The 44,678-nt window shown below is 62.7% G+C and carries 44 protein-coding genes, 2 pseudogenes and 1 riboswitch (1 of these 47 only partly in view); of the genes and pseudogenes, 19 read left to right on the plus strand and 27 right to left on the minus strand.

The genetic code is table 11. The annotated features are described in order from the left end of the window. Both cysZ and ACF8GB_RS17505 read left to right on the plus strand, forming a co-directional pair. Positions 1 to 208, plus strand: partial view of a sulfate transporter CysZ gene (gene cysZ / locus ACF8GB_RS17500; RefSeq protein WP_058605855.1) — the final stretch only. The gene continues 557 nt to the left of window position 1, outside the view; 208 of the gene's 765 nt are visible here — the last part of the coding sequence; its start codon lies beyond the left edge, outside the window; the stop codon is at positions 206 to 208. Positions 209 to 251: 43 nt separating this feature from the next. After that, positions 252 to 467: a TIGR02450 family Trp-rich protein gene (locus ACF8GB_RS17505; RefSeq protein WP_023534670.1), complete on the plus strand. Its 216-nt coding sequence runs from the start codon at positions 252 to 254 to the stop codon at positions 465 to 467. 123 nt (positions 468 to 590) lie between these two features. Here the strand turns inward: ACF8GB_RS17505 and ACF8GB_RS17510 are convergent, their stop codons facing one another. Both ACF8GB_RS17510 and ACF8GB_RS17515 read right to left on the minus strand, forming a co-directional pair. Continuing rightward, positions 591 to 1,136 (minus strand): methyl-accepting chemotaxis protein, encoded by a 546-nt coding sequence (locus ACF8GB_RS17510; RefSeq protein ID WP_392527387.1) that lies wholly within the window; start codon positions 1,134 to 1,136, stop codon positions 591 to 593. Beyond that, positions 1,131 to 1,946: pseudogene (locus ACF8GB_RS17515) on the minus strand (PAS domain-containing protein); the annotation flags it as partial. The gene ACF8GB_RS17510 and the pseudogene ACF8GB_RS17515, both read right to left, overlap by 6 nt. 134 nt (positions 1,947 to 2,080) lie before the next feature. Between ACF8GB_RS17515 and ACF8GB_RS17520 the strand changes: the two are divergent. Next, entirely contained in the window at positions 2,081 to 3,271 is a 1,191-nt protein-coding gene (locus tag ACF8GB_RS17520; RefSeq protein ID WP_326383386.1) for a glycosyltransferase family 1 protein, read from the plus strand. A gap of 38 nt (positions 3,272 to 3,309) precedes the next feature. Here ACF8GB_RS17520 and ACF8GB_RS17525 read toward each other — a convergent pair whose 3' ends face one another. Both ACF8GB_RS17525 and ACF8GB_RS17530 read right to left on the minus strand, forming a co-directional pair. Continuing rightward, positions 3,310 to 3,792, minus strand: coding sequence for a glutathione peroxidase (locus tag ACF8GB_RS17525; RefSeq protein ID WP_058605857.1), 483 nt, complete (start codon positions 3,790 to 3,792; stop codon positions 3,310 to 3,312). A gap of 145 nt (positions 3,793 to 3,937) precedes the next feature. Further along, on the minus strand, positions 3,938 to 4,423 hold the full coding sequence (locus tag ACF8GB_RS17530) for a peptidylprolyl isomerase (protein ID WP_058605858.1): 486 nt from the start codon (positions 4,421 to 4,423) through the stop codon (positions 3,938 to 3,940). Between ACF8GB_RS17530 and ACF8GB_RS17535 the strand changes: the two genes are divergently transcribed. Beyond that, positions 4,422 to 4,724: a DUF3565 domain-containing protein gene (locus ACF8GB_RS17535; RefSeq protein WP_058639476.1), complete on the plus strand. Its 303-nt coding sequence runs from the start codon at positions 4,422 to 4,424 to the stop codon at positions 4,722 to 4,724. The genes ACF8GB_RS17530 and ACF8GB_RS17535 overlap by 2 nt on opposite strands. A 31-nt stretch (positions 4,725 to 4,755) precedes the next feature. Then, the gene (gene pta / locus ACF8GB_RS17540) at positions 4,756 to 6,843 is read left to right on the plus strand and encodes a phosphate acetyltransferase (protein WP_058639447.1); all 2,088 of its coding nucleotides are present in this window, start codon (positions 4,756 to 4,758) and stop codon (positions 6,841 to 6,843) included. 34 nt (positions 6,844 to 6,877) lie between these two features. Here pta and ACF8GB_RS17545 read toward each other — a convergent pair whose 3' ends face one another. From ACF8GB_RS17545 to ACF8GB_RS17575, 7 genes are all read right to left on the minus strand, one after another. Further along, positions 6,878 to 7,594, minus strand: coding sequence for an OmpA family protein (locus ACF8GB_RS17545; protein ID WP_023534691.1), 717 nt, complete (start codon positions 7,592 to 7,594; stop codon positions 6,878 to 6,880). 126 nt (positions 7,595 to 7,720) lie between these two features. Continuing rightward, positions 7,721 to 8,413 (minus strand): sensor histidine kinase KdpD, encoded by a 693-nt coding sequence (locus ACF8GB_RS17550; protein ID WP_058639448.1) that lies wholly within the window; start codon positions 8,411 to 8,413, stop codon positions 7,721 to 7,723. Continuing rightward, the gene (locus ACF8GB_RS17555) at positions 8,410 to 10,017 is read right to left on the minus strand and encodes a tetratricopeptide repeat-containing response regulator (RefSeq protein WP_058605873.1); all 1,608 of its coding nucleotides are present in this window, start codon (positions 10,015 to 10,017) and stop codon (positions 8,410 to 8,412) included. The genes ACF8GB_RS17550 and ACF8GB_RS17555 overlap by 4 nt, the downstream gene beginning before the upstream one ends. A gap of 158 nt (positions 10,018 to 10,175) precedes the next feature. Further along, the gene (locus tag ACF8GB_RS17560) at positions 10,176 to 12,890 is read right to left on the minus strand and encodes a LuxR C-terminal-related transcriptional regulator (protein ID WP_392527376.1); all 2,715 of its coding nucleotides are present in this window, start codon (positions 12,888 to 12,890) and stop codon (positions 10,176 to 10,178) included. Positions 12,891 to 13,161: 271 nt separating this feature from the next. After that, positions 13,162 to 14,526, minus strand: a complete 1,365-nt coding sequence (locus ACF8GB_RS17565; protein ID WP_392527378.1) for a DUF1329 domain-containing protein — start codon at positions 14,524 to 14,526, stop codon at positions 13,162 to 13,164. A gap of 25 nt (positions 14,527 to 14,551) precedes the next feature. After that, complete coding sequence (locus tag ACF8GB_RS17570; protein ID WP_058605863.1) at positions 14,552 to 16,438, minus strand: DUF1302 domain-containing protein; 1,887 nt, start codon at positions 16,436 to 16,438, stop codon at positions 14,552 to 14,554. 307 nt (positions 16,439 to 16,745) lie between these two features. Next, positions 16,746 to 18,428: a fatty acid--CoA ligase gene (locus tag ACF8GB_RS17575; protein ID WP_058639451.1), complete on the minus strand. Its 1,683-nt coding sequence runs from the start codon at positions 18,426 to 18,428 to the stop codon at positions 16,746 to 16,748. Between the two features lie 202 nt (positions 18,429 to 18,630). Here ACF8GB_RS17575 and ACF8GB_RS17580 point away from each other — a divergent pair, with 202 nt between their 5' ends. The 3 genes from ACF8GB_RS17580 to ACF8GB_RS17590 all read left to right on the plus strand — a co-directional run bounded on the left by ACF8GB_RS17580 (position 18,631) and on the right by ACF8GB_RS17590 (position 21,497). Next, positions 18,631 to 19,596 carry a 2-hydroxyacid dehydrogenase gene (locus tag ACF8GB_RS17580; RefSeq protein ID WP_078479099.1) on the plus strand — a complete coding sequence of 322 codons (966 nt, stop codon included), beginning with the start codon at positions 18,631 to 18,633 and terminating at the stop codon, positions 19,594 to 19,596. A gap of 50 nt (positions 19,597 to 19,646) precedes the next feature. Further along, entirely contained in the window at positions 19,647 to 20,642 is a 996-nt protein-coding gene (locus ACF8GB_RS17585) for a class I SAM-dependent methyltransferase (RefSeq protein ID WP_058639453.1), read from the plus strand. A gap of 42 nt (positions 20,643 to 20,684) precedes the next feature. Then, positions 20,685 to 20,824, plus strand: a riboswitch (yybP-ykoY riboswitch). An 88-nt stretch (positions 20,825 to 20,912) separates the two neighbouring features. Beyond that, positions 20,913 to 21,497, plus strand: coding sequence for a TMEM165/GDT1 family protein (locus ACF8GB_RS17590; RefSeq protein ID WP_023534668.1), 585 nt, complete (start codon positions 20,913 to 20,915; stop codon positions 21,495 to 21,497). 58 nt (positions 21,498 to 21,555) lie between these two features. Here the strand turns inward: ACF8GB_RS17590 and ACF8GB_RS17595 are convergent, their stop codons facing one another. From ACF8GB_RS17595 to ACF8GB_RS17610, 4 genes are all read right to left on the minus strand, one after another. Next, complete coding sequence (locus tag ACF8GB_RS17595) at positions 21,556 to 22,374, minus strand: M48 family metallopeptidase (protein WP_058605868.1); 819 nt, start codon at positions 22,372 to 22,374, stop codon at positions 21,556 to 21,558. A gap of 124 nt (positions 22,375 to 22,498) precedes the next feature. After that, complete coding sequence (locus ACF8GB_RS17600) at positions 22,499 to 23,119, minus strand: SOS response-associated peptidase (protein WP_392527380.1); 621 nt, start codon at positions 23,117 to 23,119, stop codon at positions 22,499 to 22,501. Positions 23,120 to 23,134: 15 nt separating this feature from the next. Next, entirely contained in the window at positions 23,135 to 23,395 is a 261-nt protein-coding gene (locus ACF8GB_RS17605) for a putative signal transducing protein (protein WP_058605736.1), read from the minus strand. Further along, positions 23,395 to 23,580 (minus strand): CPXCG motif-containing cysteine-rich protein, encoded by a 186-nt coding sequence (locus ACF8GB_RS17610; protein WP_058605735.1) that lies wholly within the window; start codon positions 23,578 to 23,580, stop codon positions 23,395 to 23,397. The genes ACF8GB_RS17605 and ACF8GB_RS17610 overlap by 1 nt, the downstream gene beginning before the upstream one ends. A gap of 127 nt (positions 23,581 to 23,707) precedes the next feature. Here ACF8GB_RS17610 and ACF8GB_RS17615 point away from each other — a divergent pair, with 127 nt between their 5' ends. Beyond that, positions 23,708 to 24,874: a 1-acyl-sn-glycerol-3-phosphate acyltransferase gene (locus ACF8GB_RS17615; RefSeq protein ID WP_058605734.1), complete on the plus strand. Its 1,167-nt coding sequence runs from the start codon at positions 23,708 to 23,710 to the stop codon at positions 24,872 to 24,874. Positions 24,875 to 24,932: 58 nt separating this feature from the next. On the opposite strand, the gene ACF8GB_RS17620 is transcribed toward ACF8GB_RS17615, so the two are convergent. Then, positions 24,933 to 25,193 (minus strand): hypothetical protein, encoded by a 261-nt coding sequence (locus ACF8GB_RS17620; protein WP_196126039.1) that lies wholly within the window; start codon positions 25,191 to 25,193, stop codon positions 24,933 to 24,935. A 159-nt stretch (positions 25,194 to 25,352) separates the two neighbouring features. On the opposite strand from ACF8GB_RS17620, the gene ACF8GB_RS17625 reads away from it, so the two are divergent. After that, on the plus strand, positions 25,353 to 25,559 hold the full coding sequence (locus tag ACF8GB_RS17625) for a hypothetical protein (protein WP_058605732.1): 207 nt from the start codon (positions 25,353 to 25,355) through the stop codon (positions 25,557 to 25,559). Positions 25,560 to 25,626: 67 nt separating this feature from the next. Here ACF8GB_RS17625 and ACF8GB_RS17630 read toward each other — a convergent pair whose 3' ends face one another. After that, a complete protein-coding gene (locus ACF8GB_RS17630; RefSeq protein ID WP_023534676.1) occupies positions 25,627 to 26,208 on the minus strand; it encodes a YajG family lipoprotein in 582 nt (193 codons plus the stop codon). Between the two features lie 166 nt (positions 26,209 to 26,374). Between ACF8GB_RS17630 and ACF8GB_RS17635 the strand changes: the two genes are divergently transcribed. Together ACF8GB_RS17635 and mqo are read left to right on the plus strand one after the other, a co-directional pair. After that, positions 26,375 to 26,608, plus strand: a complete 234-nt coding sequence (locus ACF8GB_RS17635; RefSeq protein WP_058639458.1) for a hypothetical protein — start codon at positions 26,375 to 26,377, stop codon at positions 26,606 to 26,608. Between the two features lie 604 nt (positions 26,609 to 27,212). Further along, positions 27,213 to 28,721, plus strand: coding sequence for a malate dehydrogenase (quinone) (mqo, locus tag ACF8GB_RS17640; protein ID WP_326383390.1), 1,509 nt, complete (start codon positions 27,213 to 27,215; stop codon positions 28,719 to 28,721). Positions 28,722 to 28,760: 39 nt separating this feature from the next. On the opposite strand, the gene ACF8GB_RS17645 is transcribed toward mqo, so the two are convergent. From ACF8GB_RS17645 to ACF8GB_RS17655, 3 genes are all read right to left on the minus strand, one after another. Next, positions 28,761 to 29,057 (minus strand): PA4642 family protein, encoded by a 297-nt coding sequence (locus tag ACF8GB_RS17645; RefSeq protein ID WP_058639460.1) that lies wholly within the window; start codon positions 29,055 to 29,057, stop codon positions 28,761 to 28,763. A gap of 67 nt (positions 29,058 to 29,124) precedes the next feature. Continuing rightward, positions 29,125 to 29,595 (minus strand): hypothetical protein, encoded by a 471-nt coding sequence (locus ACF8GB_RS17650; protein ID WP_058605728.1) that lies wholly within the window; start codon positions 29,593 to 29,595, stop codon positions 29,125 to 29,127. Positions 29,596 to 29,659: 64 nt separating this feature from the next. Next, positions 29,660 to 30,217, minus strand: coding sequence for a hypoxanthine-guanine phosphoribosyltransferase (locus ACF8GB_RS17655; RefSeq protein WP_027916613.1), 558 nt, complete (start codon positions 30,215 to 30,217; stop codon positions 29,660 to 29,662). 163 nt (positions 30,218 to 30,380) lie between these two features. On the opposite strand from ACF8GB_RS17655, the gene upp reads away from it, so the two are divergent. Beyond that, positions 30,381 to 31,019, plus strand: coding sequence for a uracil phosphoribosyltransferase (upp, locus tag ACF8GB_RS17660; protein WP_027916614.1), 639 nt, complete (start codon positions 30,381 to 30,383; stop codon positions 31,017 to 31,019). 2 nt (positions 31,020 to 31,021) lie between these two features. Continuing rightward, a complete protein-coding gene (locus ACF8GB_RS17665) occupies positions 31,022 to 32,296 on the plus strand; it encodes a uracil-xanthine permease family protein (RefSeq protein WP_058639461.1) in 1,275 nt (424 codons plus the stop codon). Between the two features lie 55 nt (positions 32,297 to 32,351). Here the strand turns inward: ACF8GB_RS17665 and hemH are convergent, their stop codons facing one another. Both hemH and ACF8GB_RS17675 read right to left on the minus strand, forming a co-directional pair. Beyond that, positions 32,352 to 33,368: a ferrochelatase gene (hemH, locus tag ACF8GB_RS17670; protein ID WP_058605726.1), complete on the minus strand. Its 1,017-nt coding sequence runs from the start codon at positions 33,366 to 33,368 to the stop codon at positions 32,352 to 32,354. A gap of 13 nt (positions 33,369 to 33,381) precedes the next feature. Next, positions 33,382 to 34,287 carry a TIGR01777 family oxidoreductase gene (locus ACF8GB_RS17675; RefSeq protein ID WP_058639463.1) on the minus strand — a complete coding sequence of 302 codons (906 nt, stop codon included), beginning with the start codon at positions 34,285 to 34,287 and terminating at the stop codon, positions 33,382 to 33,384. A gap of 187 nt (positions 34,288 to 34,474) precedes the next feature. Between ACF8GB_RS17675 and ACF8GB_RS17680 the strand changes: the two genes are divergently transcribed. The 5 genes and pseudogenes from ACF8GB_RS17680 (at position 34,475) to ACF8GB_RS17700 (ending at position 39,549) form a co-directional block, all read left to right on the plus strand. Continuing rightward, the gene (locus ACF8GB_RS17680) at positions 34,475 to 35,461 is read left to right on the plus strand and encodes an NAD(P)/FAD-dependent oxidoreductase (RefSeq protein WP_078479104.1); all 987 of its coding nucleotides are present in this window, start codon (positions 34,475 to 34,477) and stop codon (positions 35,459 to 35,461) included. Between the two features lie 97 nt (positions 35,462 to 35,558). Then, entirely contained in the window at positions 35,559 to 36,527 is a 969-nt protein-coding gene (locus ACF8GB_RS17685) for a DUF523 and DUF1722 domain-containing protein (RefSeq protein ID WP_058639465.1), read from the plus strand. Continuing rightward, positions 36,517 to 37,417, plus strand: a pseudogene (locus ACF8GB_RS17690) (MerR family transcriptional regulator). The gene ACF8GB_RS17685 and the pseudogene ACF8GB_RS17690 overlap by 11 nt, the downstream one beginning before the upstream one ends. Then, positions 37,408 to 38,826 carry a deoxyribodipyrimidine photo-lyase gene (gene phrB / locus ACF8GB_RS17695; RefSeq protein WP_058639467.1) on the plus strand — a complete coding sequence of 473 codons (1,419 nt, stop codon included), beginning with the start codon at positions 37,408 to 37,410 and terminating at the stop codon, positions 38,824 to 38,826. Before ACF8GB_RS17690 ends, phrB begins: the two are co-directional and overlap by 10 nt. A 21-nt stretch (positions 38,827 to 38,847) precedes the next feature. Further along, positions 38,848 to 39,549 (plus strand): SDR family oxidoreductase, encoded by a 702-nt coding sequence (locus tag ACF8GB_RS17700; RefSeq protein ID WP_078479105.1) that lies wholly within the window; start codon positions 38,848 to 38,850, stop codon positions 39,547 to 39,549. A gap of 43 nt (positions 39,550 to 39,592) precedes the next feature. Here ACF8GB_RS17700 and murI read toward each other — a convergent pair whose 3' ends face one another. Genes murI through hemA form a run of 5 tightly spaced genes read right to left on the minus strand, consistent with a single transcriptional unit; the run spans position 39,593 to position 44,318 of the window. Beyond that, positions 39,593 to 40,390, minus strand: coding sequence for a glutamate racemase (murI, locus tag ACF8GB_RS17705; RefSeq protein WP_392527383.1), 798 nt, complete (start codon positions 40,388 to 40,390; stop codon positions 39,593 to 39,595). After that, entirely contained in the window at positions 40,383 to 41,138 is a 756-nt protein-coding gene (locus ACF8GB_RS17710) for a molybdopterin-synthase adenylyltransferase MoeB (RefSeq protein ID WP_058639470.1), read from the minus strand. The genes murI and ACF8GB_RS17710 overlap by 8 nt, the downstream gene beginning before the upstream one ends. Then, positions 41,132 to 41,962, minus strand: coding sequence for a peptide chain release factor N(5)-glutamine methyltransferase (gene prmC / locus ACF8GB_RS17715; RefSeq protein ID WP_058605369.1), 831 nt, complete (start codon positions 41,960 to 41,962; stop codon positions 41,132 to 41,134). The genes ACF8GB_RS17710 and prmC overlap by 7 nt, the downstream gene beginning before the upstream one ends. After that, positions 41,962 to 43,044 carry a peptide chain release factor 1 gene (gene prfA, locus ACF8GB_RS17720; RefSeq protein WP_058605370.1) on the minus strand — a complete coding sequence of 361 codons (1,083 nt, stop codon included), beginning with the start codon at positions 43,042 to 43,044 and terminating at the stop codon, positions 41,962 to 41,964. The genes prmC and prfA overlap by 1 nt, the downstream gene beginning before the upstream one ends. Then, entirely contained in the window at positions 43,044 to 44,318 is a 1,275-nt protein-coding gene (gene hemA, locus ACF8GB_RS17725; protein ID WP_058639472.1) for a glutamyl-tRNA reductase, read from the minus strand. Before hemA ends, prfA begins: the two co-directional genes overlap by 1 nt. Positions 44,319 to 44,678: the final 360 nt, after the last annotated feature.

Below are 44,678 nucleotides of genomic sequence, written 5' to 3' on the forward strand. Positions count from 1 at the left end.
CAATAAGATGAGCTGGCAGGACATGCTCGCCTGGCTTCGGGAAAAACGCTGGCAGTCCCTGGGCTTTGGCGGGGTGACCTACCTGGCGTTGCTGATCCCGGGGGTGAACGTGGTGATGATGCCGGCGGCGGTGGCTGGGGCTACCTTGTTCTGGGTGCGTGAGAACGGGAATGCACGGGCCGTGAACACACCTGCGCATCGAGCCTGAGCCTGTCCCAGGCGTTACCCTACCTCATCTACAGGAGCAGACCATGAACCGCTTCAGTCCCGCCAAACTCAAGCTGTCGAAATGGACCGCGACGCAGCCGGTGAACCGTGAAAAGCACTTCCTGGTCACCGACCTGGAGCACGACGAAGCGGGCGTGCTGCTGCGTGTGGAACTGCAGGCGGTGCACAGCGGGCGCAGCGAGTGGCTGGATTGGCGGGTGCTGCGCGACGCCCAGGTATGGGCGATGGGCTGGCGATGAGCGAGTGACTGACCGAACCGGCCGCGTGCCCGTCAGGCAGCGGCCGATCTTAGGCGCGTCCAACGGGAGCGCCGCCGCGTCGCCTCACCATGGAACACAACCGGCCTGCACAACTGCCCGGCATCACTGCCCCAGGCGGCTGGAAAACTGCCCCACCACATCTACCACCCGCCTGGCCCCTTCCTGGATTTCCTCGATCACGTTTCCGGTCTGGTCCGCCAGCGCGCGGCCTTCTTCGGCCTGGCGCTTGCTGGTGTCGATGATCGACACTGCAGCCTGGGCCAACTGCTCGTTTTGCTGTACCACACGGGCTATTTCCTCGGTAGCCGTGCTGGTGCGCGAGGCCAGCTGACGCACCTCATCGGCCACCACCGCAAAGCCCCGCCCCTGCTCGCCAGCACGGGCGGCTTCGATGGCGGCGTTGAGCGCCAGCAAGTTGGTCTGCCCGGCGATATCGCTGATGGTCTTGATGATCGAACCGATGACCCGCGACTGGGTGTCCAGCGCCTGGATGCCTTCGGCAGCCTGAAGCATCGAGGATTCGAGCCCACGCATGACGCTGACGCTCTGCCCGACCACCTCTGTGGCCCGACGGGCGCTGGTGTCCGTTTCCCGGGAGGTGTTGTAGGCAACGTCCGCCGCCTGGGCCACCGCTTGCTCCTGGTTCACCTGATCGGTGATGACCGTGGCGAACTTGACCACTTTGTACAGCTCATCGTGGGCGTTGAAGATCGGGTTGTAGGAAGCTTCCAGCCAGATCACCCGGCCATGGGCATCGATCCGACGGAAGCGTTCGGCAATGTACTCACCGCGGCGAAGCTTGTCCCAGAATGCCTGGTAGGCGGGTGAGTTGACCTCGGCAGGTTCGCAGAACATGCGGTGGTGCTTGCCACGGATCTGATCCAGCCGGTACCCCACTGCCGACAGGAAGCGCTCGTTGGCGGTCAGGATCATGCCATCGAGGTCGAACTCGATAACCGCCGTCGAGCGCATCAGCGCCTTGATCAGGCTCTCGTGCTCCCGGGAGGTGATGATGGTACGGGTCAGGTCGCTCGAATGCAGGGTGAAATACTTGATGCGCCCGTCGCTACCCTTCACAGGTTGCAGGATCGAACGTAGCCAGGCTTCCTGGCCGTCCCCGCGCAGCAGGCGAAACGCGCCATTGAAATGCTCGCCCCGGCTGATGGCATTTTTCATGCGCTGGTGAAAATCCAGTGATTTGACGTGGGCAGGCACGATGTCGTCGATGTTGCGCCCAAGCAATTGGTCAGCCCGATACAGCATCTCGGTTTCGAAATTGCCATTGACCAGTTCGATCCGACCGGCAGGGTCGAGTTGCAGCACCAGCATCTCGCTGTCCAGGCTGCTCTTGATCTGGTCGATGATCATCAGTTCTTCACGCAACTGCCGGATTTCTTGCTTGAGCTTGTTGTTGAACATCACCGCTCTCCTGGAGCGTGGGGGCGAATGCAACTGCATCGGCGGGCAACTGCGCCTCTTGAGTGCAGCCGTGATGAATATTCGTGCGCGTTACAGGCGTCATGCCCCCCTGCATCATGCCGACGTCACTTCGCCGTCATGCCCCGGCAATGCAGCAGGTGGATAGTCTGTTCATGAATACACCTGCTCTGCACATCTGCCTCGTCAGCGATACCTTCGCCCCGCACGTCAACGGCGTGGCCTGCACACTGTTGAACCTGAGCGAAGGGCTGCGCCTGCGTGGCCATCACGTCAGGATCGTGCGCCCCCGACAGCCAGGAGAGCAGGCTTCGGGGCACAACCCTGGCGTGCGACTGTGGCGCGACTGGCCACTGCCCGGCTATCCGGGTTTGCAACGGGACAAGGTCTCCCTGCGCACGCTGGCAAGGCACTGGCGCCGGCAACGGCCTGACGTCATTTACATCGCCACTGAAGGCCCCCTGGGGCTGAGCGCATTACGCACTGCTCGGCGTTTAGGGATCGCCGTTGTTAGCGGATTGCATACCCACGTTGCGCACCTTTCAGGGCAACACGGCATGGGCGTAGTGGGACGCCTGCTAAGCCTTTACCTGCGCTGGTTTCATCGCCGGGCCGTCTTGACGCTCGTGCCCAGCTTGAGCCAACGGCGTTGGCTGGAGCGCCGCGGCTTCGAGCGGCTGGTGCACATGCCGCACGGTGTGGACGCGGAGCTGTTCAACCCGGCCCGTCGCAGCCAGGCGCTGCGCGAACACTGGGGTCTGGGCCACGATGATATCGCCGTCTTGCATGTGGGACGGTTGGCACCGGAGAAAAACCTGGGGCTTTTGCAAAGCTGTTTCGAGGCTTTGCAACGGGCGTTGCCACAGCGAAGGGTACGCCTGATCCTGGTGGGGGACGGGCCACTGCGGGGGAAGCTACAGCAGCAGGTCCCCGGGGCTGTGCTATGCGGCGTCCAGCGAGGCGAACAACTGGCCGAGCACTATGCCAGCAGTGACCTGTTTCTGTTCCCCAGCCTGATCGAGACGTTTGGCCGTGTGGTGCTCGAAGCCATGGCGTCAGGGTTGGCGGTGGTCGCTTATGACCAGGCAACGGCTGCGCAGCACATCGGCCATGGCCACAATGGGGCGCTGGCCATGCCAGGGGATGCGGCAGCCTTCATCGATGCCGCTTGCTGGCTGTTGCAAGACAGCGAGACCCTGCGGCGGGTGAGGCTCAACGCTCGACAGCATGCCAGCCACCAGGGGTGGTCGAAAATCGTCGACCAGTTCGAAGCGCACCTGCTCAGCGCTTCACAGAGCGTTCATGCGCGCCAAGCGACCTCGATACAGCCCATGCCGCCGCTGTGAAGCCACTGCAGCGGCCGAGGTGAGCACCCGGTGCATGATTAGCCCAGGGCCTTTTCGATGGCCTGGACCACCCCAGGGTCATCCGGCGCCGTGCGCGGGGAGAAGCGCGCCAATACCCGCCCGTCCTTGCCCACCAGGAATTTCTCGAAATTCCAGGTAATGTCCCCTGGAAACTCCGCGCCCTCGCCCGCCAGAAGACGATACATCGAATGGCGCTGGGGCCCGTTCACATCGAGCTTGGCGCCGAGCGGAAAGCTCACGCCGTAGTTCATGCTGCAGAATTCCTGGATCTGCGCTTCGCTCCCCGGCTCCTGCCCTGCGAACTGATTGCAGGGCAGGCCAAGGACCGTGAAGCCTTTGTCCTTGTACGTCTGGTAGAGCTGCTCAAGCGCCGCGTACTGAGGTGTCAGGCCGCACTTGGAGGCCACGTTGACCACCAGCACTACCTGCCCCTTGTACGGTTTCAAGGACAGATCGCCACCGTCAAGCGCGTTCAACTTCAGGTCGTGAAATGCACTCATGCTGTAATCCCCTTTTCAGGCCGCCGACGGCACCTGGGCAAATTGCGCCCACTAAAAAGGCGTTCGTTCAAGCCGTCGCCTTCCTGGGGAAGGCAGGGCGGCTTGCCCGAACGCCTGGCGACTTTCTGAGCTTAGCGCAGAAAGATCAGTGGTGATGGCCACCTTCACCGTGGATGTGACGGTGAGCGATTTCTTCTTCGCTGGCGTCACGTACGTCAACGACCTTGACCTGGAAGTTCAGGCGCTGGCCGGCCAGTGGGTGGTTGCCATCGACGGTCACGTCGTCGCCGTCCACGTCACGGATGGTGACGATCTGCATCTGGCCATCGGGGGCCGAGGCGTGGAACTGCATGCCCACTTCCAGCTCGTCGACGCCTTCGAACAGGCTGCGGTTCAGGGTACTGACCAGCTCGGCCAGGTATTCGCCGTAGGCCTCTTCAGGCTCGATGGAAACGGTCAGCTCGTCGCCGGCCTGTTTGCCTTCCAGGGCTTTTTCCAGGCCTGGGATGATGTTGCCGGCACCTTGCAGGTAAACCAGCGGCGCGCCACCGGCGGAGCTGTCGATGGTCTCCCCGGCGTCGTTAGTCAGGGTATAGTCGATGGAGACAGCCTTGTTGGCGGCGATCAGCATGGGGCAAGACCTTTTGCAAAAGAATGTAGAACGCACAAGTGTAACCAAGCCATCGCCCGATTGCGAACCTCGCCTGGATCCGCCCATGCCCATCAGTCGGATCATCGCTTTTTCCCAGGATGCCGAAGGCCACTGGGTCGCCCAGTTGAGCTGTGGCCACACCCAGCACCTGCGCCACGTGCCGCCCTGGCAGCTGCGCCCATGGGTGCTCGACCCCGAACAGCGAGCGCAGCGCATTGGCCAGGCGTTCCCGTGCGGTTGGTGCGCACAGGGTGCCGATAGCGCTACCCTTGATCGCTGATCCCTTGCACCGCTTATTTCGAGAAGCACGCATGCAGACTTTTTTCATCGCACCAACCGACTTTGGCGTCGGCCTTACGTCCATCAGCCTGGGCCTTGTGCGCACGCTGGAGCGCGCCGGCCTGAAAGTGGGCTTCTTCAAGCCTGTTGCCCAGCCCCACCCGGGCGACACCGGCCCGGAGCGCTCCACCGAGCTGATCGCTCGTACCCACGGCATCATGCCGCCGACGCCGCTGAGCCTGGCCCAGGTCGAACGGATGCTGGGCGATGGTCAGCTGGACGAGCTGCTCGAGTCGATCGTTCGCCTGTACCAGCAGGCTTGTGTCGGCAACGACGTGGTAGTGGTCGAGGGCATGGTCCCTACCCGTCACGCCAGCTACGCAGCCCGCGTGAACCTGCACCTTGCCAAGAGCCTGGATGCCGAAGTGATCCTGGTATCGGCCGCCGAACAGGAAGTGCTCAGTGAACTGTCCGGCAGGGTCGAGCTGCAGGCCCAGCTGTTCGGAGGCCCGCGCGACCCCAAGGTGCTGGGTGTGATCCTGAACAAGGTGCGCACCGACCAGAGCATGGAGCAATTCTCAACGCGTCTGCGTGAGCACTCGCCGCTGCTGCGCGGCAATGATTTCCGCCTGATCGGCTGCATTCCCTATCAGCCGGAGCTCAATGCCCCGCGCACGCGGGATGTGGCAGAGCTGCTCGGGGCCCAGGTCCTCAATGCCGGTGACTTTGAGCAGCGCCGTATGACCAAGATCATCATCTGCGCCCGCACGGTGGCCAATACCGTGCCACTGCTGACATCTGGAACGTTGGTGGTGACGCCCGGCGATCGCGACGACATCATCCTCGCCGTGAGCCTGGCAGCGATCAACGGCGTGCCGTTGGCAGGCCTGCTGCTGACCAGCGACAGCAAGCCCGATGCGCGCATCTTGGGGCTATGCCGCGGAGCGCTGCAGGCAGGGTTGCCGATCCTGTCGGTCAGCACAGGGTCATATGACACCGCCAACCAGCTCAATGCCCTGAACAGGGAAATCCCGGTCGATGACCGCGAGCGCGCCGAGTTCATCACCGACTTCGTGGCCAGCCACCTTGACGGCGCCTGGTTGAGCCAGCGCTGCGGCGCTCCGCGCGAGATGCGCCTGTCACCTGCGGTATTTCGCTATCAACTGATCCAGCGCGCGCAGCAGGCCAACAAACGTATCGTCCTGCCCGAAGGGGCCGAGCCGCTGCTGGTGCAGGCGGCGGCCATCTGCCAGGCACGCGGCATTGCCCGCTGCGTGCTGCTCGCAAAGCCTGAAGCGGTCGATGCCGTGGCCCGAGCCCAGGGCATCACCCTGCCCGAAGGGCTGGAGGTGTTGGACCCGGACCTGATCCGCGAGCGCTATGTCGAGCCCATGGTGGCGCTGCGCAAGAGCAAGAACCTCAACGCACCGATGGCCGAACAACAGCTTGAAGACCCGGTGGTCATCGGCACCATGATGCTGGCCCTGGACGAAGTCGATGGCCTGGTCTCGGGTCTGGTGCATTCGACGGCCAATACCATCCGTCCTGCATTACAGCTGATCAAGACCGCACCGGGCGCCAGCCTGGTTTCTTCGGTCTTCTTCATGCTGTTTCCGGACCAGGTGCTGGTCTACGGCGACTGCGTGATGAACCCCCACCCCAATGCCGCCGAACTCGCCGAGATCGCGCGCCAGAGTGCTGCATCTGCACATACCTTCGGCATCACGCCACGGGTCGCGATGATCAGTTATTCAAGCGATTCGGCAAGCGACGAGGAGGTGGAAAAAGTGCGAGAGGCCACACGCATGGCCAGGGAGGGCGCCGAACAGCTGTTGATCGATGGGCCGCTGCAATACGATGCGGCTGTCAACCCGGCCGTTGCACGCGACCTGGCGCCGGGCAGTCAGGTGGCCGGTCGCGCCACGGTGTTCGTGTTCCCGGACCTGAACACCGGCAATACCACACACAAGGCCGTGCAGCGCAGTACCGACGGCGTGAGCCTCGGGCCCATGCTGCAGGGGCTGCGCAAACCGGTGAACGATCTACCGCGCGGGGCACAGGTCGACGACATTGTGCACACCATTGCCCTGACCGCCATTCAGGCAAGCGAGGTGCGCTGAATGCGGGGGCCATCAAGTGGCCCCCACCTTCGGGTCAGGGATACTGCTGAACCTGGCCCTGCTGCTGGTCGTACTGCTGGCCAGGGATCGGCTTGAGGTTCACTTCCACGCGGCGGTTCTGCGCGCGGCCATTGGCATCGGCGTTGCTGGCGATCGGTTGATCCGGGCCCATGCCGCGCACGGTGACCCGCGAGGCATCCACACCCTGGGAAGTCAGGTAGCTGCTGACGGCCTGGGCACGACGCTGGGACAGGTCCATGTTGTGCTGACGGCTACCGGTGCTGTCAGTGAAACCCACCACTTCGATGTTGTTCTGGTTGAACTGCTTGAACGAGCCGGCCAGGTTGTTCAGCGGTGCGTAGAAGCTTGGCGAGATGTTGGCCGAATCGGTGGCGAAGGTGATGTTGCCGGGCATGATCAGTTTGATCTGGTCGCCCTGGCGCTGAACCTCGACCCCGGTGTTGGCCATTTTCGCGCGCAGTTCGGCTTCCTGCTTGTCGGCGTAGTAGCCGTAGCCGGCCGCCGCGGCGCCAATGGCCGCAGCGCCGATCAGTGCACCCTTGCCACGGTGATTGTGATCGATCGCGGCGCCGGCCACGGCACCGGCCAGGGCACCCAGGCCACCGTACTTGGCGGTCTTGCTCATGCCGCCGGCCTCTTGCCCCTGGTTCTCATAGGGGTTTTGCCCCGCACAGCCGGTCATCAGGGCAGCAGTGGTTGCGACGATAATCAGGCGACGCATGGTGAACATGGGCAAGCTCCTCGTGTTGGTCATGTATGCCGTAGGTCTGGAACGGCTCTATGTCAGGCTTGGAGTGTCTTGCCGGGTGAAAATTCCGCGCCCGCCTGCGCATTTGTGCACCGCTCTGTTCACCCTTCAGGGCAAATACAACCGGAACAGGCCGCCCCCGAGCGCGCCCCCGTTGGAGATATCAATGCGGCCCTGCACGCCGCCGCTTTCATGCAAGGCCGCAATGCGCGCAGCGAAATACAAGCCAAGGCCCGTGCTGCCACTGGTGGAGTCGATGCCCTGGATGTATTCCTGTTGCCGTTCGATCATGCGCGCCGGGTAGCCGGGCCCGTCATCGTTAATGCAGATGACCAGTTGGTTGTCGGCCTCCTCGATGGTGATCAACAGGGCCTTTTCGGCGAACCGCGTGGCATTGGTAATGACGTTGGTCACAACCGATGCCACCAGCTCGCGATCGAAAAAGCCCAGGGGATTATCGGTATCGATGCGCCACTTCGCCTCGATGGCATTGTGCTGCAAGACTTCTTCGTGGGCTGCCAACTGCGCCTCGATGAAGTCGTCGAGTTCGTGGTAGTCCGGGCATACCGGCAGTTGATTCACACCGAGCTTGTACAAGCCCAGCAACTGCACCAGCATGCCATTGAGGTGCCGGAACTCATGCTCCATCACCCCCTGTTCCGCGCCACCGCGCAGCTCTTCGGGCAAGCGCTGGACCCACTGGCCGTGGGACTGGATCAGTGCCGAGAGCGAATTCTTCAGGTCGTGCACGGTGGAGGCGATCACCGTGGAAAAATCCAGCCCCTGATTATCAAGATTCATGCGCCGAACACCCGGGTATGCAGTTTGCGGTAGCGGTCATAGCGGTTATCGCTGGCGGGGATACCGGCCACGCTGGTCAAGGCGTCGCGGCATTCCTGCATGATCGCAGGCTGAGGATTCTCTCCGCCAATGCGCAGCAGCGCCTGGGCGGTATTGAGGGCGATACTGATGTTCCTGGGCTGCAGGCCCAACGCTTTACGGAACAGCTGCAACGCCTCGCCGAGCTGACCTCCCTGGTAACTGCGCACGCCCTGACGATTGAGCGTAACGGCTTCGGTGATGGCGTTCAGCACACTGGGGTCATCCGTCAGCTGGCCTACTCTTTCCATGACTTTGGGGTCGTCGCCATAACTCTCCACACAACTTCTGAGCACGCCGATGGCCGCGGCATCCTGCCCCGACGCCTGCAATTGCCGGGCAACGGTCAGGGCCGCATCGACCGAGAAGAACTGGTTCATCTTTTCCAGGCGCTGGACGGCCTGGTCGGTCAGCTTGGCCGCGGTCTCCGGATCGCCGGCCTGCTGCAGGCTGGCGGCTTTCATCATGCGGGCACGCACCTGAAGGCCTTGGTCTTCCGGGTTTTCCTTGGCCACCTCGCTGAGCGTGGTGTTGATCTCGACCCGGGTGCGAGCGTCCAGACCGAAGCCTGCATTACGGCTCATCAACGCCTGCACCAGGCCCAGATTGTTCTCGGCATCCTTGTAGCGTGAGCTCTGCCCCTGATTCACGGCGTGCCGGAACGCCTTGGACGCGCTGTCGAAGTCTTCGTTGGCCAACGCCAGCTTGCCCAGCTTCGATTGGCGCCGAACCGATAACGGCGAAAGCCGCACGGCCTCCTCCAATAGCCCTTGGGCGCGCTTGGTTTCGCCTTGCGCCTCCAGCACATCGGCCATGCCGTCGTAGAGACTGGGCATGATCGGGAAGGCCTTGAGCGCCTGCTCGTAGACGGCCTGGGCCTGGGCATGCTGGCCGCGCTTGTGCATCAGGCTGCCCAATGCCGCATAGACCCAGGGCTGCGGGCGGCTGGCGAGAATGGCCTTGAGAAACTTCTCGAGCTCTTCGAAGCGGTTGAGGTTGCGCAGCGCATCGGCCCGGTAGCGCAGGCACAGCGGCGCCAGGCGCGGGTCGCGCTTGCACAGCTCGGCACAGGCTGCCAGCACTTCGCCTGGGCGGTTGCGGTCCAGTGCCTGGAGAATCGGTTTCAACAGCGCCTTGCGCTGGTAGAGCTTTTCCACGCGCTGGGCAAGGCCTACCCGGTTAAAGGGCTTGGTCAGGTAGGCGTCGGGCTCGTGCTCGATGGCGCTCAGTACAATGGCCTGGCTGCTTTCGGCAGTGACCATGATGAACACGCATTCGTGGCTGATGTGCTTGTCGATGATCAGGTCTTCGAGCACCTGCTGGCCGTTTTTCTTGCCATCGCCCAAGTGAAAGTCTTGCAGGATGCAGTCATAACGCTTCTGGGCGCACATGCGTAGCGCCTGCTCGCCACTGTCGGCGGTGTCCACGTCGCGAACACCCAGCTCGCGCAGCATGGAGCGGGTCGACGTGCGAAAGTCGGTGAAGTCGTCAACGATCAGAAAACTCTTTTGCCCGAACTGCAGCATCAACACGACCTGCCCTGGAAGAAATGGAAAGATGGCACGAGGCGAACCACCGAACGCTGTATCGGCAGGCGGTCGGAAAAGATAAGCGTAGCGTACGCGCCACTTCAAAGGTGGCATCAGGCCAGCATTTTAGCCACCCGCCGCACCCCCTGCCAGTGTCACTCCAGCAAGCCAAGTGCCTTGGCCTTGGCTACGGCCTGGGTGCGGCGCTCGACCCCTAGCTTGCTGTTGATGTGGCTGGCGTGCGTCTTGACCGTGTGTAGCGAGATGAACAGCCGCTCGCTGATCTGCTGGTTCGACCAGCCCTGGGCGATCAGCTCAAGCACAGCCCGTTCGCGGCTACTGAGTGCATCAGCACTGGCGGTGGTGCATGGTAAGCCGGGCAACCGTTCGAGCAGCTGGGCCCGAACCGAACTGTTGTCGCTGCCCTGGACCTGCTCGCGCAGCCACTGCGGGTAGCGTTGCAGCAGTTCCTGGAACGGCTGCAGAACACCGCCACTGGCCGCCTGCAGCAGCGCCGGCAGCAACCGTGCTGCCTGTGCCTGATGCCCCTGGTCAAGGTGCAAGGCGATCAACGGGCACATAGCGCTCACTGTCAGCATCATGCCCCCACAGCCCTGGCCGCGCTCGGCAAGCTGTTCAAGGTTGCGTGCCGCCTGCGCCTCACGCCCCTGAATGCGGTCAAGTGCGGCTTGCTGCAACGCGACATGGCAGGGCAACAACGGGTGGAATTCGGGCGCCAGGGCCGCCTGCGCACCGCCGTAAGTCTGCCCCAGGCGCGACAGCCAGGATTCGGCAAGGTCCATGCGCCCTTGCGCGAGCCAGAGCTCGCATTTGACCAAGGTGATCATCGCCAGGTAGTACACAGGTGGCACGTCCCAGATGTGCATCAGGCGCTCGGCTTCGGCGAGTTCAGTGAACGCTTCGGCGAAGCGCCCTTCCCGTCCGTCGAGCATGGCAATCACGCAATGACCGATAAGCACACTGATGTCACGGCAGGCACGTGCCTCGCCCAGGCCATCACGCAGCCGAGCCAGGCCCTGCTCCGGACACAGGCGCGCGACCAGCAGATAGCCTTCGTACAAGGTCAGCCGCGCCCGGATTGCATACAACCGCTGTGCAGACAACCCGTGCAAACGCTGTAGCCCTTCACGCACTTCGCCCAGTGCACGCACGACCTCGCCTCGGGCGTGCAATACCCGGGCCCTGTCGTAGTGGGCCAGGGCCTCGAACAGGGGGTTGCCGACGCGCTGCGCCAGCTCCAGCGCTTCCCGGTTCCAGCCCCGCGCACGCCAGAAGTCGCCCTCGGCGATTGCCAGGTTCGACAACGTCGACAGGCACACCAGGCGCTGGCCATACCGTTTGCAGGGCAGGCTCTGCAGTGCTTCGGTGCAGCAGGTCAGGGTGCGTTCACGATCGCCCCGGCCCCTGGCGATCACGCCGCTCAGTGCCAGCCACTGGGCGAGCATGGACTTCTGGGCAGTGGCAGAAGGCGCCGGCAGAAAGCGCCCCAGATGGCTTGCCAGTTCCTCGGCAGCGTCGAGCTGACACGCCAGGCCAAGGGCCCAGCTGTACAACACGATCAGGCGCGGTGTGCTGACCAACAGGCTGTCGGGCAGGTCCATTTTCCAACGCAGCAGCATCGCGACGTTCTGCTCGGCCAGCAGTTGCTCTTCGGACAAGCTTTGCACAAGGTCGGCCGCCGCGTTCAGGTCGCCCCCGCGCAACGCCTGCTCCACCGCCTCGTCCAGCAAGCCCTGGGACTGGAACCAGCAAGAGGCGCGCAGGTGCCGCTCGGTCAAAGGCTCGCGTGCCTGGCGGCTGCGAAGCAGGTCGGAAAACAGATGGTGGTAGCGAAACCACTGGCCGTGCTCATCCAGTGGCACCAGAAACACCTGGTGCGATTGCAGAAAATCCAGGATGGCGCTGCTGTCCTGTTGCAGCCGTACCGCGTCGCACAGGGGCGCGCAGAAGCGTTCCAGGCATGCCGTCTCGTCGAGAAAGCGCTGCACAGGCGCCGGCAGTATGTCGATCACCTCTTCGAGCAGGTAATCGCGGATCAGGCCTTCGCCACCGTGCAACGCCTGGGGCAGAACGTTTTCATCGCTGGACTCGCTAGCGGCCAGCTGCCAGAAACGCAGCCCGGCCACCCAGCCATCGCTGCGCTGGATGAGGTTGTCCAGCGCCTGGCCACGCAGCCCAGTGGGCCTGCGCCCCAGCACCGCCAGCGACTCTTCGGCGGTCAGGCGCAGGTCCTGCTCGCTCAGCTCGGCCAATTGCCGGGACAGGCGAAGGCGTGCCAGGTGCCAGTCCGGGCGCTGACGGCTGGTCACCAGCAGCACGAGGCCTGCGGGCAAGTGATTGAGGAAGAATTGCAGGCAGTGGTCCAGGACGGGACCTTGGGCAAGGTGGTAGTCGTCCAGCACCACCAGCAAGGGCGACTCGCTGCGCAAGTGCAGCGCCAACGCGTCGAGCACCGTGCCAAGCCACGGCTCGAAAGCAAACGGCTGGTGGCGCTGGCGCATCTTCAACAACCCCATCGCCTGCTCTCCCATGGCTGAGCAGTGCTGCTGCAACCCGTCGAGCAGACGCTCCAGAAAGCGCCCGGGATCGGCATCTCGCTGGCTCAAGCCCAACCACAGCGTGCGCCAGTGGGCAGGCAGCGTCTCGCAGAACTCGATGGCCAGTGAACTCTTGCCGAAGCCTGCTGGCGCACTGATCAGCAGCAACCGCCCACCCAGCCCGGCTTGCAGGCGCTGGCACAGGCGCTGACGCGGGACATGGCCATCGGGCAAGGGCGGTCGAAAGAAATGCTCGTCCATCAGGCCCACGGCCTGGCTGGTGCATCCATGCGTACGGGACAGATCTGTCATGGCCGGCTCGTTCTGGGTGGACAAATACGGCGTAGGGGTGGTTGCGAGACTAGCGGTTAACGCCTTCCATTTGAAGTTGGCCTGGAGACTGCGCCGGAAAAAGACTACGACAAAAAGCAACAGCGCCGATCGACGCGCGCTGGAATGGGGGGTTTGGCGGGGTATTCAGACGGTTTATCGCAATGGCCCGGCGCTTCTGCCGGGGGCTGGCACCCCCTGCATTGGCGCGATGGGGCCACCGAGGGTGGCCCTGTCACTTACTTCTTCGGTATCAGCGGATGCCTGACTGACGCAGGGCCGCAGGCTGGAAGTCGGCCTTGCTGGCAGTGAAGCCGAAGTCGTAGGCACGTTTTTCTTCGTTCTTCATGCCCAGGGCCAGGTAGCGCCCCGATTGCAGATCATAGATGGCTTCCAGGGTGATCCATGGCACCTCGACGTTGTAGTACGGCTGCGCATGGGCTTCAGACACACGCCAGAGCTGGTTGCGCCCGTCATACTGGTCGATCACGGCGGCTTGCCAGGTGTCTTCGTCGATGTAGAAGTCACGCTTGGCATAGATGTGTCGCTGGCCGGGCTTGAGCGTGGCCACCACATGCCAGACGCGACGCAACTCGTAACGTGCTAGGTCCTGGTTGATGTGCCCTGCCTTGATGATGTCGGCGTACTTGAGTTTCGGGTCGTCGAGCTTGAAGGCGTTGGAGGCGATGTACAGTTCCTTCTTGCCTTCGAGCTTCCAGTCATAGCGGTCCGGGGCGCCGTTGAACATGTCGAGGTTATCGGAGGTTCGCAGGCCGTCTGCAGCGGTCCCCGGGCCGTCGTACGACACCTGCGGCGCCTGGCGCACGCGGCGTTGACCGGCGTTGTAGATCCACGCCTTGCGCGGCTCCTTGACCTGGTCGAGGGTCTCGTGAACCAGCAGCACGGTGCCTGCAAGGCGAGCTGGCGCAGTCACTTCCTGCTTGAAGTAGAACAGGATGTTCCCTGGATTGTTGGAGTCGTAGTCTTTCATTCGATCACGGAACACGAACTGATCGGAGAACGACACCGGGTTGAATGATCCATTCTGCTGCGGGGTCGCCTGGATGACCTGGCGGCTCACGCTGCCGCCACGGTAGCGGGTGATGTGGTTCCAGATCACTTCCAGACCGTTCTGCGGGATAGGGAACGGCACCGCCGTGCGGAAGTTGTTCAGGCCGTTACCCCCCTCCACCAGGGTGGCCTGAGTGGCGTTTTCCTTGATTGCAGCGAACACCTCGGCCGGTACCGTGGCCCCACGGTGCGTCTTGTAGACGGGAAGCTTATAGGTGTCCGGGTAGCGCTTGAGCATGGCCATCTGGCCTGGGGACAGCTTGTCCTTGTACTGCTCGGCGTTCTGCGCGGTGATGGTGAACAGCGGTTTCTCGGTACCGTAGGGGTCGGCGAGGAAACCTTTGCCATCGACGCTGCCGGCCGTCTTCGAGAGCGGCTGCCATGGCCCGATGGAGCCATCGGCATTACCGGCCTTTTCCGCGCCCATGGGGGTCAGGGTGGCACCCAACTTGGCCGCTTCGCCGGCCGGTACTGCCGCCATCACGCTGGTTGCCAGCAGGGACAGGCCCAGTACACCGGCTTGCAGCAGACTTCTGGTGTTGTTCATGTCGTGTCGTCCTGGATCCGTATGCTTAGAAGTTCACGCCGAAGCTGAGGGCGAGGAAGTCGCGGTCATCCACGGTGCTGTACTTGCCGTCGAAGAAATTGGTGTACGACAGGCTGGCGGTGTAGGTGTTCTGGTACTCGGCATCCAGCCCCAGGCTGACCGCCTTGCGTCCCTCCTCGAAGTTGCCGCCAGGGCCTGGCGAATAACCGGAGACGTCATGGGACCAGGCCACGCTCGGCTTGAGGTTGACGCCTGCGAACACATCGTTGTAGTCCCAGATGACCCGGGCGCGGTAGCCCCACGAAGTGCTGGTGGTATAGCCATCGTTCTCGCACTTGCGGTTCAGGTTGGCTGTCGAGGCACCGGCGCCTGCGCCACTAATGGTGCTGGTGTTGAGCGCCTGGCAGGTATTGGCCCCACCGGTGGCGGGCAACGGGCCGGGGCCGAACACCGGGTCGCGGCCGTAGCGTGTGTCGTAGGCGCTTTCCAGGCCGCCGACATGGGTCACGCCCACCTCGCCCACCACGGTCATGCGGCTGGCACCCATCACCTGGTCGAAGAAGTGGGTCAGGGTGGTCTGGAACTGGGTAACTTCCTTGCGCCGGTAGCCATGCAGGTCCTGGCCAGGCACGCCATCGAGCAGCGAAGCGTTGCTCAAGGCGCCGCCCAGCGGGCGCACACCGGCGAACAGGATGTCGGTGGTGTTGAGCTGCACAGGTGCGTTGGGGCGGTAGCTGATTTCACCGCTCCAGGCGGTGCCGGTGGGCAGTGTGGTGGAGAAGCTCAGGCCATACAGGCGGATGTCCTCGGGGTACTCGACGAAGTACTTGGAGTTGCCGGCCACGATCAACGGTGCCAATGCACGCAACTGCGCTGGAAGGGTCGGGATCGCGGCGAAGACCGAAGGTGAGGCGCCGGTTGCGCTGAAGATCGGCGCACGGCTGTGATAGTTCATGAAGTAGGCGCCAAACTCGGTGTCCAGCGGCTCGAACATATAGCGCATGGCCACGCCGAACTGCCCGCTGTCACGGGCATCACGGTCGCCGCCACGGCGCACCATCACCCCTTCTTCGTTGAGGTTGACGCCGCGGGTGGCCAAGAACTGGCGAGCGGCGGCAGGCACGGTACGGCTGCTGTTGAGCACACGCAGGTTATCGGTGCAGCCGTCGGCAATGATGTCTGGTTGCGAGAAGAACGTGCCGCAGTTGTCGACGACGGTCTGGTCCCACTCGAGCTGGTAAAAGGCCTCGGCCGACAGGTTGTCGGTCAGGCTCTGGGAAACATAGAACATGTTGACCGGAATCAGGCCTTCCTTGATCTCGGCCCCTGGCCGGCGAAACGCCGACACGTCAATTGGGTTGACGGCATTGATGCCGCTGCCGATGAAGGTGCTCTCGCCCCAGCTGACCACTTGCTTGCCCAGGCGCACCGAGCCTGGCTGATCGCCGATGGAGTAGTTGTGGTAGACGAAGGCGTCGAGCAGCTCGGCACCCGAGGACTTGGCCCCTTCCTTGCGGTTGGAGTCGCTGATGTCCTTGAATTGCCGGCCCTCGTCCTTGAGTTCGAAGTCGTACCAGTACTTGCCGCGCACGAAGATGCCGGTATCGCCGTACTTGAGCTCCAGGTCGTGGATGCCTTTGAAGATCTTGGAGAAGGTCTCGCCCTTCTTGAAGTTGAGGTGGCCATCGTCGGACGTTTGCGAAAGGCCCTTGCCGCCGTTGTTGACCCCGATCAGGTTGCGGTTGGGACTGGCTGTCGACCAACTGGCGCCGATGGAGAGCGACGAGTCGAACTGGCCTTCGATTTCACCGATGTTGAAACTGACCGCGAAAGCGGGACTGGCAAGGGTGGACGCCAGGCTTACAGCCATGGGCAACCTGGCCCTGCGCCAGAACGGGTTTGCAGATTTCATCGACGCTACTCCATGTTCTTTTTTGTTATGGCAGTGGTGCTTTCAGGAATGGCCCGAACGACCGGTGTGCAAGACAGCGCCTGCTCACCCTCCCCTCCCGAAAAGCCCCTGGCCCCGACTATAGCCACCAAGGCACAGGCGCTCGATCCCTCTAAAGTGTGATTTGCGCTCCGTGCCGCCTGGGCGGTGCTGTGTGCTCCGATTGCGCCCCGGCCGTGCTGAAGAATGGCGCATTTGCGCCATTTGGCAAGCACTGCTCCGCTCTGGCATGCGGGTTGGCCCAGGACAGATTGCCGCATGCCCGCTTTCACAGGGTGGACAGGAAGGCACTGTTACAGGCCTGCCACTCGATGATGTCCTGGCGGATGCGTTTCTTGTCGAGCTTGCCGACACTGGTCTTGGGAATTTCAGTAACAAGGGCGATCTGGCTGGGGATGGCCCACTTGTTGATGCGCCCCTGCTCTACGAACGGCTTGAGGTGTTCCTTGAGTGCCCTGGCGTCGATCACCTGGCCTTCGCGCACCACCACCAAGGCAAACGGGCGCTCGCCCCACTGGGGATCGGCCGCCCCTACCACAGCCACTTCCCGCACAGCCGGATGCCGGCTGATCATGTCTTCCAGGTCCAGCGAGGACAGCCACTCACCACCGGTCTTGATCACATCCTTGATGCGATCGCGGATGTCGATAAAACCCATGCTGTCGAGCGTGGCGACGTCGCCGGTGTGCAGCCAGCCGTTCTCCCACAGCGCCTGGCTCTTTTCCGGCTCCTTGAAATAGCCCTGCGTCAGCCACGGCGCACGTAGCACCAGTTCACCCTGGGTCTCACCGTCGGCGGGCAGGAAACGCCCTTCCGCATCGATGATGGCCGTTTCCACCAGCGGCACGGGTACACCGGCCTTGATGCGGTAACTGATGCGCTCGTCTTCGGTGCCGGCCTGCAATTCGTCGTTGAGGTGCGCGGCACTGATTAATGGGCACGTCTCGGACATGCCGTAGGCCGCTGTCAGCTGAATGCCGCGGGCAAAGGCCGCATCGTAGAGCGAACGGTTCAGCGCACTGCCGCCGATGATGATTTTCCAGCCGGCGAAATCCACACCTGTACCGTGGGGGCAGTTGAGCAGCATCTGCAGGATGGTCGGTACGCAGTGGGAGAAGGTGACCTGCTCTTCGCGCCACAGCTTGAGCAGCATCTCGGGCTCGTAGCGGCCCGGGTACACCTGCTTGATGCCCAACATGGTCGCAACGTACGGAATACCCCAGGCGTGCACGTGGAACATGGGGGTGATGGGCATGTACACGTCATTGCTGCCCAGCAGCCGCACGCTGTCGATGCTGCCCATGACCGAGGCTTCGGCCAGGGTATGCAGGACCAGTTGCCGATGGGTGAAATACACCCCCTTGGGGTTGCCCGTGGTGCCTGTGGTGTAGAAGGTGGTGGCGACCGAATGTTCGTCGAAGTCGGGGAAATCGTACTGCGTGCTCGCCCCAGCCAGCAGCTGCTCATACTCGCCGACCAGGTTGGGCAAGGCCGCATGGGTATCCACCCCGTCGGTCAACAGCACAGTGCGCTCGACCGTGGTCAACTGGCCGGCAATGGACTGGTACAGCTCGATGAAGTCACTGTTGACCAGCACCAGGCGGTCTTCGGCGTGATTCATGGTGTAGAGAATCTGGTCGGGCGAGAGGCGCACGTTGATGGTATGCACCACTGCACCGATCATCGGGATGGCGAACATGCACTCAAGATAGCGGTGGCTGTCCCAGTCCATCACTGCCACGGTGTCGCCGGCCTTCACGCCGGCTTCGCTCAGCACGTTGGCCAACTGCGCGATGCGCTGGCTCAACTGTGCATAGGTCAGTCGCACCTGGTCCCGGTAGACGATCTCACGGGTCTTTTCGTAGCGGCTGGCCGACATCAGCAGGCGCTTGATCAGCAGGGGGTAGGCGTAGGCGTCGTCGGCGGGCTTGAGGAGACGGGTCTGCAGCATAAATATCCCTTTTATTGAGGCGCGGGCTTGCAAGGCGTGGCGTCACTGTAGTGCGCGACTGCGCCGGTCAAATCAGCCGAAGGAATGATTTGGCCGGTGCAGCCTGCGGCGCCAGGCGTTGACGGGCGGCAAGCAAGGGCTGGACACTGATCCACAGGCGTCAACCAGACCTTCATCCCCTTTTGTTGAACCGGAGCCCCCTATGCCCAGCTCGCGCCACGCCGTTTTTCTCGACCACGACTCCCTGGACCTGGGCGACCTGGACCTGACGCCGCTGCACCGGTCGTTCGATTCACTGGCGCTGTTCGCCGCCACGACGCCCGAGCAGGTGGCCGAACGTCTTCAAGGCGCTGTTGCGGTGATCAGCAACAAGGTGGTGCTCGACGCAGCCTGCCTCCAAGCCAACCCACAGCTTAAGCTGATTCTGGTGGCTGCTACCGGCACCAACAACGTCGACCTGGCCGCCGCCCGGGCGCAAGGCATCACGGTCTGCAACTGTCAGGGCTACGGCACACCTTCGGTTGCCCAGCACACCTTGGGCCTGCTGCTGGCACTGGCCACGCGCCTGTGTGATTACAACAAGGCGGTGGCCGAGGGACGATGGGCCAAGGCCAGCCAGTTCTGCCTGCTGGACTATCCGATCGTCGAGCTGGAGGGCAAGACCCTCGGCCTGCTCGGCCATGGTGAACTGGGCGGTGCGGTGGCACGCTTGGCCGAAGCCTTCGGCATGCGCGTGCTGAGCGGGCAGATTCCAGGCCGGCCGAGCCGTGCCGACCGCCTGCCACTGGATGAACTGCTGCCACAGGTCGACGCCCTCACCCTGCATTGCCCCCTGAATGAGCACACTCGGCACATGATCGGCGAGCGCGAACTGGCCCTGCTCAAGCCCGGTGCACTGGTGGTCAATACCGCACGTGGCGGGTTGATCGACGAGCAGGCGCTGGCCGATGCATTGCGCAGTGGTCATTTGGGCGGGGCTGCAACCGACGTGTTGAGCGTCGAGCCTCCGGCAGACGGCAACCCCCTGCTCGAACCTGGCATCGAGCGCCTGATCATTACCCCTCATAGCGCTTGGGGGGCTGTCGAGGCGCGCCAGCGGATCGTGGGCCAACTGGCGGAGAACGCCCAGGCGTATTTTGCCGGGCAGGCACGCCGCGTGGTCGGCTGAGGCACAGTCGCGGCTCTGCTACACTGCGCGATTTTTCGGAGGCGTCGTCCATGGACCCGCGCAGTGAAGTGTTGCTCCGCCAGGCAGAGCTGTTCCAGGGCCCGCTGCTGATTGCCGGGGCCCCGCCCGATGGCCTGTTGGCCCAACTGCCCCAGGCCCATGCCTGGACCTGGCACGCAGGCGATCACGCCCTGCTCGAAAGCCGCTTTGTCGGCCGCTGCCACTGCGCGGTGGAGCCCCCGGCGGTGGACGTGCCCACTGCCGTGCTGTTTCTTCCCAAGTCGCGCGAGCTGGCGGCTTACCTGCTCACTACCCTGGCCGCACGCCTGCAAGGCGGCACGTTGTACGTGGTGGGTGAAAAACGCGGAGGGATCGAAAGCGTCGCGCGGCACCTCCAGGCTTTTGGCAAGCCGCGCAAACTCGACAGCGCCCGGCACTGCCAACTGTGGCAGGTCAGCGTTGAACAGGCGCCGCAGGCAGCCGCGCTGCACACACTGGCCAAGCAGTTCGAGCTGTCACTGCCAGACGGCCCCTTGCAGGTGGTGAGCTTGCCTGGCGTCTTCAGCCACGGCCGCCTTGACCGAGGTACGGCGGTGCTGCTGCGCCACCTGGAGGCGCTCCCAGAGGGCCACGTGCTGGACTTCGGCTGCGGCGCTGGCGTGCTGGGGGCGGCAGTGAAACGGCGCTACCCTGGCAGCCACGTGACGATGCTGGATGTGGATGCCTTCGCCGTGGCAGCCAGCCGCCTCACCCTGGCGGCCAACGGCCTGGAGGCCGAGGTCGTGCAAGGTGACGGTATCGATGCGGCCCCTTTGGACCTGGAGGTGATACTGAGCAACCCGCCATTTCACACCGGGGTCCATACCGATTACCAAGCATCGGAGAATCTTCTGCAAAAATCGGCTATTCACCTGCGAAAAGGCGGCCAAATACGCTTGGTAGCCAATACTTTCCTGCGCTACAAACCGATCATCGAAGCGGCGTTGGGCAACTGCCAGGTCCTGGAGGAAGCCGACGGGTTCAGGATCTACCAGGCAACACGCTGATAAAAACAGCGCTTGCCGAAACCGTTTCGCCTAGGCAGAATCCGCACCGTCCTAGGGGAGTAGTCTCCCGCGAGCGCCACGCTCGCCCGGTACGCGTCAACATACTTGGTCCACAGACCATGGCGCGTGCGACCCACCATGCAAACGTGCATGGCCAGGCCTGCGCAGACAGGTCCCGGGTTTGACAAGACCTATGACACGCACACCTTACCCGGGGCGGGGAGGTCGTACGTGTCATAGCCGTGTCGACCCGCCCCCGTAGGAATCCTGATGCTGGAATCTCTGCTGGTACCCACCGCAATCGTTGCCCTGGCCGAAATCGGCGACAAGACGCAGCTGCTCGCGCTCATCCTCGCTGCCCGCTTTCGCAAGCCCTGGCCCATCATTGCCGGTATCGTCGCCGCCACGCTGGCCAACCATGCCGCAGCAGGTGCCGTGGGCGCCTGGTTCGGCAGTTTCTTCAGCGACGCTGCGCTGCATTGGATCCTGGCCGCCAGCTTCACCGCCACGGCCCTGTGGACGCTGGTGCCGGACAAGATGGACGACGACGAAAACCCTGCGCGCCGCTTCGGACCGTTCCTGACCACGCTGATCGCCTTCTTCCTGGCCGAGATCGGAGACAAGACTCAGGTCGCCACGGTCATGCTGGCTGCGCAGTACCCTCACCTGATCATGGTCATCGTCGGGACCACGCTGGGCATGCTGATCGCCAACGTGCCCGTGGTGCTGGCGGGTAATTTCGCCGCGGACAAACTGCCGCTGACGCTGATTCGCCGCCTGGCGGCCGCCGCGTTCTTCGTGCTCGCGATCGTTGCGGTCTACACGGCCATGAAGGCCAGCGGCTGGGTGGGTTGAGGCACGGGCGGGCAGAGCGGAGCCTTCATGGCACTTGCTTGCCCGCCTGCAGCGGGCCTCAGGGCTTGGCCGCTGCCTGATACAGCGGCATGACTTTGGGGATGGCTGCCTGCAAGGCGGCAATACGGCTGGCCGAGGCCGGGTGCGTGCTCATGAACTCCGGTGGTGCCCCTTCTGAAGCCTTGCTCATCTTGTTCCACAGCGTGATGGCCGCGTTCGGGTCGTAGCCTGCACGCGCCGAGAGCTCGAGACCGATCAGGTCTGCTTCGTTCTCGTTGGCCCGGCTGTTGGGCAAGGTCATGGCGTAGTTCACCACGGTGTCGGCCAGCGCCATGCTGTCCTGACCCAGGCCGAAGATGGCGCCTGCACCCTGGCGCGCCATTTCCACGCCGTAGGCCTTGGACATCGCTTCACGGCTGTGCTCGCGCAAGGCGTGGGCGATTTCGTGACCGACGACGGCCGCGATCTCGGCGTCGTTGAGCTTGAGCTGATCGATCAGGCCGGTGTAGACGATGATCTTGCCGCCTGGCCCGCAGTTGGCATTGAGCTCATCGCTCTTGATCACGTTGACTTCCCATTTCCACTGCGCAGCGTCCGGCCGGAACTGGGGCGCCTGGGCAATCAAACGGTTGGCGATGGCCTGTACGCGCCTGGCATCTGCACTGGATTTGTCGAGCAAGCCCTTGCTGGACGCTTCGCCCAGGGTCTGCTGGTACGACTGGGCGTACATGGTGTTGACCTCGTCGGGCGAGAGCATGCTGAACATGTACTGCTTGCGCTCAACGCCCACCGCACCGCCGCTGGTGGTGTTCACCCCTTGGCAGCCAGCGAGCAGGATGCCAGCGCTCATTAGGCTGATGACAAAAGACTTACGCATGGAAACACTCCTTTTTACATGCGCCGTATCCTAGGATGACTCATGGGTGGGCCGCCATAGCCGCAGGGAAGATTTTGCACACCCTCCCGCTGCGCGCGGCGAGCAACCGAGCATGCACTGGCACTCAGCCCGGGGTGAGGCACTCGGGCGCGTCCAGTTTCGGGTCGTTGACGAAAGGCGCCAGGGCCCGCTCGCGCAAGGGCACCGAGGGGCTTGCCAGCAATTCCTGCAAACGGATCAGCGGCGTCTGCGGGTCCAGCCAGGCAGCCTGCCCTGCTTCGTCCAGAATCAGGGGCCTACGTTGATTCATCGCCGCCTGGGTGACCACGGCGCAGCTGAGCCAGACTTGTTCCTGTACGGCATAAGCCTCCCACACAGCGGCGAAATACAGCGACGCCCCCTCGCCCGGTGTCAGCCAAAAGGGCCGTTTGCGCACGCTGCCTCGCCACTCATAGAAACCATTGGCCGGTATCAGGCAGCGTCGTTGGCCAAAGGCTTCGCGGAACATCGGCTGCTCGGCCAGCGTTTCGGCGCGGGCATGGGCGGGGGTGCGGGAAAGGTCGGTGAGCCACGGCGGCGTCAGGCCCCAGCGCGCCTTGGCCACTTGCAGCTGCCCGTCCAGCTGGCGCTGGATGAGGACGGTATTGCCGGGCGAAATATTCCACTGGGCGGGCTGCCCGGCGGGAAAGCCAGGCAGGCTGGTCAATGCTTGGGGCCAGCGGAACAGGGCGTAACGTCCACACATGAGGTAATTCTAAACCTAGCAGATCAAGGTACCGGGGAAGCTCTCCGGCTCGTCGCCAATCAGCGGCTGGGCGCCATTGTACGCATCGATCAACTGCCGTGCGTATTCGGCCTGTTCATCGGCCACCGACAAGCCCAGCAGCCCGTGCAGGGGCAATTCGCCGGTCGCCCCGACCAGGTCGCGGCCCACCAGGTGCGCCTGCACCCCTTCGCTGGCGAGCATACCGGCCAGCATTTCTGCTTCGAGCAGGCTTTCGGGTTCGTAGATACGCCTCATCACGCATCGTCCTCACGTCTGACATCGAGCATCCATTCGTCGTCATGCACCTGCAGCACGAACACGATCGGCTGACAGCACACCTGACAGTCTTCGGTGTACACCTGGTCGCCGCCAGACAGATCGACGGAGGTTTCCACCCGCTCGCCACAATAAGGGCAATCGTAGAACTCTGTTTCCAGCATCAGGGCCTCCACGACGAGTTATGCGTATAATTGCCGCTCTGTTTACAGGGCCACGTGCGTCCGAGCCGTTTTTCGGAGCCTGCCCGTACTTCATTATTACCCTAGCCGTTTCCAACAAGAGAGCATGATGGGCGAATTCGATGCCATCCGACCATACGACGACGCTGAGGTCCCTGGAGTTCTGGCACGCCTGCTCAGCGACCCGGCATTCCTCGATATCCTGACTCATTTTCGCTTCCCGCGTGCGGCCGGTGCCCTTGGCTGGCTGCTTAAACCGCTGATCGCCCGGCGCCTGCGCAAGGAGTTCGCTGGTGTGACCTGTGTATCGACCCTGCAGGACAAGGTCGAGCACTACGTTGATCGCACCATCGACCGCGCCACCGATGGCGTGACCTATTCGGGCGTGGAACAGCTCAAGGCCGGCACGGCTTATCTGTTCCTGGCCAACCACCGTGACATCGTCATGGACCCGGCATTCGTCAACTACGCGGTGTACCACGCCGGCCTGCCCACCCCGCGCATCGCCATTGGCGACAACCTGCTGCAAAAACCGTTTGTCAGCGACCTCATGCGGCTCAACAAGAGCTTCATCGTGCACCGCTCGATCACCGGCCGCCGCGAGAAGCTGGCCGCCTACCAGCTGCTGTCGGCCTATATCAATCACTCCATCGTCAACGACGCGACCTCCATCTGGATCGCCCAGGCCGAAGGCCGGGCCAAGGATGGCGACGACCGGACCGATTCGGCCATCCTCAAGATGTTCCACATGAGTCGAAAGGACGAGGCGTTCGGCGCGGTCATCCAGAGCCTGAACCTGACGCCGGTATCGATCAGCTACGAATACGACCCCTGCGACCAGGCCAAGGCCCGTGAGTTGTACATCCGCGCCACCACGGGTACCTACCAGAAGGCACCTGGCGAGGACGACCACAGCATCGCCAAGGGCATCACCGGCTACAAAGGTCGCGTGCACATCAACTTTGCACCGCCAGTGACCCAGTATTACGAGGACACCAAGCAGCTGGCCGCGGAAATCGACCGGCAGATACTCGGCGGTTATCGACTGTTCCCGGTGCATTACCTGGCCTACGCCATGTGGGCCGAGCAGGATGACACGCTGCAGGTGCCAAGCGCCGAGCAGGTGTTCCCTGCCGACGAACTGGCCAAGGCCAAGGAAGAATGGCAGCGCAGGCTGGATGCCTGTCCTGAAGAGCAGCGGCCTTACCTGGTGTTGCAGTACGCCACGCCGGTGCGCAATCAGTATCAGGTCAGGCAGCAGGCACCGCTTGCTTGAGCAGTGAGGGGGTGCTGTTGAACGCGAGCGTCCCGATCAGCATGAGCCCCGATTGTGCTCAGGCCCAGGTGCTGACCCACGACAGCACCAGCGCACTAGCCAGGCAGGCGAAGCCCAGGCCGTAGCGCTGCCTGGGCATCCACCCTGCGAATCGCGCATACGGCCCTTGCAGCTCTCCCGGCCCTGGCTGTGCATCGGCCGCACTTCGCCTAGCGCTGTGCAACAGCAGCCCGCCTGGACACGTCAGCAACAAGGCCAGCACATTGATGAGCTTGGTGGGATGGGCGGCAATCAGCCCCCAGAGCATGTGCATGGACATCGCGTCACCTCGGCGTAGACCTGAACAAAAGCCAGCATTCTACCCAACCCACCTGGCGCTGCCTGCACGGCAGCGACCGCGTGTCATTTAATTTCATCTGTCATCGGTTCGTCATCAGAACAGGCCACCCTGTCGTCCTTTCTCGAACCGGAGCTTGTCATGCTGCATGCTGAAAACCAGGACCGCCTCTACCTCGTTGCCCAGAGTGATGAGCAACAGGCACTCGTCGATGGCCTGGCCATCAATGTGCAAGACCGTCAATGGCTGGTCTACTGCGCCCTGGGCGGGCATGCCCATGAGCACTGGCCCGAGGTGGATGCCCAGACCGGGATCAGCCTGCTGGACCTGCGCATAGCAACGGCCTGATGCCGGTACGCAGCAGAAAAAAACCGCTGGCCGTCACCGGGCAGCGGTTTGGATGAGCCATTGAAGGCTATTGCGCCAGCACCTGACCGATACTTGGGTCCTTGAACAATCGGGTCAGCGCGTCGCTCAGCACATCGCTGACCAACTGGGTGTTGGTGTCCTGGTTCGGCGCCATGCCAAAGCGCTGGTCCAGCGAAGCGCCATAGCGACCGGTGTAGCGGCGACCATTGTTGGCGACGTCAGCACGGAAGGTGGCGCCGATGGTGGCTTCGGTCACGTACAGTTTGTCCTTGGGCGACTGGTACTTGAGCTCGGCCAGGGTAACGGTCAATTGGGGCGCGTTGCCTGCAGTGGTGGGCGTAAAGCCCAGCAAGCGCACGGCAGCCTCGGCCTGGGCCTGCAGCTTGGGCACCACCTGGTTGCCGCTGACACTGATAGTACTGGTTTCCGGGTACATGCCACCGCGAGTGCCCAGCGACGGTGAAGGCCTGCCGTCTACCACTCGCACCACCACCGGCTGCCCCTGCCCCACCGGGGTGAGTTGCGCCGTGAGCTTAGGCTGCGGATTGAGTTGTTGCGGGCTGTGGGCACAACCGACCAGGCTGAGGCTGGCTACGGTGATCAAACCGAACAACAGTCGTTGCAACATGCGCGATTCTCCAGAAAATGCGGCGATGGCGCACAGTATACCTAGCGGCAAGGGCCTGGCTACAAGCGGCGTGCACCGCTTGCACCCGGTACGTCCGAGGTTGTCACAAACGCTTAACCGGCAACGCTTAATGTGGCTGCACGCTCACCTGCACAGGACATCTGCCATGGTCTCGCTTTTGCACCTGCTGTTGCCTGCTCCTCGCCACACCGCCTACGCCCTGCTCGACATGAATGGCACGTGCCTGGCCTTCAAGCACTGCTCGCAAGTACCTGAGGGCGATGGCTGGGTGCAGGTGCACGAGGTGCAGCTTGCCTGGCTGGGTCATGCACTGCCGGACGGTGCCCGGGTTTGCAAGCCGACAAGTCGCCGCTGGCATCAACGCAACCTGGCTGCCTGAAAAACCCTGCAATAAAACCGCGAAATGGCGACATTTCTGGCTGCGACCTCGCTATAATCTCCCCCCGATTATAAGGACGTCTCCTGATCGGGCCCCGCATCCGCCGTCTGACCACGGCAAATCTACCCGCCTCGCCCACAGAGAGCCTTCCACTCAGGTCTTGCATCGGCTGTCGTGCCTGCTTCCATGGCCGTCACACTGCATAGAACCTGCGGGTTGCCATCGCGCAGTCCCCTTTTGAGGTTCACGTCTCCAAAAGAGCGTGAAAAAACGGTTTTCACTACTTCACAAGAGTGTGGCGAGCAAATGAACAATCTGGCATGTGCAAAAGCGGCAGGTGTGTCCCCTTCAGCCCTGAACAGGCAGCAAATGGCCCCAACCTGGATACGTGTCTGAGCGGCTTGCATAGCGTATCCGACAGTCGTTGACCATAAGTCGAATTGCCGCACCTGGGGCAAACAGGGTTCAATAGGCAAACCCAAAGACTGGTTGGCGGTGTCCGCGGACGTTGCATGAACTGCGAAAAGTCGGACATGGCGATCCTGGAGAACCCGGTGATCCTGTGCTGTCAATTAGGTAGCTGTAGATTGTGGAGACGCGTTAAATGGCGCAGAACGAATCGGTTGATGTAGTACTGGTAGGCGCAGGCATCATGAGTGCCACCCTGGCCGTACTGCTCAAGGAGCTCGACCCGACCCTGAAACTCGAAGTGGTCGAGGCGATGGACTCCGGGGCCGCAGAGAGTTCCAACCCCTGGAACAACGCAGGCACCGGCCACGCTGGCTTGTGCGAGCTGAACTACACGCCCCAGGCCGCTGATGGCAGCATCGACATCAAGAAGGCCGTGCACATCAATACCCAGTTCGAGGTGTCTCGCCAGTTCTGGGCCTACCTGAGCAAGAAAGGCAACTTCGGCCCGGCGCGGGCGTTCATCAACCCGGTACCGCACCTGAGCTACGTCGAGGGTGACAAGGGCATCGCCTTCCTGAAGAAGCGCTACGAACTGCTCAAGCAGCATCACGCCTTTGCCGAGATGGAGTACACCGACGACAAGGCCGTGATGAACGAGTGGATGCCGCTGATGATGCCGGGCCGCCCGGCTGACCAGCACATTGCCGCCACCCGGGTGCTCAAGGGGACCGACGTCAACTTCGGGGCCCTGACCAACAAGCTGCTCAAGCTGCTGGGCGACGCGCCCGACGCGCAGGTCAAGTATTGCAAGAAGGTCGTGGGCCTGCGTCGCAACGGCGCCGGCTGGACGGTCAGCATCAAGGACGTCAACAGCGGCAACAGCCGCGAAGTGGACGCCCGCTTCGTGTTCCTCGGCGCCGGTGGCGCTGCCCTGCCGCTGTTGCAGGCCTCCGGCATCCCCGAGAGCAAAGGCTTTGGCGGTTTCCCAGTCAGTGGCCAATGGCTGCGTTGCGACAATCCGGAAATCGTCAGCCAGCATCAGGCCAAGGTCTACAGCCAGGCCGCCGTCGGTGCGCCGCCTATGTCCGTGCCGCACCTCGACACGCGCGTGGTCGACGGCAAGAAATCCCTGCTGTTCGGGCCGTACGCCGGCTTCACCACCAAGTTCCTCAAGCACGGTTCGCTGCTGGACCTGCCCCTGTCGGTACGCCTGGGCAACCTAGGCCCGATGCTGGCGGTGGCCCGTGACAACATGGACCTGACCAAGTACCTGGTCAGTGAGGTGATGCAGTCGATGGAGCAGCGCCTGGAATCGCTACGTCGCTTCTACCCCGAAGCCAAGGCCGAAGACTGGCGTCTGGAAGTGGCTGGCCAGCGTGTGCAGATCATCAAGAAGGACCCGAAAAAAGGCGGCGTTCTGCAGTTCGGTACCGAGTTGGTGTCTGCCCAGGACGGCAGCCTGGCGGCGCTGCTGGGCGCATCGCCCGGTGCTTCGGTGACGGTCTCGATCATGCTGGAGCTGATCGAGCGCTGCTTCCCGGAGCAGGCCAAAGGTGCCTGGGCAGCCAAGCTCAAGCAGATCTTCCCGGCACGCGAGAAGACCCTGGCCACCGACGCTGCGCTTTACAAGAAAATCAGCGCCGATAACGATGCGGCACTGGACCTGGTGCAAAGCAGCCCGGCAGCCAAGCATTACGCCTGAACCGCCCGGCCAGTGAAAAACGCCCCTCGGGGCGTTTTTTCACGCCCCTGAGCGGGCGTTTTCGATGATTTCGATGTACTCGTCGCCATTGCGCTGATCGGCAATCTGCTCGGCGAACGTCTTGCCATGCTCGTCCTTGCCATCGAGGTCGAAGCCTGCTTCGACGAAGAAGCCGACGAAACGCCGGAAGTCATCTACGCGCAAGCCGCGGTACGCCTTTACCAGTTTGTGCAGCGAGGGCGACGTGACCCCATCGGCGGGCTCGAACTGGAGAAACGCCTTGATGTAGTCGTCACTGATTTCGTCACCGATTACCTGTTTCTTGTCTTTACGCATTGCCGACTCCAACTGGACCATCACGATGTTCAAAGGGCGGCAGTGTACCTTCCGCCGCGCGCGAGCCTCAACGCGTACGTACGGTGCCAGTGTGCAGGTCCGCCCAGATGTGCCCGTTGGCATAGGTGAGAAACTGCACATACAGGGTCTCGTTGCGCAGCAGGTCCATGATGACCCGGTAATCGCTGAGCGGATAATTCAAGTTCAGCGTGCGAGTCTTTTCGTCGTAGACCGGCTTTTTCAGGCTCTTGGCCGCTTCGCCGTCGAAGGTCAGCAGCACTTGGGTCATGGTGGCCGCCTTGCTCAAGGGCTTGCCCTTGAGGCGCACCTGCAAGGATGAGGTGATCGGAATGGGTTGCTGGTCCGACTGGCGCTGGGCGCCGACTACCACGGTGTAGTCGGTGACTTGAAGCAGTTGCTGAGCGGTGGGCGCTGCCTGGCGCAGGGATTGGTCATCGGGCGGCAGGAATTGGCTGTGCATCGGCGCGGCAGCCAGGGGCAAACTGACTGCCAGCAGGAACGGGATGAACGCACGCATGTGAGGCTCCTTGGCTTGAAGGAGCACTCTAGCATGCTGCACCTGAGCGGCAGGTAGGCTGCGCTCAGAGCCCCTTGACTGCGAAGATGCCGTTGGCGTTGCGCCAGTAGCCCTTGTAGTCCATGCCGTAGCCGAAGATGTAGCGATCGATGCACGGCAAGCCCACGTAGTTGGCCTTGAGGTCCGGGCTGGCCTTGCGGTCGTGGTCCTTGTCGATCAACACGGCCGTGTGCACGGCGCGGGCGCCGGCGTGCTTGCAGAAATCGATGATGGCGCTGAGGGTGTGGCCCTCGTCGAGAATGTCATCGACGATCAGCACATCGCGGTCGATGAACGAGACTTCCGGCTTGGCCTTCCAGAACAGCTCGCCGCCGCTGGTCTGGTTGCGGTAACGGGTGGCGTGCAGGTACGAGGCTTCCAGCGGGAACTGCAGGTGGGTCAACAGCTTGCCGGCGAAGATCAGGCCGCCGTTCATCACGCAGAACACCACGGGGTTCTTGTCGTGCAGTTCTTGGCAGATCTGCTCGCCGACCTTGGCGATGGCCGCTTCGACTTCGGCTTCGGTGTACAGGCAGTCTGCTTCACGCATGACTTGACGGATATGCTCGAGATCGGCGGACATGGCGCTCTCCAGGAGGTGCATTTTGGAAAAGCGGGCAAAGGTACGCATCCGCTCGTCACAGATCAAGCGTTTATGGACTAACGTGCAAAATGATCAGACGACAGCACAGGCTGAATAGATTAATCTAGCGCGGTTTTTTTGCCCGCCTTTCGGAGCCCCCCCTATGCCCACTCGTGAGATCCGCCATCCGCTGATCCGCCACAAGCTCGGCCTGATGCGCCGTGCTGATATCAGCACCAAGAATTTTCGCGAACTCGCCCAGGAAGTCGGCGCCCTGTTGACGTATGAGGCCACCCAGGACCTGCCGCTGGAAACCTATGAAATCGACGGCTGGTGCGGCAAGGTGGCCGTGGAAAAGATCGCCGGCAAGAAGATCACCGTCGTGCCGATCCTGCGCGCAGGCATCGGCATGCTAGACGGCGTGCTCAGCCTGGTGCCGGGTGCCAAGGTCAGCGCGGTGGGCGTGGCCCGCAACGAAGAGACGCTTGAGGCCCACACCTACCTGGAAAAGCTCGCGCCGGACATCAATCAACGCCTGGCCCTGATCATCGACCCGATGCTGGCCACCGGCGCCTCGATGGTCGCCACCATCGACCTGCTGAAAAAGGCCGGTTGCCGGGAAATCCGCGCCATGGTCCTGGTAGCTGCCCCAGAGGGCATCGACGTGGTGCACAAGGCCCACCCGGATGTACAGATCTACACGGCCTCGATCGACCAGCGCCTGAACGAACATGGCTACATCGTTCCAGGCCTGGGTGATGCCGGCGACAAGATCTTCGGCACCAAGCAAAAGGACGCCTGACCATGCAGGACGGCTACAACGACCCGCTCTGGCGTCAGGTCGTTTCAGGCGCGCAGATGCTCTTCGTGGCATTTGGCGCGCTGGTGCTGATGCCCCTGATTACCGGCCTGGACCCTAACGTCGCGCTGTTCACGGCCGGCCTTGGCACCTTGCTGTTTCAACTGGTCACCGGGCGTCAGGTGCCGGTTTTCCTGGCATCGAGCTTCGCCTTCATCACCCCGATCATTCTCGCCAAGGGTCAGTTCGGCCTGGCAGAAACCATGGGCGGCGTCATGGCCGCCGGGTTCGTCTACACCTTCATGGGCCTGATGGTGAAGATCAAGGGCACAGGCTTCATCGACCGCATGCTGCCCCCGGTGGTGATCGGCCCGGTGATCATCTCCATCGGCCTGGCCATGGCACCGATCGCGGCCAACATGGCGATGGGCAAGGCTGGCGATGGGAGCGTGCTGCTGCCCTACAGCACCGCCATGCTCATTTCCATGCCGGCCCTGCTGACGACGCTGATCGTGGCCGTGTTCGGCAAAGGCATCTTCCGCCTGGTGCCAATCATCGCCGGCGTGCTGGTGGGTTTTGCCCTGTCGTTCGCTTTCGGGGTGGTCGACACGGCAAAAATTGCAGCCGCCCCTTGGCTGGAATTGCCCAACTTCACCGCCCCTGCCTTCAACTGGCAGGCCATCCTGTTCATCGTGCCCGTGGCCTTGGCGCCGGCGATCGAGCATATCGGCGGGGTCATCGCGGTGGGCAGCGTGACGGGTCGGGACTACCTGAAAACCCCGGGCCTGCACCGCACGTTGCTGGGTGACGGCATCGCTACCACGGCAGCCGGCCTGTTCGGCGGGCCGCCCAACACCACCTACGCCGAGGTGACCGGCGCGGTCATGCTGACCAAGAACTACAACCCGAAGATCATGACCTGGGCTGCGGTGTTCGCCATCACCCTGGCCTTCATCGGCAAGTTCGGCGCCCTGCTGCAGAGCATTCCGGTGCCAGTGATGGGCGGCATCCTCTGCCTGCTGTTCGGCTCGATCGCAGCCGTGGGGCTCAACACCATGATCCGCCACAAGGTCGACCTCGCCGAAGCGCGGAACCTGGTGATCGTGTCGGTGACCCTGGTGTTCGGTATCGGCGGGGTGCTGGTCGGCAGCGGTGACGGCCCTGACGATTGGGGCCTCAAGGGCATCGCGCTGTGCGCCATCGTGGCGATCGCGCTCAACCTGATCCTGCCAGGCAACGATGCCTGGAAACACAAGCAACAGGATGACCCGTTGGCTTGACGCCTGAGCCGCCTGGCTTGACCCAGTCCTCGACGGGGTCAGACCAGGCGGGCCATTACGCGTTTTCGCAGAGCTTGGCCAACACCTTCACCCATTCGGGGTGTTCGTTCATGCAAGGCACCAGCACCAGCTCCTGACCACCGGCCTCGACGAATTGCTCGCTGCCGCGCATGCCGATTTCCTCGAGCGTCTCGATGCAGTCGGCCACGAAGGCCGGACACATCACCAGCAACTTCTTCACCCCGGCCTGGGCAAGCTCGTCCAGCCGCGTCTCCGTATAGGGTTCGATCCACTTGTCCCGCCCCAGCCGCGACTGGAACGACACCGACCATTTGCCCGCCGGTATGCCCAGCCTCGTCGCGAACGCCCTGGCCGTGGCCAGGCACTGCCCGCGGTAACACACGGCACGCACCTCGGCGCTGGCGCCTTCGCAGCATTCGGCTGCACGCAGGTCATGTTTCGTACCGCTGGGGAAGAGCTTCTTCAAATGGCGTTCGGGCAGGCCATGGAAGCTGAGCAGCAGGTGATCATAGTCCTGCTCCAGGTAGGGTCGGGCACTGGCGACCAATGCGTCGATGTAATCCGGATCATCGTAGAACGGTTGCAGCACGCGCATCTGCAGCGGCAGTTGCTGCTCGGTGATGGTCTGCCGGGCGAGTTCGACGACGGTGGTCACCGTGCTGTCGGCAAATTGCGGGTACAGGGGGGCCAAGGTGACCTTGCGTATGCCCTGCGCCGCGAGCCGCTCCAGTACCTGGGGCAAGGCTGGCTGACCGTAGCGCATGGCAATTTCAACCGGCCCATGGGGCCAGTGGTCGACCATGGCCGCTTGTAGGCGACGGGTAAGCACCACCAGCGGCGAGCCCTCGTCCCACCAGATCGAGGCATAGGCGTGGGCTGACTGCTCAGGGCGCTTGATCAGGATCAACGACACCAGCAGGCGCCGGATGGGCCAGGGCAAATCGACCACATAGGGGTCCATGAGAAACTGATTGAGGTAGCGGCGAACATCGGCTACCGACGTGGAGGCCGGTGAACCCAGGTTGACCAGCAGCAAAGCGTGATCGGTCATGCAGCATCCTATGTCAGAGGCGACTGGACAAATTGCCCAGCGCCGATTGCAGATCGTTGAAGCGGAACGTGAACCCGGCCGCCAGCAACCGCGCGGGGTAGGCACGCTGGCCACCGAGCAGCAGGTTAGACATCTCGCCCAGGCCGGCTTTTAGCAGCAACCCAGGCAGGGGTATCACGGCAGGCCGGTGCAGCGCCCTGCCCAGCTGCTTGGCAAATTCACGATTACGCACAGGTTCAGGTGCACAGGCATTGTAAGGGCCGCTGGCGTCGGTGCGCTGCAAGAGAAAATCAATCAGGGCGACCTGATCGTCTATATGGATCCAAGGCATCCACTGCCGACCGTTGCCTACCGGCCCTCCTAGTCCCAACTTGAAGGGCAAACGGAGCCGGGACAGGAAGCCGCCGTCGCTGGCCAGCACCAACCCTGTACGTACCAGCACCACCCGAATGCCCTGCGCTTGCGCACGACACGCCGTTTCTTCCCAGGCAATACACAGCTGGCTGGCGAAATCTTCGACCACGGGAGGCAGGTCTTCGGTCAACTCGCGTTCGCCGCCGTCACCATACCATCCCACGGCCGAACCTGAGATCAGCACCCCAGGACGCTGCTCACGCCTGCCCAGCCATGCCAGCAATTGCTCCGTAAGGGCGATGCGGCTTGACCAGAGCAGGTTGCGCCGAGACGCCGTCCAGGGTCGATCGGCAATAGGCGCACCGGCCAGGTTGACCACCGCATCGAGGTGGTCGACCGCCTCCAGCTCATCAAGCTCGGTAATGCCCCTGACGCCTTCGCCGCAAAGCATCGCCACTGCCTCTGGACGTCGACTCCACACGGTGAGCCGATGCCCTTGAGCAAGCCAGTGACGGCACAAGTGCCGGCCAATCAACCCGGTGCCGCCTGTCAGCAGGATGTGCATGGCAGTGTCCTCATGGAATAAGGCAGTGGTCTATTTTTAACATCAAGGCACTTTCTAGCGCCCGTGCTCTCCCATAAACATAGGCCAACCAATCATTACTTGCGGAATATACTTATACACATTCGAATGATTGTACAGGTTTGCCTGACAGCGTAGTCTGCGCATAGCAAGGTTTGAAGAGGCCATCATGACCATACCTATTGCCATCATCGGGGCAGGCATTGCCGGCCTCTCAGCCGCCCAGGCACTGCAGAGCGCCGGGCAGATCGTGCACCTTTTCGACAAGGGCCACGGCAGCGGCGGGCGCATGGCCAGCAAACGCAGCGAAGCCGGCGCCCTGGACCTGGGGGCGCAATATTTCACCGCCCGCGACCGCCGTTTCGTCGAAGAACTGCAGCACTGGGTAGCCGCCGGCTGGGCGGCGCAGTGGAAACCGCAGCTGTACCACTACCGTGACGGGGCGCTCACCCCCTCCCCCGACGAACAGACGCGCTGGGTGGGCGTACCACGCATGAGCGCCATCACCCGCGGCCTGCTCAAGGACATGACCGTGAACTTCGCCTGCCGTATCACCGAAGTCTTTCGCGGCAAGGACTACTGGCACCTGCAGGACACCGACGGGTGCAGCCACGGTCCGTTCAGCCGGGTGGTGGTTGCCGTGCCAGCGCCACAGGCAACGCCCCTGCTGGCGGCCACGCCAAAGCTCGCAGCCGTGGCCGCCGGGGTGCAGATGGAGCCGACGTGGGCGGTGGCGCTAGGCTTTCAGGCCCCTTTGGATACGCCCATGCAAGGCTGCTTCGTCCAGGAAAGCCCGCTTGACTGGCTGGCCCGCAACCGCAGCAAGCCAGGGCGCGACGAGACCTTGGACACGTGGGTGTTGCACGCCACTTCCAGTTGGAGCCGACAACACATCGACTTGTCCAAGGAGGAAGTTGTCGAGCACCTGCGCGGCGAGTTCGCCGAACTGGTCGGTTGCGTCGTGCCTGAGCCCACGTTCGCCCTGGCCCACCGCTGGTTGTATGCACGCCCTGGCAGTCATCACGAATTTGGCGCCTTGGCCGACGCCGACCAAGGGCTATATGCCTGCGGGGACTGGTGCCTGTCCGGGCGGGTGGAGGGTGCATGGTTAAGTGGCCAAGAGGCAGCGCGCCGTTTACTTGAACACTTGGACTGATCGGCTATCTACACACTAAGGGTTCGCATCGGGCCCGCTATGTGCTGGAATATTCCTGTACATAATTTGTGATTTGTACAGGTTTATGGAGGCAGCTATGCACGACCCCGCTGTTCACAACAAGCCGCGCATCGCTATCAGTGCCTGCCTGACCGGGCACAACGTGCGTTACAACGGTGGCCACAAGTCCTCGGACCTATGCCGCACCCAGCTGGAAGAACATTTCGAATGGACGACGGTGTGTCCAGAAATGGCGATTGGTTTGGGGGTACCCCGTGATCCCATCCGTCTGGTGGGCGACCCTGAACATCCTGAAGTCGTAGGCACGCGCAATCCTGGGCTGGACTATACGAGCCCCTTGCGTGAATACGGCAAGCAAATGGCCGCCGAACTCGATGATATTTGCGGATACATCTTCATGCAGAAGTCGCCCTCTTGCGGACTTGAGCGTGTGAAGGTCTACCAGGACAACGGTCACCCAGCCATCAACGGCGGTCGTGGCGCCTATGCGCAGGCTTTTTGCGAGCTAAGGCCAGACCTGCCGGTCGAAGAGGAAGGCCGCCTGCACGACCCTGTGCTGCGCGAAAACTTCATCAGCCGCGTGTACGCGTACGCCGATTGGCAGCATCTACTTGAAGAAGGCGTTAGTCGCCACGCATTGCTGGCTTTCCACGCCCGCTACAAGTACCTGCTGATGGCGAACAACCCGCAGGCGTATCGCACCTTGGGACGCATGCTCGGCACCATGAGCAAAGACGACGACCCTGACGTTATTGCCCCCCGTTATTTCTCCGAGCTGATGCAGGCCTTGCGCCGCCGCGCCAGCCGTGGCACACACAGTAATGTGCTGCAGCACCTGAGCGGCTATTTCAAAAATGCCCTGACCCCTGCCGATAAAGCCGAGCTGCAAACGTTGATCGGGCAGTATCAGCAAGGGATCGTGCCTTTGATCGTGCCGCTGACCCTGCTCAAGCATCATCTGCGCAACCACCCCGACCCCTACTTGCTGCAACAAGCCTACTTGCAGCCTCATCCTGAACGCCTGGGGCTACGTAATGCGGTCTGAGATTCTTTTACCAATTGGTGAGCTGGCCCGACGCACGGGCGTCAACCCGGTCACCCTGCGCGCTTGGGAGCGGCGCTACGGTTTGCTCAAGCCACAGCGCACGCCCAAAGGGCATCGACTGTACCCGGTCGAACAGATCGAGAGGGTGGAAGCGATTCTGGCCTGGTTGCAGCGAGGCGCATCGGTCAGCCAGGTGGGAGAGTTGCTGGACAAGCCACTCAGCACACCACCGACTGGGGACTGGCAAACCCGTCAGTTCCAGATGCTCGAAGCCATCGCCAACCTGTCGCAACGGGCGCTCGATCATCAGCTGAACCAGGCCATGGCGCTCTACCCCGCCGTCACGTTGTGCGAGCAGTTGCTGCTGCCTTTACTGGACCTGCTGGAACTGCGCTGGCGCAACTACTTCAACGCACGGCTTGAGCAGGTGTTCTTCCACACCTGGTTGCGCAGCAAACTGGGCGCGCGGGTGTACCACGACAATCAGTTGCTACAGGGCCCACCGGTTCTGCTTGCCGAAGACAGTGACCGGGGCTTCGACCCTGGCCTGTGGCTGTGCGCATGGCTGTTCACCAGCAATGGCTTTGCGGTGGAAATCCTCGAGCAGGCCGTGGCCGGTGCGCAGTTGCAGAGTGCAGCCGCGGCCTTGAAGCCACGCGCAGTGCTCTTGAACCTCGGCCCGCGCATCGATACCCGCGCGTTGCAGCGCACGCTTCAGAACCTGCAATTGCCCACCCTTGCCGGGGGTGCCTTGCTCGCGCTGCACCAGACCCAACTGGGCTCGCTCGACCTGCCTCACCTGCACACCTTCGATACCCCTCAAGCGGCCTTGCGACTACTGCAAGGCCTGTGACTGCCAGCCTGGAGAGATTCCGATTTCATGCACTTGACTTGGCTTCGCAGTGACTTGCGCGTTACCGACAACACGGCCCTTAGCGCCGCCAGTGAACGTGGCCCAACCCTGGCCCTGTGGCTTATTAGCCCTGGCCAATGGCAGGCCCATGACGATGCGGCCTGTAAAGTGGATTTCTGGCTACGCAACCTGCGCGAAGTGCGGCAGTCGCTTGACGCGCTCAACATCCCACTGCTCATACGCAAGATAGACACCTGGGATGATGCGCCTGAGGCTGTGCTCGATGTCTGCCGAAAGCACAATGTCCAGAGCGTTCACTGGAACGAGGAATACGGCATCAACGAGGCCCGCCGCGACGCAGCCACATGCAAATTGCTCAAAGCTTCAAAGGTTGAGGTTCACACCCATCTCGACCAACTCCTGTTCCGTCCGGGGACGGTGCTGACCCGTAGTGGCGGCTACTTCCAGGTGTTCGGCCAATTCAAGAAAAATTGCCTTGAACACTTGCACCGCAGCCTGCCCTCGATGGCCGCACCGGTTAAACGCCAGGCCCCGACATCGATCAAGAGCGACCCGATTGCGCAACATGTCGAACCCTTCGAAAAGCCGGCAGACGCGCTGCGCAAACGCTGGCCCGCTGGCGAGAAGGAGGCTCAGGCAAGGCTTGCCCGGTTCACCGATGAAATCATCGACGACTACGAGACGCTGCGTGATCTTCCTGCTCGCGAGGGCACCAGCCAATTGTCAGCCTATCTTGCAGCGGGGGTCATCTCACCCCGCCAATGCCTGCATGCCGCGCTGGCCCATAACCGGGGCGAGTTCGACAGCGGCAGCAGCGGCGTCCAGACCTGGGTCAACGAATTGCTCTGGCGCGAATTCTACAAGCACATCCTGACGGGCTATCCCCAGGTGTCCCGGCATCGTGCCTTCCGTGCGCACACCGAGGCGTTGCCCTGGCGTAAGGCACCCAAGGAGTTCGAAGCCTGGCAGCAGGGCCGAACCGGCTTCCCGATCATTGATGCGGCCATGCGCCAGATGCTGACCACCGGCTGGATGCACAACCGGCTGCGCATGCTGACTGCCATGTTCCTGAGCAAGAATCTGTTGATCGACTGGCGGCTGGGGGAACGTCACTTCATGCGCCATCTGATCGACGGGGATCTGGCAGCCAACAACGGTGGCTGGCAGTGGAGCGCATCCACCGGTACCGACTCGGTCCCCTACTTCCGGATCTTCAACCCCGTGTCGCAGTCACAACGCTTCGATCCAAAGGGCCGCTTCATTCGCGAGTGGCTGCCTGAATTGCAGGACATCGACGATAAAAATATCCACGACCCTGGAAAATGTCGCGGCTTGATTGATGCTAACCTCTATCCCAGTCCTATCGTCGATCTTCACAGTAGTCGACAGCGGGCGCTCCAGGCTTTCAAGGAGTTGCCCCGCTAGTCGTGTATAGAGGGCAATGCCGTGAGTGGCTCACGCAGTTTTTGGGTTACAGGCGCAACGAATGGGCTGGGCCTGGCAATGGTCCGCGATCTTTTGACAAAGGGGCACCGGGTCGCTGCCAGTGCAGGTGCAAGCGAGGAGCTCGATCGCTTGTGCATGCATCATGGCGATCGTTTGCTGCGGCTTCCTGGCCAGTTACAACAGCAACCCGATGCTGACGAGGCAGGCCGCATGATCGACCATGCCTGGGGGTCGTTGGATGGCTTGATCCTGAATGCCGCCACCTGTGATTACCTCCTTCCAGGCACCTCGGACAGCGAGTTGTTCGAGCAGCTGATCATCACCAACCTTCAGGCGGCACAGCACTGCCTGGAGTACGCCACGCCCCTGCTGGCCAAGGGCGATATGCCCCAGATAATGGCTGTTTTCAGCCGGTACTCCGCCGCGCAGCTTTACGCGCCGACGCAGTTTCCTGCCGGCTGGAACAATGCCGTGCAGTGGGTGAGGGAGCAGCGCCCGTCGTTGCTTGCCAATGGCATAGCGTTGACGGTGGTAGCACCGCAGTCCCTGAAAAACCCCGTGACGGCCGCCAGCGCCGTGCCTGAGGACTGGACTGCCGACACCGCCGCGCTTGAGCTTCTGACGCGCTTGCGTGCACGTGAACCTGAGCTGGTGCTCGAGACGCTGAACCCGTCGAACCTCTGGCCGCTGCCGCAGCACTAGGTGGTACTGCGAGGGTAGAAACGCCAGTCATGCAGGGCACTGCTCAGGACGTGAAACGTTCTACGTCCTGAGATGGGTGCCACAGCACCGGAAGGATATCCATCAACGCACGTGGTTCGGCGCTGGTCCAGAAGCGGGTCGACCGAGCTGGGCCGCGTGCAAGCAGATCAGCCCCTGCGAGCAGGCGTTCGAGTTGACGGGCCACGGCAGCGCCCGTATCGATGACGGCCACGTGTGGGGGCACCGTTTCAGCCAGCAAGGGTTTCAAGAACGGATAATGCGTGCAGCCCAGTATCAAGGTATCGCAGCCTGCCGCCAGAAGCGGTTCAACGTAACTGCCCAGCAAAGTGCGTAACACCGGGCTGGTCAGGTCCCCCTTTTCGATCAGTTCGACAAGCCCAGGGCAAGGCTGGGTGACTACCCGCACGTTACTGGCAAAGCGATCGAGCAAGGCGGCGAACTTGGCGCTCTGCAAGGTCCCGGTCGTGGCCAGCACGCCGACTATCCCTGAACGGGTAGCCGCTGCGGCAGGCTTGACCGCCGGTTCCATGCCCACGATCAGCCAGTCAGGATAGTGCGCACGCAGGTCGGCCACCGCAGCCACGGTGGCCGTGTTGCAGGCCAGTACCATGGCCTTGGCACCTTGCTGATAAAAGAAGGCAGCGATGCGGCGACAGCGTTCGCGAATGTAGTCCGGCGATTTTTCCCCGTACGGTACATGGCCACAATCGGCGAGGTAGTGAAGCGTTTCGTTGGGCAAGCGCTGACGAATCTCGGCAAGCACTGACAGCCCCCCCACCCCGGAGTCCATCACCGCGACTGGCCCCTCGCGCTTAGCCATCGCGCTTGCCACACACCGCGCAGCCAGGGTCGCGTTTGACCCGCAATTCACGGATACGCGTGTCCAAAGCGTCGATCAGCAACAGTCGCCCTACCAAGGGTTCGCCGAAGCCGGCCAGCAGCTTCATGGCCTCCAGCGCCTGCAAGCTGCCCACCAAACCTACCAGGGGGCCGATCACGCCCGCCTCGCTGCAGGTCAGCTCAGCCTCGCTGCCGTGACCATACAGGCAGTGATAACAGGGGCTGTAATCGCGGCGCGGATCGAAAACCGAGAGCTGGCCTTCCAGGCGGATCGCGGCGCCACTGACCAGGGGCTTGGCAGCCGCCACGCAGGCCGCATTGACCGCCTCGCGCGTCCCGAAGTTATCCGAGCAGTCGAGGACCAGGTCCACGGCCGCTACGGCAGCGGCCAGCGAGTCCTCATCCAGCGCCTGCCGGTGGGCAACCAGGTCGATTTCCGGGTTTATTGCCTGCAGACGCTGCAAGGCCGAGTCGACCTTGCTCATGCCCACGCTGGTACTGTCATGGATGACCTGGCGCTGCAGGTTCGTCAGGTCGACCGTATCGAAATCTGCCAGGTGCAACTCGCCAACGCCAGCAGCCGCCAGGTACAGCGCCACGGGCGAGCCCAGGCCGCCGAGTCCGACGATCAGGGCCTTGCTGTGCTTAAGGCGCAGCTGGCCGTCGACGTCGATCTGGGACAGCAATACCTGCCGACTGTAGCGCAGCAGCTCCTGGTCGCTCAGCATGGCAGGTGCCCCAAGGTGATGCGCGGATGGCCGCCTAGATCGGTGCGGCTGCTCACCTCGACAAAGCCGTTTTCCCGCAGCAGCACCTGTACGGCATCAGCCTGGTCATAACCATGCTCGAGCAGGAGCCAGCCGCCTGGGGTGAGGTGGCTCGGCGCCTGCGCGGCGATGACCCGCAGGTCATCCAGACCGTCGACCCCGGCTACCAGCGCGCTGCTGGGCTCGAAGCGTACGTCACCGTCGATCAGGTGCGGGTCTGAAGCCGCGATATAGGGCGGGTTACTGACGATCAGGTCGAAGCGTTCGCTGGAAAGGCCGTCGAACCAGTGGCTGACCTGGATGCGGGCGTTGGCCAGGCCAAGCCGCTGGCGGTTGCGCTCGGCCAACGCGGCGGCCTCGGGCACGCGATCGACCGCCGTTACCTGCCACGCCGGTCGCTCGCTGGCCAGCGCCAGGGCAATTGCACCGGTGCCGGTACCCAGGTCGAGCACCTTGGCCGGCAGCGCAGGCAGCAGCTCCAGCGCCGTCTCGACCAGCAGTTCGGTGTCCGGGCGCGGGATGAGCGTATGCGGGGCCACTTCCAGGTCGATCTTCCAGAAGCCCTGCTGGCCGAGGATATAGGCCACGGGCTCTCCGTCCCTGCGCCGCTGCAGATAGCCGTCGTAAGTCTGGGCAGCGTCGCTGCTGACGATGCGTTCTGGCCAGGTGTGCAAATAACTGCGCGATTTGCCAAGCGCCGCCGCCAGCAGCAACTCGGCATCCAGGCGCTCGGTAGGCGAATCGGGTAACTGCGCGTTGCGCAGCAGGCTGGCGATGATGGTCATCAGTCCCCCAGAGCAGCCAGTTGGTCGGCCTGGTATTCGGCCAGCAAAGGCTCGATCACCGCATCGACTCCACCGGCCAGCACGTCGTCCAGCGAGTACAAGGTCAGGTTGATGCGATGATCCGTGACCCGACCCTGTGGGTAATTGTAGGTGCGAATGCGCTCGGAGCGATCCCCAGAGCCCACCAGCAGCTTGCGCTCACTGGCGATGGCGTTCTGAGCGGCACTGGTCTGCATGTCGTTCAACTTCGCCGACAGCCAAGATAAGGCGCGCGCACGGTTCTTGTGCTGGGAACGCTCTTCCTGGCATTCAACGACAATGCCCGTGGGCAAGTGCGTGATACGGATGGCCGAGTCGGTCTTGTTCACATGCTGACCGCCTGCGCCGGACGCGCGGTAGGTGTCCACGCGCAAGTCGGCTGGGTTGATCTCGATGGCCGCTTGCTCATCAGGCTCCGGCAAGACCGCCACGGTGCAGGCCGAGGTGTGAATGCGGCCCTGGGATTCGGTTTCGGGCACGCGCTGTACACGGTGCGCGCCGGACTCGAACTTGAGCTTGCCGTACACGTTCTCGCCCTCGACGCGGGCGATGATTTCCTTGTACCCGCCGTGCTCGCCTTCATTCTCGGAGAGGATTTCCAGCCGCCAGCCGCGCTTTTCCGCGTAGCGCGAATACATGCGAAACAGATCGCCCGAAAAGATCGCCGCCTCGTCGCCACCGGTACCGGCGCGAATCTCGAGAAACACGTTGCGCCCGTCGTTAGGGTCCTTGGGCAGCAACATGCGCTGCAGCTGAGCCTCCAACGCCACCAACCGGTCCTTGGCCTCGCGCACCTCCTCCACGGCCATATCACGCATGTCCGGGTCGCTGTCCTTGAGCAGCGCCTGGGCGCTTTCAAGATCGTCCTGGACTTTGCGCCATTGCTGATAGGCCGTGTGCACCGGTTCGACTTCGGCGTACTCGCGGGAATAGGCGCGAAAACGTGTCTGGTCGGAAATGACCTCGGCATCACCAAGCAAAGCGGTGAGTTCTTCGAAGCGGTCCTGGAGAATGTCCAGTTTATTGAGCAGCGACGCTTTCATTACAGGGATTTGTCCGTGGAGCCCTCTTGGAGGGCAAAGAGTTCCTGGGCCATGGCCAGCGCATCGAGGCGGCCCTCGGCCGAGAGCTTTTTGAGCTGCACGCTGGGCGCATGCAGGAGCTTGTTGGTCAGGCCGCGCGCCAATTGGGCCAATACGTCTTCAGGGTTGCCACCGTTGGCCAGCAAGCGCTGGGCCTTTTGCAGTTCTTCATCACGCAGCCGTTCGCTTTGCTGGCGGTAGGCCCGCAGCACATCGACAGCAGCCAGCTCACGCAGGCGCGCCATGAAATCCTCGGCCCCCACCGCCACCAGTTCTTCGGCGGCCTGGGCGGCGCCCTGGCGGCTCTTGAGGTTTTCGGCAACCACGTCATGCAGGTCGTCGACGGTATAGAGGTACACATCGTCGAGCTCGCCCACTTCGGTCTCGATGTCGCGCGGGACAGCGATATCGACCATGAAGATGGGTTTGTGCCGGCGCTGCTTGAGGGCGCTTTCGACGGCGCCCTTGCCTAGAATCGGCAATTGGCTGGCGGTGGAACTGATGACGATATCGCTGTTGGCGAGCTCTTGGGGGATATCGGCGAGCAGCACGGCGTGTGCACCAAACTGCTCGGCCAGGGTGCTGGCGCGCTCGAGTGTACGGTTGGCCACCACGATGCGGCGCACGCCCTGCTCGTGCAGGTGGCGGGCGACCAGGGTGATGGTTTCACCGGCGCCGATCAGCAGGGCCTGGCTGCGGGCCAGGTCGCTGAAGATCTGCTTGGCCAGACTGACCGCCGCGAAGGCGACCGACACGGGGTTTTCGCCGATGGCGGTGTCGGTACGGACCTGCTTGGCGGCGCTGAACGTGGCCTGGAACAGGCGCCCGAGCAGCGGCCCCACGGTGCCGGCTTCGCGGGCAACGGCATAGGCGGACTTCATCTGGCCGAGGATCTGCGGTTCGCCGAGCACCAGAGAGTCGAGGCCGGAGGCAACGCGCATCATGTGCCGGACGGCATCGTGCTCTTCGTGCACGTAGGCGCTGGCACGCAATTCGTCGAGGCTGAGGCGGTGATAGTCGGCCAGCCATTGGAGCACGGCATCGGCCGACAGCTGGTCCTGCTCGATGTAGAGCTCGCTGCGGTTGCAGGTGGACAGGATCGCTGCCTCGCGACTGGTGGTGAGGCGGCAGAGCTGCTGCAGGGCATCCACCAGCTGCTCCGGGGTAAACGCCACGCGCTCGCGTACGTCTACCGAGGCAGTCTTATGGTTGATACCAAGTGCAAGAAAGGCCATGCAAGATCGCTGGTTGTGACAGGAAGCCGATAATTGTCCTCTTTCGCAGGTTAGAGGACAACCACCGTTCGCTATCGAGGTGATAGTGTGGCGGCGCGAAGGTGTTCTTGAGGATACGCTGTGGACTTCAGGCGCTGGCATCCAAGGGTGCAGTCATTTGGCTATTACCCGACTCATGATGGAGCGCTCAAGGCGATAATGCGCATACCTTACTTACACCGAGTTACAACTTTGTCACCTCCAAGTTCGCTATCGAGTCAAATATCACACACGCATCCCCAAAACAGCCTCTCATGGCTACTGAGTTCGATACTGATTCACCCAACTCCAAAGCGTTCAATCTAGCTTTTGATCTTGATC

The sequence above is a fragment of the Pseudomonas sp. xss_4 genome, from assembly GCF_043104125.1.
Classification (GTDB): Bacteria; Pseudomonadota; Gammaproteobacteria; order Pseudomonadales; family Pseudomonadaceae; genus Aquipseudomonas; species Aquipseudomonas parafulva_B.

What these genes read in the sequence shown, in the direction of transcription:
- ACF8GB_RS17685 (WP_058639465.1), top strand. Translation starts at nt 35,559, where the DNA reads ATGCACGACCCCGCTGTTCACAACAAGCCGCGCATCGCTATCAGTGCC.
- ACF8GB_RS17555 (WP_058605873.1), bottom strand. Translation starts at nt 10,017, where the DNA reads ATGCTGCAGTTCGGGCAAAAGAGTTTTCTGATCGTTGACGACTTCACC.
- ACF8GB_RS17625 (WP_058605732.1), top strand. Translation starts at nt 25,353, where the DNA reads ATGCTGCATGCTGAAAACCAGGACCGCCTCTACCTCGTTGCCCAGAGT.
- ACF8GB_RS17580 (WP_078479099.1), top strand. Translation starts at nt 18,631, where the DNA reads ATGCCCAGCTCGCGCCACGCCGTTTTTCTCGACCACGACTCCCTGGAC.
- ACF8GB_RS17520 (WP_326383386.1), top strand. Translation starts at nt 2,081, where the DNA reads ATGAATACACCTGCTCTGCACATCTGCCTCGTCAGCGATACCTTCGCC.
- ACF8GB_RS17545 (WP_023534691.1), bottom strand. Translation starts at nt 7,594, where the DNA reads ATGTTCACCATGCGTCGCCTGATTATCGTCGCAACCACTGCTGCCCTG.
- phrB (WP_058639467.1), top strand. Translation starts at nt 37,408, where the DNA reads ATGCACTTGACTTGGCTTCGCAGTGACTTGCGCGTTACCGACAACACG.
- ACF8GB_RS17675 (WP_058639463.1), bottom strand. Translation starts at nt 34,287, where the DNA reads ATGCACATCCTGCTGACAGGCGGCACCGGGTTGATTGGCCGGCACTTG.
- ACF8GB_RS17595 (WP_058605868.1), bottom strand. Translation starts at nt 22,374, where the DNA reads ATGCGTAAGTCTTTTGTCATCAGCCTAATGAGCGCTGGCATCCTGCTC.
- ACF8GB_RS17530 (WP_058605858.1), bottom strand. Translation starts at nt 4,423, where the DNA reads ATGCTGATCGCCGCCAACAAGGCTGTCTCCATCGACTATACCCTGACT.
- ACF8GB_RS17615 (WP_058605734.1), top strand. Translation starts at nt 23,708, where the DNA reads ATGGGCGAATTCGATGCCATCCGACCATACGACGACGCTGAGGTCCCT.
- ACF8GB_RS17535 (WP_058639476.1), top strand. Translation starts at nt 4,422, where the DNA reads ATGGGGCAAGACCTTTTGCAAAAGAATGTAGAACGCACAAGTGTAACC.
- prfA (WP_058605370.1), bottom strand. Translation starts at nt 43,044, where the DNA reads ATGAAAGCGTCGCTGCTCAATAAACTGGACATTCTCCAGGACCGCTTC.
- hemH (WP_058605726.1), bottom strand. Translation starts at nt 33,368, where the DNA reads ATGACCGATCACGCTTTGCTGCTGGTCAACCTGGGTTCACCGGCCTCC.
- ACF8GB_RS17665 (WP_058639461.1), top strand. Translation starts at nt 31,022, where the DNA reads ATGCAGGACGGCTACAACGACCCGCTCTGGCGTCAGGTCGTTTCAGGC.
- prmC (WP_058605369.1), bottom strand. Translation starts at nt 41,962, where the DNA reads ATGACCATCATCGCCAGCCTGCTGCGCAACGCGCAGTTACCCGATTCG.
- ACF8GB_RS17565 (WP_392527378.1), bottom strand. Translation starts at nt 14,526, where the DNA reads ATGAACAACACCAGAAGTCTGCTGCAAGCCGGTGTACTGGGCCTGTCC.
- ACF8GB_RS17620 (WP_196126039.1), bottom strand. Translation starts at nt 25,193, where the DNA reads ATGTCCATGCACATGCTCTGGGGGCTGATTGCCGCCCATCCCACCAAG.
- ACF8GB_RS17525 (WP_058605857.1), bottom strand. Translation starts at nt 3,792, where the DNA reads ATGAGTGCATTTCACGACCTGAAGTTGAACGCGCTTGACGGTGGCGAT.
- ACF8GB_RS17570 (WP_058605863.1), bottom strand. Translation starts at nt 16,438, where the DNA reads ATGAAATCTGCAAACCCGTTCTGGCGCAGGGCCAGGTTGCCCATGGCT.
- mqo (WP_326383390.1), top strand. Translation starts at nt 27,213, where the DNA reads ATGGCGCAGAACGAATCGGTTGATGTAGTACTGGTAGGCGCAGGCATC.
- ACF8GB_RS17650 (WP_058605728.1), bottom strand. Translation starts at nt 29,595, where the DNA reads ATGCGTGCGTTCATCCCGTTCCTGCTGGCAGTCAGTTTGCCCCTGGCT.
- ACF8GB_RS17585 (WP_058639453.1), top strand. Translation starts at nt 19,647, where the DNA reads ATGGACCCGCGCAGTGAAGTGTTGCTCCGCCAGGCAGAGCTGTTCCAG.
- ACF8GB_RS17655 (WP_027916613.1), bottom strand. Translation starts at nt 30,217, where the DNA reads ATGTCCGCCGATCTCGAGCATATCCGTCAAGTCATGCGTGAAGCAGAC.
- ACF8GB_RS17550 (WP_058639448.1), bottom strand. Translation starts at nt 8,413, where the DNA reads ATGAATCTTGATAATCAGGGGCTGGATTTTTCCACGGTGATCGCCTCC.
- ACF8GB_RS17605 (WP_058605736.1), bottom strand. Translation starts at nt 23,395, where the DNA reads ATGAGGCGTATCTACGAACCCGAAAGCCTGCTCGAAGCAGAAATGCTG.
- ACF8GB_RS17635 (WP_058639458.1), top strand. Translation starts at nt 26,375, where the DNA reads ATGGTCTCGCTTTTGCACCTGCTGTTGCCTGCTCCTCGCCACACCGCC.
- ACF8GB_RS17610 (WP_058605735.1), bottom strand. Translation starts at nt 23,580, where the DNA reads ATGCTGGAAACAGAGTTCTACGATTGCCCTTATTGTGGCGAGCGGGTG.
- ACF8GB_RS17630 (WP_023534676.1), bottom strand. Translation starts at nt 26,208, where the DNA reads ATGTTGCAACGACTGTTGTTCGGTTTGATCACCGTAGCCAGCCTCAGC.
- ACF8GB_RS17575 (WP_058639451.1), bottom strand. Translation starts at nt 18,428, where the DNA reads ATGCTGCAGACCCGTCTCCTCAAGCCCGCCGACGACGCCTACGCCTAC.
- upp (WP_027916614.1), top strand. Translation starts at nt 30,381, where the DNA reads ATGCCCACTCGTGAGATCCGCCATCCGCTGATCCGCCACAAGCTCGGC.
- ACF8GB_RS17590 (WP_023534668.1), top strand. Translation starts at nt 20,913, where the DNA reads ATGCTGGAATCTCTGCTGGTACCCACCGCAATCGTTGCCCTGGCCGAA.
- murI (WP_392527383.1), bottom strand. Translation starts at nt 40,390, where the DNA reads ATGGCTAAGCGCGAGGGGCCAGTCGCGGTGATGGACTCCGGGGTGGGG.
- ACF8GB_RS17680 (WP_078479104.1), top strand. Translation starts at nt 34,475, where the DNA reads ATGACCATACCTATTGCCATCATCGGGGCAGGCATTGCCGGCCTCTCA.
- ACF8GB_RS17710 (WP_058639470.1), bottom strand. Translation starts at nt 41,138, where the DNA reads ATGCTGAGCGACCAGGAGCTGCTGCGCTACAGTCGGCAGGTATTGCTG.
- ACF8GB_RS17645 (WP_058639460.1), bottom strand. Translation starts at nt 29,057, where the DNA reads ATGCGTAAAGACAAGAAACAGGTAATCGGTGACGAAATCAGTGACGAC.
- ACF8GB_RS17600 (WP_392527380.1), bottom strand. Translation starts at nt 23,119, where the DNA reads ATGTGTGGACGTTACGCCCTGTTCCGCTGGCCCCAAGCATTGACCAGC.
- hemA (WP_058639472.1), bottom strand. Translation starts at nt 44,318, where the DNA reads ATGGCCTTTCTTGCACTTGGTATCAACCATAAGACTGCCTCGGTAGAC.
- ACF8GB_RS17505 (WP_023534670.1), top strand. Translation starts at nt 252, where the DNA reads ATGAACCGCTTCAGTCCCGCCAAACTCAAGCTGTCGAAATGGACCGCG.
- ACF8GB_RS17560 (WP_392527376.1), bottom strand. Translation starts at nt 12,890, where the DNA reads ATGACAGATCTGTCCCGTACGCATGGATGCACCAGCCAGGCCGTGGGC.
- pta (WP_058639447.1), top strand. Translation starts at nt 4,756, where the DNA reads ATGCAGACTTTTTTCATCGCACCAACCGACTTTGGCGTCGGCCTTACG.